The organism is Methylophaga sp. OBS1 (assembly GCF_026319365.1).
Genome location: NZ_JAPDMS010000001.1, coordinates 1 through 57,173 on the forward strand (window position 1 = coordinate 1; position 57,173 = coordinate 57,173).

The 57,173-nt window shown below is 50.8% G+C and carries 57 protein-coding genes and 1 tRNA gene (1 of these 58 running past the window's edge); 46 read left to right on the forward strand and 12 right to left on the reverse strand.

The annotated features are described in order from the left end of the window. Positions 1-235: 235 nt before the first annotated feature. The 5 genes from OMQ46_RS00005 to OMQ46_RS00025 all read left to right on the forward strand — a co-directional run bounded on the left by OMQ46_RS00005 (position 236) and on the right by OMQ46_RS00025 (position 8,420). Positions 236-1,279 (forward strand): NADP(H)-dependent aldo-keto reductase, encoded by a 1,044-nt coding sequence (locus tag OMQ46_RS00005; protein WP_266234781.1) that lies wholly within the window; start codon positions 236-238, stop codon positions 1,277-1,279. A 139-nt stretch (positions 1,280-1,418) separates the two neighbouring features. Further along, positions 1,419-3,473 (forward strand): TonB-dependent receptor plug domain-containing protein, encoded by a 2,055-nt coding sequence (locus OMQ46_RS00010; RefSeq protein ID WP_266234782.1) that lies wholly within the window; start codon positions 1,419-1,421, stop codon positions 3,471-3,473. Continuing rightward, positions 3,448-4,008 (forward strand): YfiR family protein, encoded by a 561-nt coding sequence (locus tag OMQ46_RS00015; protein ID WP_266234784.1) that lies wholly within the window; start codon positions 3,448-3,450, stop codon positions 4,006-4,008. The genes OMQ46_RS00010 and OMQ46_RS00015 overlap by 26 nt, the downstream gene beginning before the upstream one ends. Beyond that, a complete protein-coding gene (locus OMQ46_RS00020) occupies positions 4,005-6,308 on the forward strand; it encodes an ATP-binding protein (protein WP_266234786.1) in 2,304 nt (767 codons plus the stop codon). The genes OMQ46_RS00015 and OMQ46_RS00020 overlap by 4 nt, the downstream gene beginning before the upstream one ends. Before the next feature lie 36 nt (positions 6,309-6,344). Continuing rightward, positions 6,345-8,420, forward strand: coding sequence for an EAL domain-containing protein (locus tag OMQ46_RS00025; protein ID WP_266235904.1), 2,076 nt, complete (start codon positions 6,345-6,347; stop codon positions 8,418-8,420). Here OMQ46_RS00025 and OMQ46_RS00030 read toward each other — a convergent pair. Beyond that, positions 8,417-9,007: a MarR family winged helix-turn-helix transcriptional regulator gene (locus OMQ46_RS00030; protein ID WP_266234787.1), complete on the reverse strand. Its 591-nt coding sequence runs from the start codon at positions 9,005-9,007 to the stop codon at positions 8,417-8,419. The genes OMQ46_RS00025 and OMQ46_RS00030 overlap by 4 nt on opposite strands. Continuing rightward, positions 9,000-9,437, reverse strand: coding sequence for a chemotaxis protein CheW (locus OMQ46_RS00035; protein ID WP_266234788.1), 438 nt, complete (start codon positions 9,435-9,437; stop codon positions 9,000-9,002). Before OMQ46_RS00035 ends, OMQ46_RS00030 begins: the two co-directional genes overlap by 8 nt. A gap of 196 nt (positions 9,438-9,633) precedes the next feature. Between OMQ46_RS00035 and ectA the strand changes: the two genes are divergently transcribed. The 7 genes from ectA to OMQ46_RS00070 all read left to right on the forward strand — a co-directional run bounded on the left by ectA (position 9,634) and on the right by OMQ46_RS00070 (position 17,268). Next, positions 9,634-10,140, forward strand: a complete 507-nt coding sequence (ectA, locus tag OMQ46_RS00040) for a diaminobutyrate acetyltransferase (RefSeq protein ID WP_266234789.1) — start codon at positions 9,634-9,636, stop codon at positions 10,138-10,140. Positions 10,141-10,196: 56 nt separating this feature from the next. Then, entirely contained in the window at positions 10,197-11,531 is a 1,335-nt protein-coding gene (gene ectB, locus OMQ46_RS00045; protein WP_266234791.1) for a diaminobutyrate--2-oxoglutarate transaminase, read from the forward strand. Positions 11,532-11,617: 86 nt separating this feature from the next. Then, a complete protein-coding gene (locus OMQ46_RS00050; protein ID WP_266234793.1) occupies positions 11,618-12,022 on the forward strand; it encodes an ectoine synthase in 405 nt (134 codons plus the stop codon). A 107-nt stretch (positions 12,023-12,129) separates the two neighbouring features. Continuing rightward, on the forward strand, positions 12,130-13,572 hold the full coding sequence (locus OMQ46_RS00055; protein ID WP_266234794.1) for an aspartate kinase: 1,443 nt from the start codon (positions 12,130-12,132) through the stop codon (positions 13,570-13,572). Beyond that, a complete protein-coding gene (locus OMQ46_RS00060; RefSeq protein ID WP_266234796.1) occupies positions 13,557-14,435 on the forward strand; it encodes a TPR end-of-group domain-containing protein in 879 nt (292 codons plus the stop codon). The genes OMQ46_RS00055 and OMQ46_RS00060 overlap by 16 nt, the downstream gene beginning before the upstream one ends. 37 nt (positions 14,436-14,472) lie before the next feature. After that, positions 14,473-15,894 (forward strand): sodium/proline symporter, encoded by a 1,422-nt coding sequence (locus OMQ46_RS00065; RefSeq protein ID WP_266234797.1) that lies wholly within the window; start codon positions 14,473-14,475, stop codon positions 15,892-15,894. Between the two features lie 3 nt (positions 15,895-15,897). Then, on the forward strand, positions 15,898-17,268 hold the full coding sequence (locus OMQ46_RS00070; RefSeq protein WP_266234798.1) for an alanine/glycine:cation symporter family protein: 1,371 nt from the start codon (positions 15,898-15,900) through the stop codon (positions 17,266-17,268). Here OMQ46_RS00070 and OMQ46_RS00075 read toward each other — a convergent pair. Further along, positions 17,265-17,798: a chalcone isomerase family protein gene (locus OMQ46_RS00075; RefSeq protein ID WP_266234799.1), complete on the reverse strand. Its 534-nt coding sequence runs from the start codon at positions 17,796-17,798 to the stop codon at positions 17,265-17,267. The genes OMQ46_RS00070 and OMQ46_RS00075 overlap by 4 nt on opposite strands. 182 nt (positions 17,799-17,980) lie before the next feature. On the opposite strand from OMQ46_RS00075, the gene OMQ46_RS00080 reads away from it, so the two are divergent. Genes OMQ46_RS00080 through OMQ46_RS00115 form a run of 8 tightly spaced genes read left to right on the forward strand, consistent with a single transcriptional unit; the run spans position 17,981 to position 25,806 of the window. Next, positions 17,981-18,904, forward strand: coding sequence for an acyl-CoA desaturase (locus OMQ46_RS00080; RefSeq protein ID WP_266234800.1), 924 nt, complete (start codon positions 17,981-17,983; stop codon positions 18,902-18,904). Next, positions 18,901-20,148, forward strand: coding sequence for an NAD(P)/FAD-dependent oxidoreductase (locus OMQ46_RS00085; RefSeq protein ID WP_266234801.1), 1,248 nt, complete (start codon positions 18,901-18,903; stop codon positions 20,146-20,148). The genes OMQ46_RS00080 and OMQ46_RS00085 overlap by 4 nt, the downstream gene beginning before the upstream one ends. Beyond that, the gene (locus OMQ46_RS00090; protein WP_266234803.1) at positions 20,145-20,939 is read left to right on the forward strand and encodes a DUF1365 domain-containing protein; all 795 of its coding nucleotides are present in this window, start codon (positions 20,145-20,147) and stop codon (positions 20,937-20,939) included. The genes OMQ46_RS00085 and OMQ46_RS00090 overlap by 4 nt, the downstream gene beginning before the upstream one ends. Beyond that, positions 20,936-22,204, forward strand: coding sequence for an SAM-dependent methyltransferase (locus OMQ46_RS00095; protein WP_266234804.1), 1,269 nt, complete (start codon positions 20,936-20,938; stop codon positions 22,202-22,204). The genes OMQ46_RS00090 and OMQ46_RS00095 overlap by 4 nt, the downstream gene beginning before the upstream one ends. Beyond that, positions 22,197-22,730 carry a DUF2878 domain-containing protein gene (locus OMQ46_RS00100; RefSeq protein WP_266234806.1) on the forward strand — a complete coding sequence of 178 codons (534 nt, stop codon included), beginning with the start codon at positions 22,197-22,199 and terminating at the stop codon, positions 22,728-22,730. The genes OMQ46_RS00095 and OMQ46_RS00100 overlap by 8 nt, the downstream gene beginning before the upstream one ends. Then, a complete protein-coding gene (locus OMQ46_RS00105) occupies positions 22,717-23,487 on the forward strand; it encodes a DUF1295 domain-containing protein (RefSeq protein ID WP_266234808.1) in 771 nt (256 codons plus the stop codon). The genes OMQ46_RS00100 and OMQ46_RS00105 overlap by 14 nt, the downstream gene beginning before the upstream one ends. Beyond that, positions 23,474-24,511 carry an SAM-dependent methyltransferase gene (locus OMQ46_RS00110; RefSeq protein ID WP_266234809.1) on the forward strand — a complete coding sequence of 346 codons (1,038 nt, stop codon included), beginning with the start codon at positions 23,474-23,476 and terminating at the stop codon, positions 24,509-24,511. Before OMQ46_RS00105 ends, OMQ46_RS00110 begins: the two co-directional genes overlap by 14 nt. After that, positions 24,511-25,806 carry a sensor histidine kinase gene (locus OMQ46_RS00115; protein WP_266234811.1) on the forward strand — a complete coding sequence of 432 codons (1,296 nt, stop codon included), beginning with the start codon at positions 24,511-24,513 and terminating at the stop codon, positions 25,804-25,806. The genes OMQ46_RS00110 and OMQ46_RS00115 overlap by 1 nt, the downstream gene beginning before the upstream one ends. A gap of 25 nt (positions 25,807-25,831) precedes the next feature. Here the strand turns inward: OMQ46_RS00115 and OMQ46_RS00120 are convergent, their stop codons facing one another. Continuing rightward, positions 25,832-26,530: a response regulator transcription factor gene (locus OMQ46_RS00120; protein ID WP_266234812.1), complete on the reverse strand. Its 699-nt coding sequence runs from the start codon at positions 26,528-26,530 to the stop codon at positions 25,832-25,834. 154 nt (positions 26,531-26,684) lie between these two features. Between OMQ46_RS00120 and OMQ46_RS00125 the strand changes: the two genes are divergently transcribed. From OMQ46_RS00125 to OMQ46_RS00145, 5 genes are all read left to right on the forward strand, one after another. Then, complete coding sequence (locus tag OMQ46_RS00125) at positions 26,685-26,891, forward strand: (2Fe-2S)-binding protein (protein ID WP_266234813.1); 207 nt, start codon at positions 26,685-26,687, stop codon at positions 26,889-26,891. A gap of 316 nt (positions 26,892-27,207) precedes the next feature. Next, entirely contained in the window at positions 27,208-27,687 is a 480-nt protein-coding gene (bfr, locus tag OMQ46_RS00130) for a bacterioferritin (protein ID WP_266234814.1), read from the forward strand. 164 nt (positions 27,688-27,851) lie between these two features. After that, complete coding sequence (gene cfa, locus OMQ46_RS00135; RefSeq protein WP_266234816.1) at positions 27,852-29,048, forward strand: cyclopropane fatty acyl phospholipid synthase; 1,197 nt, start codon at positions 27,852-27,854, stop codon at positions 29,046-29,048. A gap of 685 nt (positions 29,049-29,733) precedes the next feature. Continuing rightward, a complete protein-coding gene (locus OMQ46_RS00140; RefSeq protein ID WP_266234818.1) occupies positions 29,734-30,477 on the forward strand; it encodes an NfeD family protein in 744 nt (247 codons plus the stop codon). Next, positions 30,474-31,238, forward strand: coding sequence for a slipin family protein (locus tag OMQ46_RS00145; protein ID WP_266234820.1), 765 nt, complete (start codon positions 30,474-30,476; stop codon positions 31,236-31,238). The genes OMQ46_RS00140 and OMQ46_RS00145 overlap by 4 nt, the downstream gene beginning before the upstream one ends. Here the strand turns inward: OMQ46_RS00145 and OMQ46_RS00150 are convergent. After that, the gene (locus tag OMQ46_RS00150) at positions 31,235-32,596 is read right to left on the reverse strand and encodes a class II fumarate hydratase (protein ID WP_266234821.1); all 1,362 of its coding nucleotides are present in this window, start codon (positions 32,594-32,596) and stop codon (positions 31,235-31,237) included. The two genes, OMQ46_RS00145 and OMQ46_RS00150, sit on opposite strands and share 4 nt — an antisense overlap. Beyond that, positions 32,589-32,819 carry a DUF2789 domain-containing protein gene (locus tag OMQ46_RS00155; protein ID WP_266234823.1) on the reverse strand — a complete coding sequence of 77 codons (231 nt, stop codon included), beginning with the start codon at positions 32,817-32,819 and terminating at the stop codon, positions 32,589-32,591. Before OMQ46_RS00155 ends, OMQ46_RS00150 begins: the two co-directional genes overlap by 8 nt. A gap of 441 nt (positions 32,820-33,260) precedes the next feature. Between OMQ46_RS00155 and OMQ46_RS00160 the strand changes: the two genes are divergently transcribed. After that, positions 33,261-33,899, forward strand: a complete 639-nt coding sequence (locus OMQ46_RS00160) for a response regulator (RefSeq protein WP_266234825.1) — start codon at positions 33,261-33,263, stop codon at positions 33,897-33,899. 1,161 nt (positions 33,900-35,060) lie between these two features. Next, entirely contained in the window at positions 35,061-35,630 is a 570-nt protein-coding gene (locus OMQ46_RS00165) for a recombinase family protein (protein ID WP_266234826.1), read from the forward strand. Here the strand turns inward: OMQ46_RS00165 and OMQ46_RS00170 are convergent. Both OMQ46_RS00170 and OMQ46_RS00175 read right to left on the reverse strand, forming a co-directional pair. Further along, entirely contained in the window at positions 35,627-36,217 is a 591-nt protein-coding gene (locus OMQ46_RS00170; RefSeq protein ID WP_266234828.1) for a hypothetical protein, read from the reverse strand. The two genes, OMQ46_RS00165 and OMQ46_RS00170, sit on opposite strands and share 4 nt — an antisense overlap. Positions 36,218-36,469: 252 nt before the next feature. Beyond that, positions 36,470-36,554, reverse strand: a tRNA-Leu gene (locus OMQ46_RS00175). 157 nt (positions 36,555-36,711) lie between these two features. Here OMQ46_RS00175 and OMQ46_RS00180 point away from each other — a divergent pair. The 7 genes from OMQ46_RS00180 (at position 36,712) to OMQ46_RS00210 (ending at position 42,245) form a co-directional block, all read left to right on the forward strand. Then, the gene (locus OMQ46_RS00180) at positions 36,712-37,578 is read left to right on the forward strand and encodes an HDOD domain-containing protein (protein ID WP_266234829.1); all 867 of its coding nucleotides are present in this window, start codon (positions 36,712-36,714) and stop codon (positions 37,576-37,578) included. Positions 37,579-37,706: 128 nt separating this feature from the next. Continuing rightward, entirely contained in the window at positions 37,707-38,738 is a 1,032-nt protein-coding gene (gene queA, locus OMQ46_RS00185) for a tRNA preQ1(34) S-adenosylmethionine ribosyltransferase-isomerase QueA (protein WP_266234831.1), read from the forward strand. Beyond that, entirely contained in the window at positions 38,735-39,472 is a 738-nt protein-coding gene (locus tag OMQ46_RS00190) for an RNA methyltransferase (RefSeq protein ID WP_266234833.1), read from the forward strand. The genes queA and OMQ46_RS00190 overlap by 4 nt, the downstream gene beginning before the upstream one ends. Next, on the forward strand, positions 39,465-40,262 hold the full coding sequence (cysE, locus tag OMQ46_RS00195; RefSeq protein ID WP_266234835.1) for a serine O-acetyltransferase: 798 nt from the start codon (positions 39,465-39,467) through the stop codon (positions 40,260-40,262). The genes OMQ46_RS00190 and cysE overlap by 8 nt, the downstream gene beginning before the upstream one ends. A 50-nt stretch (positions 40,263-40,312) precedes the next feature. Further along, the gene (locus OMQ46_RS00200) at positions 40,313-40,759 is read left to right on the forward strand and encodes an Rrf2 family transcriptional regulator (protein WP_266234837.1); all 447 of its coding nucleotides are present in this window, start codon (positions 40,313-40,315) and stop codon (positions 40,757-40,759) included. Positions 40,760-40,772: 13 nt separating this feature from the next. Further along, positions 40,773-41,915 (forward strand): cysteine desulfurase family protein, encoded by a 1,143-nt coding sequence (locus OMQ46_RS00205; protein WP_266234839.1) that lies wholly within the window; start codon positions 40,773-40,775, stop codon positions 41,913-41,915. A gap of 3 nt (positions 41,916-41,918) precedes the next feature. Continuing rightward, entirely contained in the window at positions 41,919-42,245 is a 327-nt protein-coding gene (locus tag OMQ46_RS00210; protein WP_416234826.1) for a HesB/IscA family protein, read from the forward strand. 15 nt (positions 42,246-42,260) lie between these two features. Here OMQ46_RS00210 and OMQ46_RS00215 read toward each other — a convergent pair whose 3' ends face one another. After that, a complete protein-coding gene (locus tag OMQ46_RS00215; protein WP_266234840.1) occupies positions 42,261-43,286 on the reverse strand; it encodes a M14 family metallopeptidase in 1,026 nt (341 codons plus the stop codon). Then, complete coding sequence (locus OMQ46_RS00220; RefSeq protein WP_266234842.1) at positions 43,274-44,701, reverse strand: glutamate--cysteine ligase; 1,428 nt, start codon at positions 44,699-44,701, stop codon at positions 43,274-43,276. The genes OMQ46_RS00215 and OMQ46_RS00220 overlap by 13 nt, the downstream gene beginning before the upstream one ends. A gap of 108 nt (positions 44,702-44,809) precedes the next feature. Here OMQ46_RS00220 and bioA point away from each other — a divergent pair, with 108 nt between their 5' ends. The 4 genes from bioA (at position 44,810) to ahpF (ending at position 48,782) form a co-directional block, all read left to right on the forward strand. Further along, on the forward strand, positions 44,810-46,117 hold the full coding sequence (gene bioA, locus OMQ46_RS00225; protein ID WP_266234844.1) for an adenosylmethionine--8-amino-7-oxononanoate transaminase: 1,308 nt from the start codon (positions 44,810-44,812) through the stop codon (positions 46,115-46,117). A 119-nt stretch (positions 46,118-46,236) separates the two neighbouring features. Beyond that, positions 46,237-46,308, forward strand: a complete 72-nt coding sequence (gene pqqA / locus OMQ46_RS00230; protein ID WP_081443609.1) for a pyrroloquinoline quinone precursor peptide PqqA — start codon at positions 46,237-46,239, stop codon at positions 46,306-46,308. 242 nt (positions 46,309-46,550) lie between these two features. Beyond that, a complete protein-coding gene (gene ahpC / locus OMQ46_RS00235; protein ID WP_266234846.1) occupies positions 46,551-47,117 on the forward strand; it encodes an alkyl hydroperoxide reductase subunit C in 567 nt (188 codons plus the stop codon). An 84-nt stretch (positions 47,118-47,201) separates the two neighbouring features. Continuing rightward, positions 47,202-48,782, forward strand: coding sequence for an alkyl hydroperoxide reductase subunit F (gene ahpF / locus OMQ46_RS00240; protein ID WP_266234848.1), 1,581 nt, complete (start codon positions 47,202-47,204; stop codon positions 48,780-48,782). A 13-nt stretch (positions 48,783-48,795) separates the two neighbouring features. On the opposite strand, the gene OMQ46_RS00245 is transcribed toward ahpF, so the two are convergent. Together OMQ46_RS00245 and OMQ46_RS00250 are read right to left on the reverse strand one after the other, a co-directional pair. Continuing rightward, positions 48,796-49,470 carry a response regulator transcription factor gene (locus OMQ46_RS00245; RefSeq protein ID WP_266234850.1) on the reverse strand — a complete coding sequence of 225 codons (675 nt, stop codon included), beginning with the start codon at positions 49,468-49,470 and terminating at the stop codon, positions 48,796-48,798. Further along, complete coding sequence (locus tag OMQ46_RS00250; protein ID WP_266234851.1) at positions 49,463-50,836, reverse strand: sensor histidine kinase; 1,374 nt, start codon at positions 50,834-50,836, stop codon at positions 49,463-49,465. The genes OMQ46_RS00245 and OMQ46_RS00250 overlap by 8 nt, the downstream gene beginning before the upstream one ends. 181 nt (positions 50,837-51,017) lie before the next feature. Between OMQ46_RS00250 and OMQ46_RS00255 the strand changes: the two genes are divergently transcribed. The 8 genes from OMQ46_RS00255 to OMQ46_RS00290 all read left to right on the forward strand — a co-directional run. Continuing rightward, positions 51,018-51,416 (forward strand): hypothetical protein, encoded by a 399-nt coding sequence (locus OMQ46_RS00255; protein WP_266234853.1) that lies wholly within the window; start codon positions 51,018-51,020, stop codon positions 51,414-51,416. Between the two features lie 45 nt (positions 51,417-51,461). Further along, on the forward strand, positions 51,462-52,481 hold the full coding sequence (locus OMQ46_RS00260) for an AAA family ATPase (protein WP_266234855.1): 1,020 nt from the start codon (positions 51,462-51,464) through the stop codon (positions 52,479-52,481). A gap of 5 nt (positions 52,482-52,486) precedes the next feature. Further along, positions 52,487-53,374, forward strand: coding sequence for a DUF58 domain-containing protein (locus OMQ46_RS00265; RefSeq protein WP_266234858.1), 888 nt, complete (start codon positions 52,487-52,489; stop codon positions 53,372-53,374). 10 nt (positions 53,375-53,384) lie between these two features. After that, the gene (locus OMQ46_RS00270; RefSeq protein ID WP_266234859.1) at positions 53,385-54,230 is read left to right on the forward strand and encodes a hypothetical protein; all 846 of its coding nucleotides are present in this window, start codon (positions 53,385-53,387) and stop codon (positions 54,228-54,230) included. Further along, positions 54,227-55,243: a vWA domain-containing protein gene (locus OMQ46_RS00275; RefSeq protein ID WP_266234861.1), complete on the forward strand. Its 1,017-nt coding sequence runs from the start codon at positions 54,227-54,229 to the stop codon at positions 55,241-55,243. The genes OMQ46_RS00270 and OMQ46_RS00275 overlap by 4 nt, the downstream gene beginning before the upstream one ends. Then, entirely contained in the window at positions 55,236-55,775 is a 540-nt protein-coding gene (locus tag OMQ46_RS00280) for an MxaK protein (protein WP_266234863.1), read from the forward strand. Before OMQ46_RS00275 ends, OMQ46_RS00280 begins: the two co-directional genes overlap by 8 nt. Then, complete coding sequence (locus OMQ46_RS00285) at positions 55,772-56,707, forward strand: VWA domain-containing protein (RefSeq protein ID WP_266234864.1); 936 nt, start codon at positions 55,772-55,774, stop codon at positions 56,705-56,707. Before OMQ46_RS00280 ends, OMQ46_RS00285 begins: the two co-directional genes overlap by 4 nt. Positions 56,708-56,784: 77 nt before the next feature. Continuing rightward, positions 56,785-57,173: the 5' end (the start) of a vWA domain-containing protein gene (locus tag OMQ46_RS00290; protein ID WP_266234865.1), read on the forward strand. 631 nt of this gene lie beyond the right edge of the window; only the first 389 of its 1,020 coding nucleotides appear in the window; the start codon lies at positions 56,785-56,787; its stop codon lies beyond the right edge, outside the window.

The window sequence follows — 57,173 nt, forward strand, 5'->3', positions numbered from 1 at the left end:
GGTGCCGGTGACGGCACTGGTTCGGGCGCCGGCCGGGGTGACTGAAGACGGGCTGGCCCCGCTCACCTTTGAAGCCACGGTGCGTGAGCAACCGCAACTTAACAGCAGCTATGACAGTATGTTTATGACTCCTGAGTAAAGGCTAACCATCTTTACATGCGGCTTGCCCACTGTAACAGTGGCTTGCTAGGCTAAAGCCCGCTTCAGAGCGGGCTTTTTGATAGAGGACAGAAGTATGAAATACAGCAAACTGGGATCCAGCGATCTTGAGGTCAGCCGGATATGTCTTGGCACCATGACCTATGGTGAGCAAAACACCGAACAGGAAGGGCATCAGCAGCTGGATTACGCGCTGGAACAAGGGGTGAATTTCATTGATACCGCTGAACTCTATGCAATACCACCCAGGGCGGAGACCTATGGTGAAACCGAGCGGATCGTCGGCAGCTGGCTGAAAAGGCGTGGTCGTCGTGACGATATCGTCCTTGCCAGTAAAATCGCCGGACCGGGACCGGACTGGGTGTCACACATCCGGGGCGGCCATACCCGCTTTGATGCGGACAATATCAGCCAAGCGCTGGATGAAAGCCTGCGTCGTCTGCAGACTGACTATATCGACCTCTATCAGTTACATTGGCCTGAACGTAAAACCAATTATTTCGGCAAACTGGGTTATCAGGCTGATGACGCGGAAGCTGAATTGACGCCGGTTTATGAAACACTGCAGGCACTGGATAAAGCGGTTCAAGCCGGCAAGATCCGTTATATCGGACTGTCGAATGAGACCCCCTGGGGCATCATGCAGTTTATATGGACGGCAAAGGTGTTGAATCTACCTTCTCTGGTCACAGTGCAAAACCCCTACAGTCTGCTGAACCGGACTTATGAAGTAGGGTGTGCTGAAATCAGTCACCGCGAACAGGTAGGGTTAATGGCCTATTCACCTCTCGGCTTTGGTGTGCTCACTGGTAAATATCTGGATGCTGCCCCCAGTGATGCCAGGCTGACCCGCTGGCCACATTATGCTCGCTACAGTAATGAACAGGCGGTAGCTGCAACCCGGAAATATGTTGAACTGGCGCGTCGTCATAATCTTGATCCAGCACAGATGGCGCTGGCTTACGTCAACAGTCGTCCATTTCTGACTGCGAATATTATTGGTGCCACTGATATGCAGCAGCTCAAAAATAATATCGCCAGCATTGAGTTGGAACTCAGCGAGACGTTGCTGGATGAGATCGAAGCTATTCATCGCCAGCATCCCAATCCATCCCCCTAATTTGCCGGGGGTTAATGCTTTGTTAGGCTGCGAAAGTGTGATCTAGCTGGCATTTTTGTAAAGAATCCTGTATCAGTTGGATCAACTGGTTTTGAGTGTTGACTCATGCCTTGGTGATATTCAATGGTGGAGGGGCAGCATGCGCAAGCAAGGCATGGCGAAACTCTGGTTCCCGGGAGTTCTGTTTGCTTGTTCCCATGCTGTTGAAGCTGCTTCACAGACACCATCCCCAATTGATCTCAGTCTGCAGGAATTGCTTGATATCGAGGTCACGACTGTGTCACGTCAGGCAGAGTCGCTTTCCAGTGCAGCTGCCGCAATTTACGTCATTACCGGCGAAGAAATCCGCCAGCGGGGATTTCAGTCTATTCCTCAAGCCCTGAGAGATGTGCCTGGGCTGCATGTTGCTCAGATTGACGCGCAGAAATGGGCTGTCAGCAGTCGCGGCTTCAACGGTCGCTTCAATAACAAGATGCTTGTGTTGATCGACGGCCGGAGTGTTTACTCTCCGGAATTTTCCGGCGTCTATTGGGAAGTACAGGATACGCTGATGGCTGATATTGAGCGGATCGAGGTGATTCGGGGGCCTGGAGCCGCCATATGGGGCGCAAATGCAGTCAACGGCGTTATCAATATTATCAGTAGACACAGTGCGGACACGCAGGGTGGTTATGCTGAAATAGGGGCCGGTGACTATCAGCAAGCTTTTGCCGGTTTTCGTTACGGTGGACGGCTCGCACCGGGCCTGACTGGCCGCGCTTATGTCAAAGCATTCAAACGTGATGATTTGGCATTTGACCCTGCCGATGTCAATCCTTCAACGGCTGCGCTGATTAGTCAAACTGAGACCGACAATAGCTGGTGGAAGCAGCAAGCGGGCGCACGTCTGGATATGACTCTGGGGACAACCGCAACCCTGAGACTCAGTGGTGCTGCCTATGACAGCATGATGGATCAGACTGTCACCATCCCGACATTAACCGATCCCTACATCGATTATCCCAACATCAGTTCGGTATCACGCGGTTGGCATTTGCTGGGGGATTACACCCGCGCATTGTCTGCGGATTCGCAATTGAATCTGAAGGTGTATTTTGATCATGCCAAGCGGGATGAGTCGCTGTTTGGATATAGCCGAGATACGCTGGATGTCGAAATGTCTCATCATTTTGAGATCGGTGCTCGTCATGAACTGCTATGGGGTATGGGCTACCGGCATATTGATAACGAACTGGATACCAATATGTCGGTGATTGATACCCGGGGCGATAATGAGAGCACAAACCTCTGGAGCTTGTTTGTTCAGGATCAGATAACCCTGAAACCCGAAATGCTCTGGCTGACACTGGCGACACGCTTTGAGCATCATGCCTACAGCGATTTTGAATGGCAACCTACGGTCAGGTTAAGTTGGCAGCCTGCTGAACGGCATCGCTTCTGGACAGCAGTATCAAGGGCGGTCAGAACGCCATCACAGCTCGAGCATGAATATTTTATCAACGCGGGCAACCTCGCTCCGTTAAGTGCTTTCAATCCGACCGGTTTCGTTAACAGGCTCATATTGCAGGGTAATTCAGATTTTGACTCGGAAGTGGTTAAAAGTATTGAGGCAGGCTATCGCTATGCCAGTCAACATGCGTTTAGTCTGGATACAGCGGTTTTTTACAATGATTATGATGATCTGCGAAGTAACCAGGTTACAGAGACAGACTTTTCAACCTTACCGGCCTATATCACGACTTTTTCTGCCTTTGATAACGATGCCAGCGGTAAGAATTACGGCTTGGAGTTATCAGCTAACTGGATGATCAACCAGAGATTAAAGTTACGTCTCAATTACAGCTATATCGAGAGTGATTTCAGTGAAGGACAGCCACAAAATACCGATGCACCTGAACAGCTTGTCTCGCTGTTTGCAAACTGGCGTATCAGTGATGACATTGATTTGACTGCAACCTGGCGCTATGTGGATCGCAATCAGTCCATAGATCCGGTTCAGGTAGATAATCAGACAATTGATGCCTACCACGGCGTTGATCTGGGGCTGAACTGGCAGCTTACACCGGACCTGCAACTGTCAGTGTTTGCCCGGGATTTGTTTTACGGTTCTCATGTTGAATATAAGGCTGAGTTATTGTCCATTCCTTACCGTGTGGAACCGAGCTTCTATGGCAGACTCACGCTGGAGTATTGAAAAAGTGGCTTTGCTGAAACTAAAAACACTCTTTTTACTGGCGCTGTTATTGAGTCATGGCACTCAGCCAGTGATTGCCGTCGCTCAGCAACCTGACTCCCGCTCTGTGATCGCTGCACTGAACTATAACTTTGCCAAATACGCAGACTGGCCGGATGAGGAGCACGCCGAATCAATCCGCTTGTGTTATTTCACCCATACCTTCAAAAACAGCTTCACTGAGTTGCATGACAAAGCTATTTTCAATAAGCCCATCAGCACCCATCAGATCAATGATGTGGAGCAGACAGATCAGTGTCATCTGGTGTACATTGACCGCAACGAACGTGATATAACACAACGCCTGTTTGTTTATCTTGCCGATAAACCTGTACTTACAGTATCCGATATATCGGGGTTTATTGACGACGGTGGCATGATAGAAATCGTTCGTGAAGACAATAAATTTCGTTTCAAAGTGAATATGTCGAGAATGGAGCTTGCTAATTTGAAAATGAGCTCCCAGGTGCTGAAGCTGGCCGTGGAAGTCAAATGAAATGGATCAAAACGCTTAAGTTTCGCCTGATTGCGACGATGATGGGCCTCGTGTTACTGACTATCCTCATCATTTCTTCATCTATTGTCAGTAACCAGCGTCAGGCAATTGAGAGACAGGCACGGCTGGATTCGACTGCGTTGGCCGAATTGTTGGTCAACAATACACTCACAGCAGTGTTATTCGATGATGCTGCCTCTGCCAGACAGTCACTGGAAGCGCTGAGGGTAAGACAAGATATCAGCCGGGTGATGATTTTTGATGGTCAGGCAGGTCTGTTTGCAAGCTATCAAAATAATGCCAGTGATGAACTACCGGAACTGGATCCCATCAGACGCGTTATACGAACGCGTACCCCCGCATTCATTGAAAATGAGCAGGGTTTAGAAGTCATCATGCCTATGCTGAGTCATGGTGATGTGATCGGGGTACTCTATCTGCTTGATAGCTTGTCTTCTCTAAAATCTCAGTTGTCAGAATTCTACAAAGTGGTCGCTTTGACTGCGGTCGTTGCATTTTTCGCCAGTTTGTTAGCGATGTTGTGGCTGGTTTCTCTATTCACTAAACCCATGAATAAAATGCTGGAGACGATAAGAGATATCAGCATTCACCGTGATTACAGACGACGTGCGCCCAGCGCAGCAACGATGGAGTTTAATCAACTCTCCGAGAGTTTCAATCAGATGATCAGTGAGGTAGAGCTGCGAGGCCAGCAACTTGAAACCATGAATGCTGAATTGGAGCAACGGGTCCAGGCCAGAACCGAGGCGCTGGAGACCGCATTGGATGTGGCTAACCATGCTAACCTGGCCAAGTCGCAGTTTTTGGCCATGATGAGCCATGAGGTCAGAACGCCACTGAATGGCGTGATTGGATTTGCTGAGTTACTCAAACTCAGTGATCTGGATAAAGAGGCGCGGGAGAATGTTCGACTGTTGAATGACTCAGCGCAGTCATTACTTGCTTTACTGAATCAAATCCTTGATTTTTCAAAGCTTGATGCTGACAAGGTTGAACTGGAAAAACAACGCTTGAATATGGCGAGTTTCATAAAATCCGTTGTCGAGACCAACCGCGCCAAAGCCGATCGAAAAGGACTGGTTCTTGAGCTCAACCTGCAGGACAGTGATGCTGATTATCTTGTCGACCCGTTGCGTCTGAGACAAGTACTCAACAACCTGATCGATAATGCCATCAAATTTACCCATCAGGGTCGTGTCAAAGTCAGCCTGATGGTTGAACAGTATGAGGTCGAGCATTGGCTCCGGTTTGAAGTCGAGGATACCGGCGCCGGTATTGCCGATAATAAACTGGAGGCGATCTTTTCTCCATTTGCCCAGGCCGATAATTCGGTCACTCGAAAATATGGCGGTACGGGACTGGGACTGGCTATATGTGCTCAGCTCATCAAACTGATGAAAGGTCACTATGGTGTCGATAGTCGTGAACAGCAGGGCAGTTTGTTCTGGTTTAAAATTCCGGTGCAGAAGCTGGATGTCATTCAGCCAACACCTCGACTCAAAAAAGCACCTGTTACGGTGACTCAATCCAATGGCAACGCAATACTGCTGGCCGAGGATAATGAAATCAATCAATCGGTAGCGGCCGGCATGCTGGAAAACTTCGGTTATCAGGTAGAGATTGTCAGTAACGGCCTTGAAGCGGTGAATGCCTGTAACAAAAAACGTTATGATCTGATTCTGATGGATTACCACATGCCACAAATGGGAGGAATGGAAGCCACGGCAATGATTCGTAACAGCCGCGGACAGAGCTTCAACAGCGGCACGCCTATTGTTGCGCTGACCGCTGATATCCAGGATGGGGTGGAGAGCGAGTTTCGTCACGCGGGTGCTGATGATTTTCTGATAAAACCCTTTACGCTCGAACAACTGGGCGACATCATCCACCGTTGGCTGGAAAAAGCGGAGTCGGAAGATAAGGCCGCTTCTGTCATCGATGAGTCGGTGCTGGACGAAATACGGCGAATGTCGGGTGAGCAGGCACCAGAACTGATCAATAACATCGTTGAGCTGTATCTCAAGCAAACGCCCGACTTGATCGATGACATTCATCATGCAGCTAAAGACGGTGATTCTGAGCGTGTTTTCAGAGCTGCCCATGCGCTGAAGTCCAGCTCTGCCAATATCGGTGCTGTCAGAATCAGTGAGATTGCCCGGCAGGTAGAAAAACTGGGGCGCGACAACCGGATTGACCATGTTTCTGCTCACCTGGATACACTGGTAGAAAATTACGAACAAGTCAGGCTCAATCTAAAAAGCCGGCTGGGAGAGGCTTAGGTGGAGGAATCCTCAAGAAAATCAGTGGTTTTGATTGTGGACGATGATCCGGTGACACGGATGCTGATGCGACAATCGTTAAAAAACATTGATATTGATATTTACGAGGCCAGTAACGGTACAGATGCGATTGCTGAATTCAACCAGCACAAACCGGATATGACTCTGCTGGATGTTTCCATGCCGGGTATGGATGGCTTTGAATGCTGTGAGAGATTACGGCAATTACCCCGTGGTCAGGAGTGCGCCATAGTCATGGTCACCTCGCTGGATGAAGTCGAGGATATTGAGCGGGCTTTTCAGGTGGGTGCCACTGATTTTATGACCAAGCCACTCAAATGGCCTTTATTTAACCATCGTGTCAGATATGTGCTCAAGGCCAACCGGACCCTGCAGGAACTGAGTCTGAATAAAAATAAACTGGCCAAGGCCCAGTCTATTGCTCACCTGGTTTACTGGGAGTGGGATTATCAGTCAGACAGTATCGAATGCTCCACTGATATGTTCGATATGCTGGGACTGACACGGGAAAGCCGACTGACACTGAAACGCTTGTTGACAGTGATACACCCGGATGATCGTGCCCGCTTTGTCCGCAACGTGCGGCTGGCGATAAAGGACAAGAAGCCCTACGACATTGAATATCGCGTGCAGCGCCCGGATGGACATGTCCTGTTTATCAACGAACGCACTGATATCAATTTCGAATATGGCCAATGGCGTATTGTGGGCACGCTGCATGATATTACTGCGCTTAAGCAATCTGAGCAGGAAATAACTTATTACGCCTACTATGACACATTGACCGATCTGCCCAACCGTCGCTTATTTATCGAACAGCTGGAAACCACGATTGCCAGCGCACGCCGTCATCAGCGACGCTTCACGTTGATGTTTCTGGATCTGGACCGTTTCAAGCACGTCAATGATACTTACGGTCATCATGTCGGTGATGAACTGCTGTGCCAGGCTGCCGGCCGAATCCGTGAATGTGTGCGTGACTCGGATCTGGTAGCCAAAATCAGTCTGGAGAGCGACCATCGTGTTGCCCGTCTGGCCGGTGATGAATTCACTGTTCTGCTGGATGATGTGGACGATGTTGCTGATATTGCCGACATTGCCAATCGCTTGATAGAGATCTTTTCAAAACCGTTCGTCATAGGCGGGACACCGCTTTATGTCACTGTCAGTATCGGTATTACCGTGTTTCCAACTGACGGTCATAATGTCCAGATCCTGCTACAGCATGCAGATGTGGCCATGTATCACGCCAAGCAGGTGGGACGTAATAACTACCAGTTCTTCTCCGAGAGCATGAATAACTACCTCAAGCTCAGGATGGAGATGGAGCATGATCTGCGTATTGCGCTTGAGCAGGAGCAGTTTGAGCTTTATTACCAGCCTCAGTATCACGCTCGCAGTGAGAAAATCGTGGGATTTGAGGCGCTGTTGCGCTGGCGGCATCCGGTAAAAGGCCTGCTGACGCCGGATAGCTTTATTGAAATCGCGGAGTCAACCGGTTTGATTCTGCCTATTGGTGACTGGGTGTTGATGCAAGCCTGTGAACAGGTTTATCAGTGGCAGCAGGCCTTGGGTTGCGCTTATCGTGTGGCGATTAACCTGTCCGCGTTGCAGTTCAATCAAAATTATTTGCCCGAGCGTGTCAGGCAGACGCTGGAACAGACGGGGTTACCGCCGGAAACACTGGAACTCGAAATTACTGAAACGGCGATGCTGAATGATGTTGCAGAGACGATTCCATTGCTGTTTGCTTTGAAGAAAACCGGCGTTCGACTGGCCATTGATGACTTCGGTACCGGTTACTCCTCAATGAGTTACCTGAAAAACTTCCCTATTGATACGCTTAAAATCGACCGTTCTTTTGTTGAGGAGATTGTGTTCAACCGCAAGGATGCGGCGATTGCACAAACCATTGTGCAACTCGCTAATAATCTCCACTTATCGACGATTGCGGAGGGAGTGGAAACCGAAGCACAGGCAGCCCTGCTGTTGGATATGGGCTGTGAAGAATTTCAGGGCTTCTATTTCAGCAAGCCAATGCCAGTGAGTGACCTCAGTGTTATGTTGACGTGCAATGGTCATGACCTTTAGTCATCTTCGGCGTAGGCGGCGGGTTTGTCGACCAGCGTATCCTGACGATCCAGTAAACCGATATCGAGTACCGGCGAGGCATCGATATGCTGGGCATCCATCATCTGTGCAACCCGTTTCAATGCGGAGATAATCATGGTCTGTTCCCATTCCTGCAAATCGCCGAACTGGCGGGTGAATTGTTCCTGCAGCGGAATAGGCGCATTTTTGAGTATTTCCAGTGCTTCATCATTGAGAAAGGCATGCACTTTACGCTTGTCGGTTTCAGACCGTTGGCGATAGACGAGTTTGCGCTTTTCCAATCGGTCCAGAATGGTGGTGACAGTGGCCTGACTCAGGCTGACTTCCTGAGCCAGTTCACCAATGGTGATCTGTCCTTTATCTCGCAGCGTCTGCAGTAGAAGGATCTGAGGCGCGGTCAAACCCGTGGTTTTGGCAAGGTATTTAGAGTGAAGATCGGTCGCTCGGATAACCCGACGCAGGGCAATCAACACTTCTTCAATCTGGTTCAACAGCTGATCCTTTTGTTCTTTATTCAGATCAAGATTATAAACTGCGTCCAGATTTAAACCGATAGTTTTACTCATAATGTTCCAATTCGTTAATGCAGCGCTCAAAGTCAGTCAGAATAAGTAGCTGATCGTCGTGGTTGATGGTGCCTTTAACCGGGCTGGAATTCTGATTACGTTCGACAGGCATCATGTCCGCGTCTGCCAGCACACTGATTTTTTTCACCTCATCAACGGTAACGCCCACCAGACCGGAAGTTGTTTCCAAAACAATAATGTGCTCACTGTCATTCACCGCTTCATCCAGTCCCAGTAATTGTTTACTGGAGACGATGGTGACAATTTCACCTCTGACATTGAGCACCCCCTCAACACAGGACTGCGCACCGGGCACGGGAACCGGTGACAAATAATCGAGGATTTCTCTGACCTGATTCACTGGATGAGCATAGGTCTCATCTTCTATACGGAAACAAAGCCACTGTTGGTCGTGTAATTGTTCTGACATTAATAGTAAATACGATTCATTATTGGGACTGGACTTTTCATTTGTTTAGTGTACTATATATTTAGACGTCTAAACAACTCGTCTTAGTATGGCGAAATTATTTAATTAATTTCAATATCAACATATTGAGTCTGTTTATTCGTAAATTTTCCGTATTTAATTCAATAGACATATAAATAATAGAGTTATTTATAAAATGAATCTTGCACATACTGACGCTGCGCCCATTACCCTGCGAGCCCCTGCGGCTGAGGACGGTGCTGCGGTGTACGAACTCATCGCCCAGTGCCCGCCACTGGATACCAACTCAATGTATTGCAATCTGCTTCAGTGCACGCACTTTTCCGCCACCTCGGTGGCCGCTGAAAAAGAGGGCGACATTGTCGGCTTTATCTCTGGTTACATTGAGCCGGATAACCCTGACACGCTGTTTATCTGGCAGGTTGCAGTTGGCGAAAAAGCCCGCGGGCAGGGCCTGGCTGGTCGTATGTTGCGTGACATTCTGTCGCGGCAACAGGAAGGCCAGATCAAATTTATTGAGACCACCATTACCCCGGATAACCGGGCGTCATGGGCACTGTTTGAAAGTCTGGCCAACAAACTGGGTACAGAGTTGAATCACTCTGTGATGTTTGATCGCCAGCAACACTTTGCCGGCCAGCACGAAACGGAAATGCTGGTCAGACTCGGTCCCCTTCAATAAGACCTGCTTCACGGCAATCGGGCACCGACAAACCATTACCAGGAGACAACAAAACCATGAAAATTTTTGAGGAAATCGAATCGGAAGTTCGCTCATATGCGCGCTCTTTCCCACGCATTTTCAACCGCGCTAAAGACGAGTTCGTATATGACGAAGAAGGCAATGTCTATTTAGACTTTCTGGCCGGTGCCGGTTCGCTCAACTATGGTCATAACAACGAGCTGTTCAAAAAGCCACTGCTGAAATACATCGAAGAAGATGGCATTACTCAGGGCCTGGACTTACACACGCGTGCCAAGGGTGAGTTTCTGGAGAGCTTTAATGAGTACATTCTGAAACCACGTGATCTTGACTATATCGTCATGTTCACTGGCCCAACCGGCACAAATGCTGTTGAAGCAGCGCTGAAAACAGCCCGGAAATACACCGGCCGCGAAAATGTCATTTCATTTACTAACGGCTGGCATGGTCAGACGCTGGGCTCACTGGCTATCACCGGTAACGGTCACCACCGTGGTGGTGCCGGCATCAGCCTGCATGGTGCGACCCGTATGCCTTATGACGGTTACATGGGGGACGACGTCGATACCACCAACTACCTGGATAAAGTGTTATCTGATTCCAGCAGTGGTGTAGACAAGCCGGCTGCCGTCATCGTCGAAACGGTTCAGGGCGAAGGCGGCATCAATGCCTGTTCCATGACCTGGCTGAAGAGCCTGTCAGAGGTATGTAAAAAGCATGATGTGCTGTTGATTATTGACGACATCCAGGCTGGTTGTGGTCGTACCGGTANTTTCTTCAGCTTTGCCGACGCCGGCATCTATCCGGATATCGTGACCGTTTCCAAATCTTTGAGTGGCTATGTTTTGCCATTCGCCATCCTGCTGATGACGCCGGAACTGGACCAGTGGAAACCGGGTGAACATAACGGTACCTTCCGTGGTAACAACCCCGCCTTTATCACTGCCAAGGCAGCGATAGACAACTACTGGAAAGATGACAAGTTTGCCAAGGAAGTCCAGGCCAAAGGTGATTACATTGCCGAGCGCGTTGACAAGATTGTTGAGAAATANGGTGAAGGANACTGCAACTCGCACGGTCGGGGCATGTTCCGTGGCATCAACTGCGTCAGTGGTGAACTGGCGAGTGCCATCACCCACAAGGCATTCCAGAAGGGACTGATTATCGAGACCAGTGGTACCGAAGACCACGTCGTTAAATTCCTGTGCCCACTGACAATTTCTCAGGAAAGCCTGGAAAAAGGCATCAACATTCTGGAAGAAGCGATTCGCGAAGTCTGTGACAAGGCAGATTCGATTCCGGAAGAAAAAGACTACTTTGAAGGTGACTATTCAGTCAGCGAAGAAGTTGAAAAAATGGCGCGTTCATAAAAGTATCAAGCCATTCGTCAAGGAGAGTGACTTTCGTCACTCTCCCGTCTTTTTCATCAAGATTATCTAGTTTAAGAGGAACATACATGCTTGTCAGACAACTTCAGGATGCAGAAAAAACCAGCCGTAAGATTGTTGATCCGAATGGTAATTGGGACAGTACCCGCCTGTTGCTGAAAGATGACAATATGGGCTATTCATTCCATATCACCACTATCTACGAAGGTGCGGATTTCAGAATGCATTATCAAAACCATCTGGAATCGGTGTATTGCATCAGTGGTGAAGGAGAGGTTGAGTCACTGGAAGATGGAAAGAAATATCCCATCACACCAGGCACGCTCTATAACCTTGATAAGCACGATCGTCACATGCTGCGTGCTTTTAAAGAATTGAAACTGGCCTGCGTTTTTAATCCCCCTCTGAAAGGGACTGAAGTCCATAACAAAGAGGGGGCTTACGAGCTGGATGCTGATCCGATCGCGGACTGATTCAGTTCCTACACATCAGGGCTAATCCCGACGACCGGTCTGTACTGAAGCAGACCGGTCGCCTGACCTTTGAAGGTCATCAACAAAAGGAAATCAGAGAGAAGACAATGAGTTTTCACACGGTAGAAAAAATCGGCGGCACGTCAATGAGTAATTATGAGGCGGTGCGCGATAATATTATTCTCAAACCGGTACATAATGACTCAATCTACAACCGAATTTTTGTGGTCTCTGCCTATGGCGGTATGACCGATTTACTGCTTGAGCACAAGAAAAGCGGAAAGCCCGGCGTCTACGGTCTGTTTGCCAGTGGTGAAGAAGATGACAGCTGGCGTGAAGCACTGCATGAACTCAAGCAGAAAATGTTTGATATCAACAAAAGCTTTTATAAGAAAAAAGCCAACCTGGACCGCGCCAATCATTTCATTGGTGAACGCCTGGATGATGCCGAGCGCTGCCTGGCAGACCTACATCGTTTGTGTCAGCACGGCCATTTCGAACTGGACATGCATCTGGAAACAGTCAGAGAAATGCTTGCCAGTATTGGTGAAGCGCACAGTGCCTGGAACACCGCGCAACTGCTTCAACGTGATGGCATTGATGCCAAGTTTGTGGATTTGACCGCCTGGCAGACAGATAAACACGTCCCTCTGGATGACCGAATTAAACGGGCTTTTTCTGAAATCGACCTGAGCAAACAGCTACCCATTGTTACCGGTTACGCCCATAGCGACGATGGTCTGATGTCCACGTTTGATCGTGGCTACAGTGAAATGACGTTCAGTCGAATTGCGGTGCTGACAGAAGCCAATGAGGCGATAATTCACAAAGAATTTCACCTCAGCAGTGCTGACCCCCGTCTGGTGGGTGAAGACAATGCAGTGCCCATCGGACGTACTAACTACGATGTCGCTGATCAGCTTGCGAATCTGGGGATGGAAGCGATTCATCCCAAGGCTGCGAAAGGACTGCGGCGCAATGATATCCCTCTGCGGGTGCGTAATACCTTTGAGCCTGAGCATGCGGGCACATTGATCACCGGTGATTATGTCAGTGTGGACCCCTGCGTGGAGATCATTGCCGGTTGTAAAGGCGTGTATGCCTTTGAACTGTTTGATCAGGATATGGCAGGTAATATTGATGATTACGATCGTGAAATCCTGGCGACAATCCGTCGCTTCAAGGCACACATCGTGTCCAAGGATATCAACGCCAATACCATCACCCATTACCTCTCGACCAACCTCAAGACCATCAAGCGTATTCGAAATGCGCTGGAGCAACGCTTTACCGATGCTGAAATCAATCAGCAAAAAGTGGCCATCGTCTCGGCGATTGGCAGTGACATGAAAATTCCGGGTATTCTGGCGAGAACAGTGGGTTCGTTGGCTAAGGAGAATATCTCCGTGCTGGCGATGCACCAATCTATGCGTCAGGTTGATATGCAGTTTATTATTGATGAAGGCGATTATGACAACGCCATCAAAAGTCTGCATAGTGTACTGGTTGAAATTCATGATCACGGTAAAGCCATATGCCTCGCATCCTGATAGCGATAGTTTTCTTATTGATGCCGTTTCAGCTGTTCGCCGCTGAAACGGCCACTCAGCCTGAACAATTTGAAGCCGAGGTAGAGCAACTGGAAGAGCCGCTCTACACGCCCTTCATCGAGCGCTATGTGCTGGATGAACTGAAAGCCCTGCGCACGGATATGGCTGCAAACCGCGCCGAACTGATTCAGATGATGGTAGACCGGGAGTTGTCAGCGGTTGATAAAGCCGTTAATTACGCAACCAACACGGTGACCTATTTCTTCTATCTGATTGCCGCAGCCTCGTCTATTCTGGTTCTTGTGGGCTGGTCGTCAATCCGAGAAATTAAAGAGCGGGTGCACACCCTGGCGGATCAGGAAATTAACAGTCTGGTCACAGAGTATGAGCAACGCCTGCGCGCCATCGAGCAACAGCTGAGTAAAGAAACGCAGCAAATCGAGGAAAATCGCGAGAAGATCGAACGCACTCAGGAAGTCCAGTCGCTGTGGTTAAGAGCAGGGCAGGAGACCAACCCGGCCAATAAAATCGCTGTTTACGATCAGATCATGGCCATTCGACCCTATGACACGGAGGCTTTGACTTACAAAGCCGACGCGGTACTTGAGATCTCAGAGCCACAATGGGCCATTAACCTGTGTCATCAGGCGCTGGAATCGGATCCGGAAAACGGTCATGCTTTCTATCAACTCGCCTGTGCGCACACCGCGCTGGCTCAATTGGATGAAGCCGTACATTACCTGCAGCGTGCGGTGAATTGCAGCGAGACCTATCGTGAGCAGAGCCAGAACGATCCGGCTTTGTCTCCACTGCAATCCTATCCCGGACTTGACGAGATACTCAAACCCGGCGGCGACAGCTGATATCGGTGTCCAGCCTGGTTTGAATAGAAGGTAAATCATGGTCTGGAGTTTTCTCATTTTCCTGGGGATGTTTGTCGCTATTGGCGTGAGTTCGATTTTACGCAGTCGCGGCACCAAAAATGATTACTACCTCGCCAGTAGTGATGTTCCTCCCAGTCTGGTGGGGCTGTCTGCGGTTGCGACCAATAACAGTGGTTATATGTTTATTGGTGTCATCGGCTATACTTATGCCACCGGCTTTGCCGCTGTCTGGCTAATGGTATCGTGGATCATCGGCGACTTTATTGCTTCCAGCTTCATCCACTCCCGGCTGCGACAAGCGACCAGAGATACTGCCCAGCCCAGTTACGCCGGTGTACTCAGCAACTGGCACAGACAGCATGATCAGACGCTGCAGAGACTGATTGCCCTGATTTCGCTCGTTTTCCTGATGGCCTATGCTGGCGCCCAACTCGTTGCAGGCAGTAAAGCCCTGCATGTGCTGCTCGACTGGCCCATCTATGCCGGTGCGGTCATGGGGGCGATCATGGTGGCCCTGTACTGTATGGCGGGCGGCATCCGCGCCTCTATTTGGACCGATGCTGCTCAGTCAGTGGTGATGATTATTGCCATGGGCGTCATGCTGGTTATTGCGACCGTCTCTCTGGGGGGGATAGACGGGGCTATTCACGAGATGGACAAGGTCGAGGGGTTTCTCGATCTGTTTCCGGATGATTTAATCCTGCCCGGCATTGCCGGAGGCGTCATGTTCGCCCTGGGCTGGATGTTTGCCGGTTTCTCGGTGATTGGTCAACCGCATGTGATGATCCGATTTATGGCCCTGGCAGAGTCGGGGCGAATGGTTCGCGCCCGTATCTGGTATTACCTCTGGTTTACCGCATTTTACTGTATGTCGACGTGTGTGGGCCTGTTGTCGCGGGTCTATCTTGGAGGCGACCCGGCCGGCTTCGATGCTGAACTGGCCTTACCCACGATGGCGATGGAATTACTACACCCGGTATTTGTCGGGCTGGTGCTGGCCGGCATTTTTGCTGCGACGATGTCGACTGCGGATTCACTGGTGCTGAATTGTTCTGCTGCCATTACCCACGACCTGCTGCCCCGGGGAATCGATAACACCTTTTACCTGAAACTGACCACGATTGTTATCGTCTTTATCGCGCTGGTATGGGCACTCACCGCCACTGAGAGTGTTTTCAGTCTGGTGATTTTTGCCTGGTCTGGCCTCGCCAGTGCTTTCGCTCCTCTGTTGATTGTGTTGTCACTGGGTTTCAGGCCCGGTCAGCGCCTCAGTATCATTGCCATGCTGGTGGGACTCGCCGTTGCGCTCGGCTGGCGCTTTGCTGGCTGGCATAACGCTGTCTACGAGGGATTGCCTGGCATTATCTCTGGCCTGATGATCCTGACTGCGGTGCTCTGGTGGCGAAATCAGCAGGGTCTGTCTATCAAAGGTCGCTGAACCATGATGGCCACTGTGATTGAGAATTTTCTGCAGCAATTGGCTGCTTTCCTCTGGGGTTTACCCCTGGTAATCCTGTTGGTCGGTGGTGGTTTATTCTTCTTGCTTTACTCGCGTTTTTTGCCCTACCGCTATCTGGGGCATAGTCTGAGTCTGTTATTCAGACGCAAAGATGAAGACGACCCGGGACAGCTTTCACATTTTCAGGCCCTGAGCACGGCTTTATCCGGCACGCTGGGCATGGGTAATGTTTCAGGGGTGGCGATTGCGATTGCAATCGGTGGTCCCGGTGCCGTGTTCTGGATGTGGATCAGTGCGCTGGTGGGCATCGCCACCAAGTTTTATACCTGCAGTCTGGCAGTTATGTATCGCGGTCGTGACAGCGAGGGCCAATGGCAGGGCGGCCCCATGTACGTGATACGAGAGGGTATGGGCAGTCGCTGGCAGCCATTGGCCTATTTCTTTGCGGTGGCGGGACTGTTGGGAACGATGCCTATCTTTCAGGTCAACCAGTTGGTACAGATAGTGCGTGATACGATTGCGATTCCTGCCGGACTGACTGAGGCCGGGGCCCATTTCAGCTTTGATCTGGGGCTGGGGCTGTTACTGGCCGGTCTGGTTTTAATCGTGGGGTTAGGGCGTTTACCAAGACTGGGACAAGTGACAGGCATCCTGGTCCCAAGCATGGTGGTGGTGTACATGCTGCTCACCGGTTTTGTGCTGATAAGCCATGCTGAAGCCGTGCCGGCCGCATTGCAGTTGATCGTTCGCGATGCCTTCAGCGGCCATGCGATGGCGGGCGGTATTGTCGGAGCGGTGATCGTGACCGGGATTCAGCGGGCAGCTTTCTCCAACGAGGCCGGCATTGGTACCGAAGCGATGGCGCATGGCGCGGCCAAAACCCGCGAACCGATACGAGAAGGCATGGTCGCGATGCTGGGCCCGGTGATTGATACCCTGATAGTTTGTACCTGTACAGCCCTGGTTATTTTAATCAGCGGTGTCTGGCAAAGTAGCGAGCATGATGGCATCACCATGACCGCGATGGCGTTCAAAGACCTGTTCCCACATGGCAGTGCGGTCATTGTTGCGCTGGTGGTGACGATGTTGAGCCTCAGCACGGTGTTTACCTTCTGGTACTACGGCAGCAAGTGTCTGGGCTTTCTGATTGGCGCCGAGTATCAGCATCGCTACATCTGGCTGTATATCATTCTGGTGGTGCTGGGGGCAGTGGCTTCCCTGCAGATGGTGGTCAGCCTGGTTGACGCCATGTATGCCTTGATGGCTATACCAACTATGACAGCAGCACTGATCCTGGCGCCAAAAGTCAATCGGGCCGCCCGCGCTTTTGTGTCACAACGGCTATCAGATTAAGCATCCGGCTGCAGCAGAGACTCCTTCAGCGCATTGTTGAAAGGTTTGTCGCCAAACCAAATCTGATAGTAGCGCTGTCCCAGACTGTCTGAGGCATGCTGCCCCAGCAAGCGGTCATTCTTGAACAGCGACAGGCCACTCGCGCCCCGGCGAATATCATAACGATCACCTTCTGCCACCGATTCATAAGCGGTGTTGAACTGAGCCAAATCCGCTTTGATCTGTTCGAATTCAGCAGCGGATAAGTTACGTTTCAGCAAGGTTTCGGCTGCTTCAATGAAATCCTCGGCAGCGATTTCACGATGGTAAATAAAGGACAGTTGAATTTCATCAGTCAGGGCCGGAAGTTGGTCACAGTCGCTACTATAAAGTGCGGCATCCGCGACATTGATAAACTTCATCACTGAAATTTCAGTCTGACTGCACTTGGCGAGCGGGCCATGCTCGGTCTCAATCCGGCTGGAAAAAGCCTCAGCATGGCTGTTGCTGACGAAGATAATACTGAATAAAAAACAGGCGATACGGATCATAACTGGTCTCCGGCAATGCAAAATTGTATGGTGTGCCACTTACCTTGTTTTTTATTATTTTTCAGGTACGGCAAATTGTGTCGCCAGTGACTGTGAAATCCGGGTGAAGCCGCATCATTACTGCTTTCACATCAAATTCACATTTTGCGCTCTAGTCTGTGCCAAACACTTCGAGAGTGGCTATGCGAGCGTTACGTTACTGGTTCGACAGCAACCTGCAGCAACAGGACAGCGATGCTGACCATGCAGGCATCGACTGGCTCAGAATCATTCCCTTTATCGGACTTCATCTTGGTTGTATTGCTGTTTTCTGGGTTGGCACATCATCCATAGCAGTGACAACAGCAATCGCCCTGTATCTGCTGAGAATGTTCGCCATCACTGCCTTTTATCATCGTTATTTTGCACATAAATCCTTTAAAACGTCTCGTGCTGTACAGTTTCTGTTTGCGCTTATCGGTGCCAGTGCCACGCAACGCGGTCCCTTGTGGTGGGCGGCACATCACCGACAGCACCATCGTCACGCGGATCAGGAGCAGGATCCACATTCACCCAAGCAGGGTTTTCTATGGAGTCATATGGGCTGGTTTTTAAGTAGAAAACATTTCAGGGCTGACCTCAGCCTGGTGCCGGAACTGGCCCGTTATCCAGAGCTTCGCTGGTTGGATCGTTATGATATTGCTGTTCCAGTGATGCTGGCGGTAGTGTTGTATGCGGTCGGTGAGGCGCTTGCCACTGCGCAGCCCGATCTCAACACCAGCGGTTGGCAGATGGTCATCTGGGGTTACTTCATTTCTACCGTTGTCCTGATTCATGCCACCCTGCTTATCAATTCGCTGGCACACCGTGTAGGCCGACGCCGTTACCAGACACAGGATGACAGCCGGAACAATTTCCTGCTGGCGCTATTGACGCTGGGCGAGGGTTGGCATAACAACCATCACTATCATGCCGCATCGGCGCGTCAGGGTTTTTACTGGTGGGAGATTGACATCAGCTACTACCTGCTCTGGTGTATGCATAAACTCGGCCTCATCTGGGATGTGCGTAGTATTTCCAAGAGTAAGCGTGACGCCCGCCAGACTGGTCGGGAGTCAGTTCAATGAGAATTGCTGTGGTTGGCGCGGGGATCTCCGGATTGACCGCTGCCTGGTATCTTGCCAATCGTGAGCAGGCTGACGTCAGCGTATTTGAAGCCAACGACTACATTGGTGGTCACACCGACACACATCAGATTGAAATCCTCAACAAAAACTGGTCAGTCGATACCGGATTTATTGTCTTCAATCATCGCAACTATCCGCATTTCACCGAACTGCTGGCGGAGCTGGGCGTAGATTCTCAGCCCACCGAGATGAGTTTCAGTGTGCATAACACCCGCAGCGGGCTCGAGTACAACGCTACAAGTCTCAACAAACTGTTCTGCCAGCGTAAGAATCTGGTCAGTCCGCGTTTCTATCGCATGCTGGCGGATCTGGTCCGTTTCTACCGAAACGCCCCCGCAGTCCTGCAGGAACCGGACAATCGTCAGACGGTGGCAGATTACCTCAAGACCAACGGCTACAGCGATATCTTCATCAACGATCATTTGTTGCCCATGGCCTGCGCGCTCTGGTCAGGGCCCAGTGACAGTCTGATAAACATGCCGGTGCGCTATCTGGTGTCGTTTATGAGTAACCATAAAATGCTGTCTCTGACCGAGCGCCCACAATGGCGTGTGGTGAAAGGTGGCTCCAGACAATACATTGGTGCGCTGTTGAAACGCTTTCCCGGAAAGGTGTACACGTCGACCCCTGTCGATAGCATTCGCCGGGTCTACAATGGCGTGACACTGTCGGTCGGCGGAGACACTTTGCCTTTTGATGCTGTGGTGTTTGCCTGTCACTCTGATCAGGCGCTCAAATTACTGTCTGACCCGAGCCGGGCGGAAACTGAGGTGCTCGGTGCCATTCCCTACCAGGACAATCTGATGCAACTGCATGCCGATGAATCCGTTTTGCCTGTCAACCCTCAGGCCTGGGCCAGTTGGAATGTGCATATCGATGATGCACTGAGCGAACGCTGCACAGTGTCCTATCACATGAACACCCTGCAGAACCTCGATGCACCGGTTGAATTCATTGCTTCCCTTAACTCGGCGGACCGGGTCGATCCGAATAAAGTGTTTGTTGAGCGACGTTATTCGCACCCGGTTTATACCGAACAAACCCTGGCGGCGCAGCAACGCTGGTCAGATATCTCCGGTAAACAGCACAGTTATTTCTGCGGCGCATATTGGGGCTGGGGATTCCATGAAGACGGCGTCAGCAGCGCATTACGGGTTGTTGAACAGTTGAGGAGGGCGCTATGAATTTCGAACCCGCCCTGTTTCAGGGGCATGTCTGGCATCATCGCAGGCAGCCGGTTGCCCATTGCTTCCGCTATCCGCTGGCGATGGTCATGCTGGATCTGGATCAACTGGCGCCGACATTCTCCGCCAGCCGCTGGTGGTCACTCGAGCGTTTTAACCTTATCAGCTTCCATCGTCGTGATTACCTGGGCCCCTTTGACCGAGATCTGAAGACCGCGGTGTGCGAGCAGATTGAAGCACAGCTTGGCGAGTCTTTCGACGGCCAGGTTTACCTGCTGACCCATCCGCGCTATCTCGGCTTCGTGTTCAACCCGGTGAGTTTCTATTTCTGTGTTAATGCATCGGGCCAGGTTGAGTATGTTTTGGCTGATATTAACAATACGCCCTGGAATCAACGTCACTGTTATGTGCTCAGGGCCGACAACAAGGCTGATTCGCTTGTCGCTGATTTTGATAAAGCCTTCCATATTTCCCCCTTTATGCCCATGGAGATGCGTTATCACTGGCGCTTTCACTATGAAGGTGATGTGCTGAAAGTGCTGATGCAGTTAGATAAAGACGGTCAGTCACAATTCAATGCAGAAATGCAGATGCAAGCCCAGCCATTAAGCCCGGCGCAGATGTCGAGTCTGCCGTGGCGCTATCCACTACAGACACTGCGTGTTATCAGCCGTATTTACTGGCAGGCATTCAGGCTCTGGCTCAAACGGGTACCTTTTTACAGTCATCCGGAGAGCGATGCCACGCCTAATCAAACTACCCGAAAAACACATCGTGAGGACAGCCCATGAATATGCCTGTTTCGACCGCTAGCAGCGAGCGACTCAAGCTGTCACGGTTTCAGAATCTATGTAGACAATTGCTGCTCAGGCAGTTGGCGGCGATACAGGAGGGGTGCCTCATTTTCCAGATGAGCAATCAGGCACCTCTGACGCTGGGCCAGGCCGATCATGAGCTCAAGGTCAGGCTGACGGTCACCGATCCACGTTTTTTCGAAGCGGTGATTTTTGGCGGCTCGGTCGGCGCGGCGGAATCTTACATGGCCGGTGACTGGCACAGCGATGACTTAACCGCTCTGATTCGTCTGCTGGTGCGTAACCGCGATCTGGTAGATGGTATGGAAAAAGGCTTGGCGAGAATCACTGGCTGGCTGTTGCAAGGCGTTCACTGGTTGCGACGAAATACCCGTGACGGCAGCCGTAAAAACATTGCCGCTCATTATGACCTGGGTAATGATTTATTCGAGCTGTTCCTCGACCGCGATTTCATGATGTACTCCTCAGGTCTCTACTATGATGACAGCGAGAGCCTGGAGCGGGCTCAGTTTAATAAGCTGGGACGCCTGTGTGACAAACTTGACCTGCAACCTGACGACCATTTGTTGGAAATCGGCACTGGCTGGGGCGGCTGTGCGACATTCGCTGCGCTCCATTATGGCTGTAGGGTAACTACCACCACCATTTCCCGTGAACAATACGAACATGCCCGCAGACGAGTCGCCGATCTGGATTTGGAAGACAAAGTCACGGTGCTGCTGGAAGACTACCGTGATCTCAAAGGCCAGTATGACAAGTTAATCTCGATTGAGATGGTCGAGGCGGTGGGGCACCACTTCATTAATGACTATTTCCAACACTGCAGCCAGCTTTTGAAACCCAACGGGCTGGCGATTATTCAAGCGATTACGCTGGAGGATCATCGTTACCGGCAGGCAGTTAAATCGGTGGATTTTATCAAGCGATATATCTTCCCCGGCAGTTTCATCCCTTGTGTCAGTGTGCTGGTCAATGCCGCTGCCAGCGCAGAACTCAAGCTGACCAACCTCGAAGATATCGGCCCCAGTTATGCCACGACGCTGAGCGTGTGGCGTGAACGCTTTATGGCTCAGCTGGATGAAGTTCGCCGTCTGGGTTACGACGAACGCTTTATTCGTATGTGGGAGTTTTATCTTTGCTATTGCGAGGGTGGTTTTATGGAGCGGAGTATCAGCGATGTGCATCTGCTTTTCAGCAAGCCGGCCAATCGTCGTGAACAGTGGGTGCCACTGGATGCGTAATGTACTCAACTTTGTTGCCTTTCAGGCGGTGTGGCTGATTGTCATCCTGGCTGCTGCTGCGGGCAAACCGGCATATGCCTTGCTCGCCACGGCGACATTTGCCGTGGTTCAGGTTTATTTCAGTCGCTGGCGAGTCACCGATATCAAACTGATAGTACTGGGACTACTGGCAGGAATGATGCTCGATACTATCTGGCTCAACATGGGTTGGATAGGCTACGCCCATGGCGATATTGGCGGTCTGGCACCCTGGTGGATTGGCTGTCTGTGGGTGAACTTTATGCTGACTTTGAACCACTCACTCAGTTGGCTGCAACCTCGGCTGAAAATGCTGGGAATGATGACCGTGTTCGCCGCGCCCTTATCTTATCTCGCAGGCAGTAAGCTGGGCGCGGTGACCCTGCTTGAACCAGGGATGGCGGTGTTGTCACTGTCCCTGAGCTGGGCATTGCTGGTACCGATGCTGATGTGTCTGGCCAGACTCTGGCACAGACAGGAAGAGGAGGAGAACCATGCTTTGGTATAGTTTAGTTATCGCCTCGGTGGTGATGTTTTTGGGCTGGCTTTATGAGGGTAAAACTCGCAATGCCGGCGTCGTTGATGTGCTGTGGGCCGGTCTGATGTCGTTTCTTCCGGTTTATTATGCCGTGTTGAGTGACGGTGACTGGCTCCTGCGAGCAGTGGCCGGTGGCCTGATGAGCCTGTGGTATCTGCGCCTGTTCTGGCATCTCAGCGGTCGTGTCTTTTCTGAGCCGGAAGATGGTCGTTACGCCTATCTCCGTCAATACTGGGGTGATAACACACACCGCAATCACTTCTTTTTTTTCCAGTTTCAGGCGCTGCTGGCATTCATGTTCACTCTACCGGTCTGGTGGCTGAGTCAGGCTGAGAGTCATTATCTGCCAACGGTGATTATTGCGTTGCTGCTGGCGCTGATCGCTATCTGTGGTGTGACACTGGCGGACCGTCAGTTGCAAGCGTTTCGGAGCCAGTCTGCTAATAAGGGCAAAGTCTGCGAAGACGGTCTCTGGTATTACTCCCGTCATCCTAATTACTTCTTTGAATGGTTGCACTGGTTCAGTTACCCCCTGCTGGCTCTGGGCATAGCGGGTGGTAACTGGTTATGGCTGGCCCCGCTGGTCATGTTGGCATTCCTCTATTTTATTACCGGCATACCCTATACCGAACGGCAGGCCATTCGCAGTCGCGGTGATGCCTACCGTCGCTATCAGCAAACTACCAGTGCTTTCATCCCTTGGAGAAAAAAACATGCGTCTGATTGAATTTGCAGAGAAAAAAATGGTGCCTGATTCGGTGATTCGAGTCGGTATCCGGCAGCTGCTGAAAAAACGTCTGCATGATGAGATGGCCTTTGATCCGGAACAGGCCAGTTTGCGCAAACAGCAGTGTATTGACATGCTCCGCAGCAGCCCCATTGCTATTGAAACAGATGCAGCTAATGAGCAGCATTATGAAGTCCCGGCCCCATTTTATGAACTGGTGTTGGGCAAACACCTCAAATACAGTGGCTGCCTTTGGAGTCAGGATTGCCTGACACTGGATGATGCGGAAAGGGCGATGCTGGATCTTTACCTGCAGCGAGCGGAACTGGAAAACGGCCAGCATATCCTTGAACTCGGCTGTGGCTGGGGGTCATTAACACTGCACATGGCTGAAAGTCTGCCTTATGCCCGTATCACAGCAGTGTCTAACTCCAACTCGCAGCGGCAGTTTATTGAAAAACGTCTGCTGGAGAGAGGGTTGAGTAACGTTCGGGTGATTACCTGTGATGTCAATGAACTCTCGCTCGATGAGCGGTTTGATCGTATTGTTTCTATCGAAATGTTTGAGCATATGCGTAACTACCAGCGCCTGTTTGACAAGATTGGTCAATGGCTCAGAGACGACGGCAAATTGTTTGTGCATATTTTCTGCCATCAGAACGTGGTCTATCCGTTTGAAACTGAAGGTGATGATAACTGGATGGGGCGCTATTTCTTTACCGGCGGCTTGATGCCTTCAGCCGATACCCTGCTGCATTTCCAGCAGAAGCTGCAAATCGAGCAGCAATGGCTGGTTAATGGTCAACATTACCAGCGTACTGCAGAAGCCTGGCTGGAGAATGCCGATAAGCATCAGGCCGAAATTATCCGATTGTTTGAGCAGACTTATGGCGCGGATGAAGCCAGAATCTGGTGGCAGCGCTGGCGGTTATTCTTCATGGCATGTGCCGAATTATTCGGTTATCGTGATGGCACTGAGTGGCTGGTGGGCCACTATCTGTTCAGCAAAAAATCGGCGGATTAATGGCAAAACCCAGAACCAACCTGCAGGCAAAGCTGGTCAGAGCTTTCCTGATTCAGATCCTGTTGATCAGTATTGTCACGGTTGCCGGGATCTATGCTGCCAAAACGACGGTTGAGGACATACTGGTTCGTGAGGCGCTGGAAGGCGAAGCAGCGCATTTCTGGAGCTTGCGCGAGCAACAGCCTGATTTCCCTCTACCCAATACCATGAACCTGATTGCTTACCTGGCGCCGGCTAATGATATGTCATCCGTGCCCATGCCCCTGCGGGATCTGACGCCGGGTCTGCAACGTGCCAGGCTTGATGGCGATGAACCCATCGTCTATGTCGAAGATCAGAACAGTGACAGACTGTATCTGGTTTTTGATGAAGTAAAGGTCTCCAGGCTGGCACTGGTGTTTGGGATCCTGCCACTGGCAGCAGTGCTGGTCACCCTGTATCTGTTGGCCTGGTTGACCTATCGTCAATCACATAAAGCCGTGTCACCTATCGTCAAGCTGGCGAAAGCGGTCGAGGAAGCTGAAATCCGCGAAGGTAATCTGCCCGATCTGGATCTGGAAGAATTGCGTCAGATGCCGGATGAAGAGGTCAGCAGTCTGGTTCGGGCCTTGGATCAATTTACCCATCGCTTGGAGCATTTTATCGAGCGTGAGCGGTTGTTTACCCGTGATGCCAGCCACGAGCTGAGAACGCCAATCGCCGTGCTGCGCAGTGCGATGGAGCTGCTCGAACGTCGATACAATGTAGAGGATGATAAGACCATCCGTCGTATCTACCGCACCCTTTATGATATGGAATCCCTGATAGAGACGCTGTTGATACTGGCTCGTGAGCAGGAAGATTCCCTGCCCAGCAACCAGGTCGCGGTAAACGAACTCATTAAAGACGAAATTGATACTCTGAAACTGCTTTTTCAGGATAAGGCCGTCAATGTAGAAATAGAGAGTGATAACAATCTGACGCTGTCGGCCCCGGAACGTGTATTGAAAATTTTGATAGGCAATCTGCTCAGAAACGCATTTAATTACACGCCCAGGGGGACTATTTACATTAAAACCTGGTCCCAGGGCTTCTCGGTCAGAGATAGTGGTGTCGGGATGGATTCAGAGCAGGTTAAACAGGTCTTCAAGCCGTTTTACCGTGCTGAAAACTCCGGTAACGGTTATGGCCTGGGCATGACAATCGTCAAGCGTTTATGTAACCGCTATAACTGGCACTTGCGGATCACCAGTGAACTCGGTGAGGGTACAGAAGTCAGTGTCCATTTCCCCAAATCTCAGCTGACAAAAACCTAGTTCTGTTTGTAATAGCTTGCGACTGTCAAAGGTCTTTTTCTTCGCAGAGCTTATAGCCAATACCGGGAATCGTATGCAACAGGTTTTGCTGAAAAGGTTTATCAATCAGTTTACGCAGGTTATATAAATGACTGCGCAAAGTATCACTGTCCGGCGTATCTTCACCCCAGATCTCTGCTTCCAGCTTCTCTCTGGTCACAAGGTTTGGCGACTCACGCATCAGTATCCGTAGAATCTGCAGCATGATGGGAGAGAGCCGGATAGGGTCGCCACCACGGGTCACACGCATGGTTTTGGGCTCGAACACGATATCGGCGACCTGCAGAGACTTACTGTCCATTTCGCCTCGGTGTCGGCGGATATGTGATATCAGCCTGGCTTCCAGTTCTTTCATCTCAAACGGTTTAATCAGGTAGTCGTCAGCACCGTGTTCAAAACCGGTCAGTTTGTCATCCAGCGTGTCGCGTGCGGTGAGCATGACAACAGGCATATCCTGCTGTAGGTCCTCGCGTACACGGCGACAGACTTCATAGCCATCGATACCGGGCATCATAATATCCAGTACCAATGCATCGTAGCGATGCTGGCTGCATAACTGCACTGCGGTCAGCCCGTCCGGTGCAAAGTCCACCGTCATACCGCCGGCTTCGAGAAAATCACCAATATTTGCAGCCAGATCCTGATGATCTTCTACAATAAGCACGGTCGCCGGGTTAATTTTCATCTGGCTACTCCTTAGTTTTAGTCTCACTAGGATAGCGGAATCGATCGTGATTGCCATGTGAAAAAAGCGCAGACTGGCGAACGGTTAAAATCTTGTTGACTTGATTAATGACAATTATTATCATTAACATCAAGATTGATGAGGTAGCCCTTTCATGATCGTATGTATCTGTAACAATGTAAATTCCGATGCTATCCATGCGGCCGTTGATAATGGCGCGGCATGCATTGACGCCGTGCGAAATGAAACCGGCGCAGCAGCGTGTTGCGGTAAATGTCAGTTCAAAGTCAATCGCATCCTGCAGGAGCGTCAGCAGGATGAAACAATCGATATTTCAGTGGCGCAGGCTGTCTACTCCTGATTTTATTTGCGCAAAATTCATACTTCCCATAAAAACGCATTACCCGTTAATACCTTCCTGTTTCAACAAAAAGACTTTAGTTAATGCGCTTCGCTTTGTCCCTACAAATGATAGGGAAATGCTAAAAGCCTCTTTATTAAGACATTTTTTGATCCCCCTGATTCTGCTCTCCCGACAATGAGAAAAGCTCTCTGTCAACGTTTCTAATCTAGATGATAATAGTTGCTATTTTTATTTTATTATCAGTAGCTTAGCTTTGACATTTTGTGTGAAAACACGATAATCGTCACAACTGGATTGAAACAGGAGTTAAGCCATGAAAGGCGATGCCAAAGTTATTGAATATCTCAATAAAGTACTGGGTAACGAGCTGATTGCCATTAATCAGTACTTCCTCCATGCCAAAATGTATAAAGATTGGGGGCTGCACAACCTCTACGAGCATGAATATCATGAGTCGATAGATGAAATGAAACATGCCGACAAATTGACCGAGCGGATATTGTTTCTGGAGGGGTTGCCTAACCTGCAGGATCTGGGCGCTTTGCGTATTGGTGAGAATACCCGTGAGATGATCCAGTGTGATCTGTCTCTGGAACTGGATGCCATCCCGGATTTGAAAGAAGCGATCAAATACTGCGAGGGGGTCGGGGACTATGTCACCCGTGATCTGTTCCGTGAAATTCTGGATTCAGAAGAAGAGCACGTGGATTGGCTTGAAACCCAATTAGGACTCATCGATAAAGTTGGGCTGGAAAATTATCATCAGGCTCAGATAGTTAAAGAAGCCGAATAAAACACAGACCCCGGACTGAGAATCAGCCGGGGTTTTTTGTTTTCAGCATCAAAAATCCGGTAAATGATTCATTGTTTCGATTGTCACCGGCAACATTTCGCGGTAGCGTAATAACAACAGGTTGCAGCAATTTACTCAGGCTTTTCTCAACGGGACGGGACAGCATGGCTAGATTTACGCGATTCCAGCAAAAAATGGATCAAACCTACCCCAGCAGCAGTGGTGGTGCCAGTAATATCCAGCCACCGCCGCCCCCAATGTTACGAGAATTAGCGGCAGAATCTGGCGTTCAATTCAATGGCGATGCGCCCTGGGATATCCAGGTCCATAGCGATGAGGTCTACCAACGCATCCTCAGCAAAGGTTCTCTCGGTTTTGGTGAGAGTTACATGGATGGTCTTTGGGACTGTCTGCGCCTGGATCAACTCTTCGATCGACTCCTCAGCTTCAACGTCGATGAAAAACTTGGCGGCTGGGCGCGTATGCGTCTGCTGATACAGGTGATGCGGCATCGCCTGTTCAATCTTCAGTCCAGTCAGCGCGCATTTCAGGTAGGAGAACAGCACTACGATATTGGCAATGATGTATTTGAGTCAATGTTGGATCCGACCATGAGCTATTCCTGTGGCTACTGGCATGAGGCTGACAACCTGGATCAGGCACAAGTGAATAAGCTGGACATGATTTGCCGCAAGCTGGAGCTCAAACCAGGCGAGAAACTGCTTGAGATTGGATGCGGCTGGGGAGGGCTGGCGCGACATGCCGCCAAGAATTATGGGGTTGAAGTACTGGGTATTACCATTTCCAAAGAGCAGCAAAAGCTGGCACAGGATCGTTGTGCCGGTCTGCCAGTCAATATCGAGTTGATTGATTATCGTGATCTCAACGGCGAATACGACAAAATTGTCTCAGTGGGCATGTTTGAACATGTCGGTGAGAAAAACTACCCGATCTACTTTGATACCGTCAGACGTCTGCTTAAAGACAACGGTTTGTTTTTACTGCACACCATCGGCATCTACAAGACGATCAATCGCGTCGACCCCTGGATTGACAAATATATCTTCCGTAATGGCAAGTTGCCGTCTGCAGAGCAACTGAGTCGGGTACTCAATGAGCGCCTGATTATAGAGGACTGGCATAACTTCGGTCAGGATTACTACAACACATTGATGGCCTGGTGGGAAAATTTCGACGCGGCCTGGCCAGCTTTATCACATAAATATGACGAGCGTTTCTACAGAATGTGGAAATACTATCTCATGTCCTGCGCCGGCTTTTTCAAAGCCCGGCAAGGGCAGTTATGGCAACTGGTATTGAGTAAACGTAGTCGACCGCATATCTACCGCTCGATACGTTAACACTAAACCGGCGACCAACCGGTGAGGTAAAGGAGCCGGACTTATGATGCGAGCATGGCTGTTGTCAGTCATCTTCACACTGAGTGCTGCCGGGGGCAGCAACCCGCTGGCAGCGCAATCACAAGCAGCTTACATTATCGAAATCGAGGGTGTGATAAGTCCTGCGACGGCGGATTATTTTTCCCGCTCCCTGGAACAAGCTATCGAGGCTGATGCGGCTTTCATGCTGGTCCGGCTGGATACACCGGGTNGCCTNGACTTATCAATGCGGGAAATGATTAAGCACATCATTGCTTTCCCTGTGCCAGTGGTCACTTATGTCACTACGGGAGTCGCCCTCTCTGCCAGTTCCGGCACCTATTTGTTGTCTGCCAGTCATGTCGCGGCCATGACTCCGGCCTCCAATCTGGGGGCGGCAACACCGGTACAAATGTCGCCGGGCTTTGCCCCCGCCGACGATAAATCGCCACCACCCGAGACGGGACAAGACAAAAAGCAGGAAGCCGATTCCGAGCCGGCTAATGACGGCGATGCGATGACCCGAAAAGTGGTGAATGACGCCGTGGCTTATATCAAGGGCCTGGCTGAACTTCGGGGCCGTAATGCTGAATAGGCGGAAAAAGCAGTTCGTGAGGCACAGAGTCTGACTGCTGAAGCCGCACTGGCAGACAACGTCATTGATATCGTGGCAACTAACCAGCGGGATTTGATTCAGCAACTGAATGGCAAAAAGGTGAAGGTGCTGGGCAACGAGACCACGCTCGAAACCGACGCTGTCACACTGACCGAGATCCTGCCTGACTGGCGCAATAAAGTGCTGGAAATTATAACCAACCCCAATATCGCTTATATTCTGATGATGATTGGGATTTATGGTCTGATCTTTGAGTTTGCCAACCCCGGTTCGATTGTGCCGGGTACCATCGGGTCTATCTGTTTGTTGCTGGCCTTGTTTTCCTTCCAGATCCTGCCCATCAATTATGCTGGCCTGGCATTGATACTACTGGGAATAGCCCTGATGGTGGCAGAAGCCTTTCAGCCGAGTTTCGGTGTATTGGGACTGGGCGGTGTGGCGGCATTTGTGGCTGGTTCGGTGATGCTGATTGATACGGAGTTGCCCGGTTACGGTGTCAATATGGGGATTATCGCCGGTGTGACGGTATCCACAGTGGCTTTTTTTCTGATGGCCCTGGGTATGGTTTTACGAAACCGCGATCACCCGATTGTGTCAGGACAGGAAGAAATGATTGGCGCAGTCTGTGTCGCCGATGAGCATTTCTCAGAGCGGGGCAAGGTACTGGTTCATGGTGAACGCTGGACAGCCGTCACCCGCACGCCTTTGAAAAAGGGCGACAAAGCGGTGGTAAAAGCCCTGGAAGGACTCACGCTGGAAGTCGAAGCACTAGCTAAAGATGGGGAGGCAATATGACATTACAATTTCTGGCAGTGGTCGCGATAGCGATCATCGCGCTGTTGATCAGTGCGGTAAGGATTCTTCGCGAATACGAGCGCGGCGTGGTGTTCCTGCTGGGCCGTTTCTACAAGGTGAAAGGCCCTGGCTTTATCATTATTATTCCTTTTATCCAGCAGATGGTCAGGGTTGACCTGCGTACCATTGTGATGGATGTGCCCACCCAGGATGTGATTTCTCAGGATAACGTCTCCGTACACGTCAATGCAGTGGTTTACTTTCGAGTCATCGACCCACAGAAATCGATTATCCAGGTGGAACAATACTACGATGCGACCAGCCAACTGGCACAGACCACACTCAGATCGGTGCTGGGCCAGCATGAGCTCGATGAAATGCTGTCTGAGCGCGACAAACTCAACAATGATATCCAGTCGATTCTTGATTCCCAGACTGATGCCTGGGGTATCAAGGTGGCGAATGTTGAGATTAAACACGTGGATCTGGATGAAAGTATGATCCGGGCGATTGCCAAACAGGCCGAGGCGGAACGTAATCGTCGTGCCAAAGTGATACATGCCGAAGGCGAATTACAGGCGTCGGAAAAGCTGCAGCAGGCCGCGGAAATTCTGGCGAAGCAGCCCCAGTCTCTCCAGTTGCGTTATTTGCAGACACTGACCGACATCGCGGGTGATAAGTCGTCGACGATTGTCTTCCCATTGCCGGTCGAGCTGCTGGATGCCATGCGCTCAATGAGTGCCAGAAAAGGCAGTGATTAAGCGTTGGAGGAAGGGGTAATCATCGTTTCGGGTCGAATTAGCCGGTCATACGCTGCAGCGCTCATCATTTCCAAGTCGATAACGGCCTGGCGCAAACTGCACCTCTGCTCGCTGGCATAGTGAACAATCTCGGTCACTTTGTCGTATCCCAGGTGCGGCGTCAGGGCTGTGGCGAGCATCAGGCTTTTTTCCATCATTTCCTGCAGCTGCGTTTCATTAGGCTTGATGCCAGAGACGCAGAAGTTGTCAAAACTGGTGATGGCATCTGCCAGTAACGCCAGCGACTGAATGATATTGAGCGCGATCACCGGTTTAAAGGTATTAAGCTGGAATTGTCCCTGCGCATTGGCCATGGTGATGGTCAGATGATTTCCCATAACCTGGGCACAGACCATATTCAGCATTTCACATTGGGATGGGTTGACCTTACCGGGCATAATTGAAGAACCCGGTTCATTGGCAGGCAGTGTTAGTTCACCCAGGCCACATCGTGGACCGGACGCCATCAGTCGCAGGTCACTGGCTATCTTGTTGAGGCTACTGGCCAGGGTGTTCAGGCTGCCGGAAAGGGCGACTATGGCATCATGACTGGCCTGGCCGGCAAAGCAGTTATCACTGGGTTTGAACGTGTGGCCGGTCAGTTCATTCAGCCTGTCGCAGAAGGCTGCAGCAAAGCCCGCACGGCTATTGATGCCAGTGCCGACAGCAGTACCCCCCATCGTCAATGACAGCAAATCGGGTAAATCTGACTCAAGCTGATGTTGTGAGAGCTTAAGCTGGGCGGCATAGGCAGAGAATTCCTGGCCCAGAGACAGCGGCGTGGCATCCTGCAGGTGCGTCCTACCGGTTTTCAGCAGCGACTGCCAGCTATCGGATAAATTCTCAAAACGCTGAGCCAACTGCCTGAGTGCCGGCAACAGGCTTGTATTCAATAAGGACACCGAGGCGATATGTAATGCTGTCGGAAAGCTGTCATTGGTTGACTGCCCGAGGTTGCAGTGATCATTAGGATGAACCTGGTGTTGTCCGTCCAGCGTCTGTGTGGCCAATGTAGCCAGCACTTCATTGACGTTCATATGCGACTGCGTACCGGAGCCGGACTGCCAAAGCGAGATCGGGAACTGATTATTCAGTTGCCCCTGAAACAACTGTTTTGCGGCCAGTTTGATAGCCTCAGCGATGCGCTGCTCCAGTCTACCATGTTGCTGATGGGTATCAGCGGCGCAGTATTTGACCAGCCCATAGGCCCGAATAATGGGGTCAGGCAGCGTTTCCTGACCAACGCGGAAGTGCTGCAGGGCAGCATCGGTCTGCTGACCCCAGAGGGTGAATTCGGGCTTTGGGGTGATGTCACTCATGCAGTAAAGCGTTGAGTTGATCTACAACTTCCGCCCAGTCAGAGTCGTCGTTCAGGCACTCTTCGATAAAGGCCGCCTGGCTGGGTGTCCAGAATGGCGCATCTTGCAGCGCTTCATCCTGAGCCAGCTTATTGTCTTTGATGAAAGCATCGATCGCTGCCGGGTCATTATCAAGCCCAAGCTGAAGAAACAGATTCTCCAGTGAATGAAAAGTCGCTTCCATATACCACTCCTGCTGATAGCAAACCCTGTTTGGCTCAGCTTACGCGAGTCTCGCAGATTAGAAAAGTGGCGCGGTTAATCGCTTAACATTCTGCAACTGTCTGATTTATAGCTTTAATTTTGCTATCATTTGTCTGTGAGCCTGGCCGTGAAAACGTGAAATAAGTTCATTCCCAATTGCGTATCAAGCAATTTCTATTGAGTACGGCCTGTTAACCTGTGTTTCGAAATAGCTAAGAGTGACGCTGATCACCCTCACGCCAAGCAGTATATTCACATGCATCTGACAGAGCGTCAGTACAATCGACTCTGCACCAGCTAAACTCAGGATTATCCAGAAGAAACAGAAAATAATTATCCAGCAAGCGTATAATCTAATGAGACCTTGAACAGACAACTTATATAATATGTTGCGAACAATATAAATTGCAGACAGGTAACTATGGAAGAGCAACTCTACACCACCACCAAGGTGGCAAAGATTTTCGGCGTCACACCCAGAACCATCCAGATGTGGGCTGACAGTGGCATGATTCAGGTCACCAAAACACTGGGCGGGCATCGTCGTATCACTGCGAGGGAAGTTGAACGGCTGGCACGCGAGTTAGGCAAGGGTAAGGCAGAAGAAAAAGCTGAAAGCCCATCAGTTACTGCAGACAAAGCAGTAAAGTCGGCGACTGATATTGTCAGGATTATGATCGTTGACGATGATAAAGATTTGCTCAAACTCTACCAGATGCAGATCGAAAGCTGGGAAACGCCAAAAACAGCAGTCTATCTTGCCCATGACGGTTATGATGCGCTGCTTCAAATTGGCTCTAAAAAACCGGACATCATTATTACCGACTTACGCATGCCACGGATGGATGGTGCCCACATGATTAACGTTATCCAGCAGAATCCGGATATGGACCATTGCCAGATTGTGGTCGTGACTGGTTTGAACAAAGATGAAATCCATCAGAACTACGACTTACCAGAGAATGTGATTGTAGAGGAAAAACCGATTCCTTTTGCGCGCATTCAACGCCTGGTCAAGGATTACACGCAAGATCAGGCAATCTCTAGCTCGAATAATTAATTCACTAATTTCGTTTTTTAGCGCTTTATAACTTGTTAAATTTCGCCTTTTAAAGCAGGATTTAGCTCTATAGTGAATTCCTGTACCTATCCTGCGACTTCTGTATGGTTTAAGTTACATTTTGTACCATAAAAAGTGTCTAGGTTTAGAGGTACAATGGCGCGCAGGATCATACTCTGGAATTAGCTCGTAGTAGCCGACCTGACAATCAAGCAGGACTTTGAAGGACACACTGTCTGAATGACCTGCATCGTGCGGCGGGAGGTGAATACAGACATCTACCTGCTCAGTGGTATCGCTTTGATGGTGTCAAGCTGATTGAAGAACTAACTGTGGAGAATCCTACTGTTAAACTTTCAAGCTGGTAGATATGGTGGAAACTTCGCAGTGAAGGAGCTGGTGTATGCCTACGCAAATGTGTCAGTCCGAAGTTCCAACTGAAAGTCATAAAGGCTTTAGACACTCTCCAGATTCAAGGTATCGCTCTAGCTGAACACGCTTCTGAAGACGTGCTGAACAATCCAATGGCGTATCTGGAGACGGTCTTACCACACTGCAAACAAAGTGATGAAACAATACCTGCCTCAAATCAGCTCAAGTCTCTACCAAACAACCTAGCTAGCAGCCCGACGAGACTTCTCTCCCTGTAACCAGCACGTCGAGCTATGAAGTAGTTACGGATAGAGAAAAACAAGCCAATCAAGCCACAGGCAACTCCTATGCGTTCAATCCAGCGAATCCTTGGAGCAATAATCGTTTCGAGCATACCTTGGGTGAGTATGGTGTTTTCAGGTTGAATTGCAGCTTTATTTGAAAGCCATGCAGGGATGATGAAATAGAAAAGCGAAAAGGTTACAAAACCGAATATCAAAGCTCCTACCCAAGACAACTTAGAGCTAATGTGAGTTGAGTCAGAGATGATTGAGTTTGCTGAGCTCCTCCTTCTGTATCGTCTTCCCATGACGTTTATTCCAATAATGTTAACTATGAATAAACATAGTCTCAACTTTCTGAAAACTGATCAATTCCAGTAGCTCAAAAGCTACACCAAAAGAGCTACCCAGCGGTGACTCTCTCAATGTGGCTCAAACGTGTTGATTTTTACTGAGCCAGTCTCTAATATGTGAGCCATACATATTGAGCCATCAAGGAGAGCAAGTAATGTCAGTGATTGGATACGCCCGAGTCAGCACCGGAGAGCAAACTACTGAGACCCAAGTACACGCCCTCAAGGAGGTTTACAACGTGGACAAGTGGTGCACCGACGAGGCTGTATCGGGAGCGACCAAAGGGAAAGACAGAAAGGGACTCGGTGCTCTCTTGAGCTATGTCCGTGAGGGAGATAAGGTCGTGGTCTATTCGATTGACCGTCTGGGCAGAGATACCATTGACGTGCTCACAACAGTAGAGGAACTCAGAGAGAAGGGTGTAGCGATCCTCTCAATGCGTGAAGGGTTCGACCTATCGACTGACCACGGGAAGCTCATGCTGACCATGCTGGTCTCACTCGCTGAGCTTGAGAGAAAGAACATCAAGGCCCGTCAGATGGCCGGTATTGAACGAGCGAAGGCCGAGGGGAAGGCTCTTGGTAGGAAGAAACAGATAGACGATTCTGAGGTTGTTCGGTGGAGGAGGAGTAACTCGGCGAGTATCAAGCAGACTGCCGAGCATTTCGGCATCTCTCCTGCTTCGGTTAAGCGTGCATGTTCAACTATTCAGCTTGGAAATTAAATACAACTTTTGGCTGTGTACGAGATGATAGCAAGCGCAGTCATTAGATAGGGGGAGTAGTAGTCTGAGTAGGCGTTTTTGGTCCACAATAGTTCTAACTCAACTAACACTGAAGGTAGTAATGTCTTCAGTGCATTGATTTTCTCATCAACAACAACTTCCTCATAATTACCTGCGTTGTATTCACCACGGGAATATCTCCATAACCATAATCGGCTTTTGACTGAAACATGGTTAGGATCAAGTTTATCCTTAGAAGTTGTATCGACAAGTCTGGGTATCCAGTTGCGTTGCGCGCGTTCTCTGTACACTCTAACTCGCTGACGAACATGAGTAGAGAAAATGAAGTACCTAATAACTAAATAGATTAGAGCGGCAACGAGAAGCCAGTCAATGAGCCATGGACGTGCGATCTGGAAAGACACACCAAATGGAAGTGTAAGGGAAGAACTCCCGTTGGTGTCTGTTTGAATCTCGCCGCCAATCAGGTTGATCGCAATGATGATTATTGTAACGGTGAGTAGCGTTTTGCGTTGTCGTATATACAACGGTGATTTGATGGGGTTGAATTCCTCCTCTGAAGCCACTTCCTATCTCCATGCCACCAATAATCACAGCTTCCACCATAGACTAAATACATAAAGAGAACAATCAATACAAAATAGTCAATAGTACTAGCCTCGTGGGGCGCGGCTTAGTCTTAGACGCTGAAAATACAGAAGACTAGTAATAAACTCAGAGATGAATGAAAAAGTCGTCCACAAGCGTCGTCCACACGTCAAGAACGCTTATCGGGTAACATTATGATATTGAAGGGGAATTGTTGCAGGTAAAAGTGTTGGTACCGAGGGTGGGAATCGAACCCACACTTCCGAAGAAACCGGATTTTGAATCCGGCGCGTCTACCAATTCCGCCACCCCGGCAACCAAGGCCGCAAATTATAACGACTACGGTCACCTAAGTGAAGCCTTAATTTAGCCTGTGACCTTTATCACCTTTTATCAGGATATGGCTTGACCGCAATACAGAGGACAGGCGAAACTCGGTCTTTAACGTCGAAATCGAATTTAAGGTCGTTCCATGGACAAAGACTTGGCAGCCACACAGACGGACTCTGAGATTCTTGAAGAGTCATTACAGCAGGCCATATTTGAAGGTTTCGTTGAGGTCCCGATGCTACCTGAGGTAGCCGGTCAGGCCTTATCTCTGGCCCAGGACCCCGAAGCCAGTGCGGCACAAATGGCAACACTGATAGAGCGCGACCAGTCATTGGCAGGCCATGTCATGCGGATCGCAAACTCGGTGGCCTATACGCCACTGGCCAACCTGGTATCACTGCAACAGGCAGTCGCACGATTAGGTATGAATGTGATGAGCGAGATCGCGTTAACCGCTGCGCTGAGTGCAAAGCTGTTTAATACGCCTGGTTATGAAGATTATGTCGAATTTAACTGGCAACACGCGATGGCGACATCACTCTGGTCCAAAGAGATTGCTAAAGCAGCGAACGTGAACACGGAAGCAGCGTTTTTAGCGGGTCTATTACATTCGATAGGCCGTCCGGCAGTGTTGCAGACCGTGCTGGAGCTAGCCAGGCAACAGGACAGCAGTCTGATGCCGGAGACGGTTTACCGGCTTGAAAACAAATACTGTCAGCCGGTGACGGAGCTGGTGGTCACCCGCTGGGGCATGCCGGCTCAGGTGAGGGATTCGATTAAGCCCTATGAGCAACTGGATGCCGGTAATGAATCAGCCAAAATTGCGGCAGCGGTCCATGCCGGCTCTCGTTTTGCTACCTATATGCTTGATATAGCAGCAGATGATGACAAAGAGAGTCTGATGGAATTGGAAGCTCTGGAATTGCTGGGTTTGGACGACAGGCAGGTGGAAAAATTGCTCGACAACGAAGCGCTTATTCAACAGCGTCTTAATGTTTTTATGCCCTAGCTCTTCAGCATTGCTTCAAACTTACATCCTGCTGACACGCTTCTGACGGCAACTATTCAGCCGGCATTTTCAGTCACAGCTTGATTTTGATGGCAAGTCAGGCTGTGCATTCTGCTATGATCGCGTCCATGAAAACGAGTGACTTCCGATTTGACCTGCCAGAAGAACTGATAGCCCAATACCCCTCAGAACAGCGCAGCGCCAGCCGTTTGCTGGCCTTGAATGGGTCTGACGGAACGCTGCAGGATCTGCAATTTACTGATTTACTGCGTTTGCTGAACCCCGATGACTTGCTGGTATTCAACAATACCCGCGTGATGCCAGCTCGCCTGTTAGGCCAAAAAGACAGTGGCGGCAAAGTCGAGGTGCTGGTGGAGCGCGTGCTGGACAACGAACGGGTGCTGGCCCATGTGCGCAGCAGTAAATCGCCAACTACCGGCCGTAAACTACTGCTGGAGGGGCAACTGGAGGTCGAAGTCCTCGGTAGACATGATGCGCTGTTTGAACTTCGCTTTATCGACAGCCAGTCGGTTGTTGAGACGCTTGAGGCGATTGGCCGGTTACCTCTGCCCCCTTATATTGAGCGCGAAGTCGATAGAGCGGATCTGGAGCGCTATCAGACAGTTTATGCTCAGAACACCGGCGCAGTTGCCGCACCCACAGCCGGTCTGCATTTTGATGAAGCGATGCTGGAACGACTCAAGCAGGCCGGTATTGAGACTGCGGCTTTGACCCTGCATGTTGGCGCCGGCACTTTCCAGCCGGTGCGGGTTGAAGATATTCGCTCGCATCAGATGCACAGCGAAGTGATCGAGGTCAGCGAGCAGGTCTGCAACCAGGTCAAAGCAACCCGAGCCCGTGGCGGCCGCGTGATTGCCGTCGGCACCACCAGCGTACGTGCGCTGGAGAGTGCCTCTCAGAATGGAGAAATCGCGCCTTTTGAAGGTGAAACAGACATTTTTATTTACCCTGGTTATGAGTTCAGCAGCGTCGACGCCATGGTGACCAATTTCCACCTATCCGAGTCGACGCTGCTCATGCTGGTATCTGCCTTCGCGGGTCGTGAGCACATTCTTAATGCCTACCAGCATGCGATCGAAAAGCGTTACCGTTTCTTCAGCTATGGTGATGCCATGTTTATTACAAGGAACAAAGGATGACCTCACTGGACAATATTCGCTTTGTGCTGGTTGGCACAACGCACCCGGGCAATATCGGTGCTGCCGCGCGGGCGATGAAAACCATGGGGATCAGCAATCTGCATCTGGTCTCACCCAAGATTTATCCCAGTGCAGAAGCGACTGCACGGGCTTCCGGCGCTGATGATGTACTGCACAAAGCCGTGGTGCATGACAGCCTGGAATCGGCTTTATCCGGTTGCCACTATGCCTTTGCTTTGAGTGCACGTCTGCGCCACCTGCATGTGCCGGTGATGAACCCACGCCAGGCGGTGGAGCAACTGGAGAAGTTTGATGATGATACCCAGGTTGCTATCGTGTTTGGCCGTGAACATTCGGGCCTGTCCAATGATGAACTGGATCGTTGCCAGTATCTGGTTAATATCCCGGCTAACCCCGATTACAGTTCGCTGAATCTGGCTGCGGCGGTCCAGGTTGTGGCCTATGAATTAAGAATGAGTTTTAAACCTGTGATTGATTTCGGCAGAATAGGAGAAGAGCGGGAAGCCATTACTGCCGACGATTTGTCTCATTTATACGCTCATTTCGAGCGTTCTCTGTCGACTATCGGCTTTCTGGACCCGGACAATCCGCGTTATCTGATGCGTCGTATCCGCCGATTATTTAATCGTGCCGATCTGGATCGTAACGAACTGCATATCATGCATGGGATTTTGCGCGCCGCTGAGACTAAAGCGAGGAAAATAGATGAGTGAAGAAATTAGCCGCTGGCAACGTATCAAGGAAGACATCAACTGCGTTTTTGAACGTGATCCGGCTGCGCGTAACGTATTTGAGATTGTCACTACTTATCCAGGTGTCCATGCGGTGCAATTGCATCGTATCAACCATTTCCTGTGGCGCAAAAACTGGAAATGGCTGGCCAAATTTATTTCCACTATCGCCCGCTGGATTACCGGTATCGAGATCCACCCCGGTGCCAAAATCGGTCGTCGTTTTTTCATCGACCATGGTATGGGCGTGGTGATTGGCGAAACGGCCGAAATTGGTGATGACTGCACGCTTTACCATGGTGTGACCCTGGGCGGGACCTCCTGGAAAGAGGGCAAGCGTCACCCGACATTGGGTAACGATGTGGTCGTCGGTGCCGGAGCGAAGGTGCTGGGGCCAATTAAACTGCATGATGGAGCACGTATTGGTTCCAACGCGGTGGTCGTCAAAGATGTGGCGGAGGGCGAGACGGTGGTCGGCGTGCCGGGCCGGATTGTCAGAGCTAAATCTCAGATGACAGAAGATGAGAGACAACAGCAAAAACTGGCTCAGTCTGTCGGCTTTGATGCTTATGGCACCTCCAGCAAAAGTCAGGACCCGGTCGCGACCGCGATTCATGGTCTGATTGAACATATACAGGCCATGGATAAGCGTGTCGAATCACTACGTGAAACCATCCATCGCCTGGGCGGCGAATTGCCGGAAGACGTCGATATGCCTGAGCTGGACAACTGCGATATCTCCAAAGAGAATGACGATTCAAAAGTTGACTAAAACAGTCAGGCATGTACACTTAATAGATTGATTTTTATCTGGATTGAAACATGCGTTTGACCACCAAAGGGCGCTATGCAGTCACTGCCATGCTGGACCTTAGCCTCAACTATGGCGTGGGTGCGATTACCCTGGCAGATATTTCCGAGCGTCAGGGCATTTCTCTGTCCTACCTTGAGCAATTATTCGCGCGGCTGCGAAAACAGGGCCTGGTCAGCAGTTCGCGTGGGCCGGGCGGTGGTTACCGTCTCAGCCGGGCGGCGGATAACATTACCGTGCTTGATGTCATTTCAGCGGTCGATGAAAAAGTCGATACTACCCAATGTGAAGGTCGTCAGAATTGCCACGGTGAAGAACAGTGTCTGAGCCATGAGCTGTGGCAAAGTCTGAGTGACCAGATTCGGGTCTACCTCGACGGTATCACCTTGGCCCAGGTTGTCAGTAACTACGAAAAGAAACGCAGCGGCGAAAAAGTCATTCAATTCGACGTCGTCTAAGCAGGTCTCAACGATGTCATTTACCTATCTCGACAATAATGCCGGGGCAGGGCTGGCGCCGGGCGTGCTCGATGCTATGCTGCCTTATCTGCAGCAACAGCAGGGCAACCCGTCCAGCAGTCACCGCTTTGGCCGTTATGCCCAGGCCGCCATTGATAAAGCCCGCCAGCAGGTTGCAAGCCTGGTTAACGCCCAACCCTCGCAGGTGATTTTCACCAGTGGAGGTACTGAAGCCAACAATCAGGCCATTGCCGGTGTGGCAGAGCGCTTTGACAATGGCAAAATTCTGGTCAGCGCCATTGAGCATCCTGCCATGCTGGAACCCGCTCGTCGGCTGCAACGTCATGGCTTTGAACTGGAACTGATTCCGGTCGATGAACAGGGCCGTGTCAACCCGACCACACTGGCCGGGATGATTGATGAAGACACCCGTCTGGTCTCTGTCATGTGGGCCAATAATGAAACCGGCATGATTCAGGATATACCCGCCCTAGCAGCCGTCTGTCATGACAGGGGCGTGCCATTACTGACCGATGCGGTTCAGGCTGCGGGTAAACTGCCGGTTGATATGAAAGCTGCCGGCGTCGATCTGCTGACGCTGTCGGCGCATAAATTTGGTGGACCTAAAGGCATCGGTGCGTTAATCGTCTCGGCTGAACTCGACTGGCCCGGCTACATTTTAGGCGGTGGTCAGGAAGAGGATAAACGCAGTGGCACTGAGAATGTAGCTGCCATTGTCGGTTTCGGTGCTGCTGCCGATTATGTGCAAGCACAGCTTTCTCATTACCAGCAGCATTGCATTGAGTTGCGGGAACTGCTTGAGAAACACTTGAAACAAATCCCGGGCGTCACCATTTTTGCCAGTGAAGCCGAAAGGCTGCCTAATACCTGCTTTTTTGCACTGCAGGGCTTTGATTCAGATACGATGCTGATGGCCCTGGATAAGCAGGGATTTGCTGTCTCCAGTGGCTCTGCTTGTGGTACAGGCAGACAAACACCAAGTCATGTGCTGACCGCGATGGGCATACCGGATCCAATTGCACTGGGTGCAGTTCGGGTGAGTGTTTCGACAGAAAATACTGTCGAAGAAATAGAACAACTGGCCAAAGTGCTGGAAAAAGAAGCAAATCGCTTCAGTCATTTATTAAACAGGTGAATTATGATTACCTTAACTGAGTCAGCCATTAAACGAGTCCGCGATATGATGAGCAAACGTGAAGGCGGCGTCGGCCTGCGGGTCGGTGTGGTCAAAAGCGGTTGTTCGGGCTACAGCTATGCCTTGGATTATGCTGATGAAGTCGCCAGCGATGATGTTGTCATTGAACAGGGCGATGTCAAAGTTGTGGTCAATGAAGACGCTATGCCCATGCTGGAAGGCATGGAGCTGGACTTTGTCCGCGAAGGGCTTAATCAAAGCTTTAAATTCATCAACCCCAATGTCACTTCCGAATGCGGTTGCGGTGAGAGCTTCAGCGTGACCAAATAATTGATTGCAGGGCGTTCAGCCCTGCAATCGTTCCATCAGGTAACACAAACAGTCCTGTTTGATGACATGCTCATTGAGCGTCATCATGGATGGCATGGTCGGCCGTTTAAACATCAATTCATCATGATGTATTTCAAAAAAGCGGCTGCTGACATCCTCACCATTTTCATCCCTGGCCTCAACAGGTAAGAATCCATTCGCGTTGACCCGCCCCAGCGCCGTGCCGGCAGGGACTTCAAAGAAATTCATTTTCTCCAGATCCCGGTCCAGCTGAAGGTCGACTTCACTGTTATCAAAACTAAAATCCACATCTGGCCGCACTTTGACCTGAGCCACGGTATGAAACAGGTCAATATCCTGAGGATGAACCGGATGATTTGGCAACTCTCTCAGGTTCAGACAACTGTCGATGAAGTCGTAGGCGTGTTTGACACCATAAGTCTGATCAGGCCGTCCACATTCCAGTGTTACGGCCGGACACAGCTGGGCAAAAGCCATCGACTGCACGCCTTTAGGGCGGGTGAAGTAAACCACGAAGCGGGCGAACAGAGTCGCCAGTTGCTGATAGGCAGGCTCCAGTTTATTGATGCAGGCATAGTGTGGGTTGAGACCGGTATTGTTATGGATGTCGATACTTGCAAACAGATTGCGGTTCGCCATGGTGTTAACAATAGTCTGAGCCATATCTGTTTCCGGGCAGAGGGAATACTCGGTGCCGGGCCAGATACGGTTGAAGTCAGCCTGGTCATCAAGACGGCGCAGGCCGTCACGTGCTGCCTCGACATTACCGAAAAAGATAGACAAATTACGCGGCAGCATGCGTGACTGATATTTCTTCAGTAGTTGCTGCACGGCGAGCAGACCGGTCGTTTCATTGCCATGCAGCATGACCGACAGAAACAGGGTGTTATTTTGCTTACCCTTAAGGTGCAGCAGGGTGGGGCGGCTTAGCACCTTATGTAAATCACGGGCACTGCTTTCCAGCAGACCGTCAGGGATAGAGTCGAGTTGCTGCAGTATGTCTTGTTTCAAATCGGCCATTGGCTTACCACCTCGCCCTCTTGCTGATGATGCAGGTAATACCGGCTCATTCTGCTGAAGTCTTTACCATATTTAGCAATAAAAGCCCGTTGCCAGTCACTGCCAGTTTGATGCCGTTCGACTCTGTCAGCAATGATTTTGAGGTATTTATCACGATCACCGCTTTTGATACCGAGCTTATCCAGTCCTTGTTCCGCCAACGGCAGGCAGGTGTTCAGAATAAACTGCTTTAAGGGCTGGTGTGAGCCATCAAGGTCTACTATCGCTGTGTCGAGGCCATAACGGGCCGCTTTGTAGAAATTATCCCGGGCATCGGCAAAGGCGAGCTCAGTGCCGTAAGCAATGATGCGGTCACATAAGGCATGTGTGAGTCCGTAATAAAAGGCGGCATTAGCCAGCATATCTGTGATGGTAGGGCCCGCTGCCGGTGTGCGGTGTTCGATACGGATATGCGGTTTGGCGCCGATAAAGCCGATTAATGGCCGGTTCCAACGCCAGATAGTGCCGTTATGCAGCCGCAGGTGTTCAAGCTGGTCACTGGCTTCGCCCAGATCGACAGGTAATAGCACCGGGTAATGTTCGAGATTTTCTTCAAAACATTCGAAGATAGAGTGACGGGCATAATCACTGCCGAAACTGACCCGTTTCACCGGTCCATGTGCCGCACCGGCGAAACCACCGGCTTCAATGGCCTGTTCAAACAGCGGGATGCGGGTTTCCTGCCACAGGCTGTGCCCAAACAGGAAAGGAGAGTTGGCACAAACCGCTACCATCGGTGCCGAGGCTATCAGGGAGGCATTATAAAAATGGTGCGCAATGTTGACCGGCACCTGGGTATGTAACTGCAGAGAAGTCGCTGCCGATTCCAACATGACATCGTGATGGGTAAGTTTGAGATGCTCCTCACCACTGATATCCAGCTTTACCGGTTTGCCGCGGGCAGCCAGAATCTGCTCATTAAGAGCACGATATCGGTTCATATCCGACATATTGAAGACATTCAGATCATCCTGCAGCAGCGTCGGCAGAATACCTGTCATCATTAATTCACTGTCCAGCCGCTGCGCCTGCTGGCTGGCATTGGACCAGGCGTTTTGCAGTTGACGATGCAACTGGCTCAGGGTATCACCGGTCAGGGGGACCGGCTCGGTATTGAACTCAATATTGAACTTAGCGAGTTCAGCGTTGGCAAGTGGGTCATTGAGCAGTTTGAGAAAGGCGTCATTGATCGGGGCAGGCCGCATGGTTTTATCAACCAGCCAGGCCTCCAGTTCGATGCCGGCATAGCGGGTTTCGTGGAGCTGCAGAGCATCGCTGATTAAATGCTGCAAACGTAAGGTCTCGTCACGGAGATGCTCGCTGAAGCGCTCGAAATCCTTCGCAGTGAAGCTGACGCCGGCAATTTCCTGGCCCATGAGAGATGCCTTAGATTGCTATCCTGACTCTAGCTTATAGCAGGCTGAAGCGATAAGCCAAGTTTGTAAAAATTGGGGCCGGCTTGTGACTACTGCTATGATCTGCGGATGGAAAAAACAGCGAATCTCGAGTTTGATGCCGCTCATATCTGGCATCCCTATACCAGCGTGGCCAATCCCCCGCTATTACATGAAGTGCAGTCTGCCGACGGGGTCAGATTGAGACTCAGCGATGGTCGTCATGTGGTTGATGGTATGTCCTCATGGTGGTCAGCCATTCATGGTTATAATCATCCACGTTTGAATGAGGCTGCAAAATCGCAACTGGATAAGATGTCGCATGTGATGTTCGGCGGTCTGACTCATGAACCGGCAGTGAATCTCGCCCGTAAACTTATCGACATCACCGATGACAGTCTGCAGTACGTGTTTCTGGCTGATTCCGGTTCGGTCTCGGTGGAAGTTGCAATAAAAATGTCCATTCAGCACTGGTTTGCCCAGGGTCAGCCACGCAAACAGCGTCTGATGTCAGTCCGCAACGGTTACCACGGCGATACTTTCGGTGCGATGTCGGTGTGTGACCCGGTCAATGGCATGCATTCGATGTTCGAGCAGGTCCTGCCAAAACATATTTTCGCACCGGCCCCTTCCTGCCAGCGAGATGAGGACTGGGATGACAGCCATATCGCCGAGTTCAGACGCTTAATCCGCGAACACCATCATGAGCTCGCAGCGGTCATTCTGGAGCCGCTGGTACAGGGTGCCGGTGGTATGAGGATGTATTGCCCCGAATACCTGAGGCAGGTCCGGACATTGTGCGATGAATACGGCGTGTTGCTGATCTTTGATGAAATCGCGACCGGCTTTGGTCGTACCGGATCGTTGTTTGCCTATGAACAGGCCGGCATCGTGCCGGATATTCTGTGTCTGGGGAAAGCCTTGACCGGTGGTTATATGACGCTGGCAGCCACGCTGTGTAATCGAAAAGTCGCAGAGGGCATTTCCGCGGATGGCAGCGGTGTACTGATGCATGGCCCGACCTTCATGGGCAATCCCCTGGCTTGCCGCGTGGCTGCCGAAAGCATTGATGTGCTGATGGAATCAGACTGGCAGGGTAATGTCTCCCGCATCGAAATGCAGCTTCGGAATGAATTAATGCCCTATCAATCACACCAGATAGTCAATGAGGTCAGAGTCAAAGGCGCCATCGGTGTTGTGGATTTGAACCGGCCGTTGGATGATTGTATGGACTGGTTACCGGGCTTTATTGTTGACCAGGGCGTCTGGATCCGACCATTCAGAACGATGATTTACATCATGCCGCCTTATATCATCGATGCGGCTGATTTAAGTTTACTGACTGGTGCCATCGGCAGGATGCTGGATGAGATAGTCCAGCGCCAGGCGATTGAGTGATAGGAAAAATCCTGACCGTAATAGCGGAAAGCGCTGATGTTCGGATTGCTATGGAAAGGTAAACTGCTTCATAGTTATCAGATTGCTGGTAACTCGACAAACAATACGAGGACTGCATCATGTGGACTAAACCAGAATATTCAGACATGCGTTTCGGCTTCGAAGTCACTATGTACATTTGCAATCGCTAATACAGTGTGATTTCATCAAAAAGGCTCTTGGAGGAATTCAAGGGCCTTTTTTGTTTCAGCCTCTGCAAAAAAGCCCTGACAACAGCCACGGAAAGGCAGTATTTCTTGACGATTCAGTCTGCCTGAATTCTTAATCGTTTTTACCAATCATATTAATTGAATTAAGTCGTTGTACCTATCCATTAGGCTCGACTACAATGCCAACTGTCATTTACGACATAACCCAATTAAAGGAGCTAATAATGTCATCACTGATTAATACAGAAATTAAACCTTTTAAAGCGACTGCCTATCACAACGGCGAGTTCGTCGATGTCACAAGTGACGACGTCAAAGGTAAATGGGCTGTATTTGTTTTCTACCCAGCTGACTTTACTTTTGTCTGCCCGACTGAACTGGGCGACGTGGCTGACCACTACGAACAACTGAAAGAAATGGGCGTTGAAGTTTACTCAGTCTCTACTGACACTCACTTCGTTCACAAAGCATGGCACGATGCGTCTGAAACCATTAAGAAAATCAAGTTCCCAATGATTGGTGACCCAACTGGCCGCATCAGCCGTAACTTCGACGTCATGATCGAAGAAGACGGTGTCGCGCTGCGCGGTACCTTCATCATGGATCCAGACGGCGTTATCAAAGCGGCTGAAATCAACGATCTGGGCATCGGCCGTAGTGCAAAAGATCTGGTACGTAAAGTACAGGCTGCACAATACGTCGCGACTCACGAAGGCGAAGTTTGCCCTGCTTCATGGCAGCCAGGTGAAGAAACACTGGCTCCATCACTGGACCTGGTCGGCAAAATCTAAGATCTGCCGTCTTGCCAGAGACTGTGTCCGGGCCCTGCGCCCGGACCCGGTCAACATATTGTTAACTGATTACAGGTATTTATCATGTTGGATGCAAACATCGCTGCACAATTAAAAGGCTATCTGGAAAACATCAAACGCCCAATCGAATTGGTTGCGGCGCTGGATGAGAGTGCCAAAGCCAATGAAATGCGTGAGTTGCTGCAGGAAATCGCAGAGATGTCGCCACAAATCAGCTTTGTCGATGACGTTCACAGCGACAGCCGCAAGCCTTCGTTCCAGATTAAGCAACCGGACGGCGAAGAAAAAATCCGCTTTGCCGGCATTCCGATGGGGCACGAGTTCACCTCTCTGGTACTGGCACTGCTGCACACCGGCGGGCATCCAACCAAACTGAGCGAAGAAGTGATTGACCAGATCAAGAATCTGGAAGGTGAATATCACTTCGAAACCTATATTTCTCTGTCGTGCCAGAACTGTCCGGAAGTAGTCCAGGCTTTAAACGTCATGGCTATTCACAACCCGAATATCAGCCACACCATGATTGATGGTGCGCTGTTCCAGGACGAAGTCGATGAGCGTCAAATCATGGCGGTACCGACTGTATATCTGAACGACAAGAGCTTCGGCCAGGGCCGCATGAGCCTGCCGGAAATCATTGCCAAGCTGGATAAAGGCGCGGTTAAGCGCGAAGCAGAAAAAATAAGTGCCAAAGATGACTTTGATGTGCTGATTGTTGGTGGCGGTCCTGCCGGTGCTTCAGCTTCAATCTATGCCGCCCGTAAAGGCATACGTACCGGTATTGTGGCCGAGCGTTTTGGCGGTCAGGTCATGGATACCATGGCGATTGAAAACTTCATTTCAGTGAAAGAAACCGAAGGGCCCAAGCTGGTCGCAGCACTGGAAGAACACGTCAAGGAATATGATGTTGACGTGATGAACCTGCAACGCGCCAAAAAGCTGAGCAAAAAAGACAAAATGATCGAAGTCGAGCTGGAAAGCGGCGCGACCCTGTGCAGTAAAACCGTGATTCTGGCCACCGGTGCCCGCTGGAAACAGTTGGGTGTGCCGGGTGAAGAAGAGTATCGCGGTCATGGCGTCGCTTACTGCCCGCACTGTGATGGCCCACTGTTTAAGGGTAAACCGGTCGCCGTCATCGGTGGCGGTAACTCGGGTGTGGAAGCGGCGATTGATTTGGCTGGTATTGTCGGTCACGTCACGCTGATTGAGTACAACGGTGAACTGCGTGCTGACGCAGTATTGCAGAAAAAGCTGTTCTCACTGGATAACGTCAGCATTGTCACCGGTGCGCAAACCACCGAAATCACCGGTGCTGATGGCAAAGTGAACGGTCTGGTCTATATCGACCGTGCCACCGAGCAGAAACACACGCTGGATCTGAACGCGGTATTTATCCAGATTGGTCTGGTGCCCAATACTGACTGGTTGGAGGATACGATTACACTGAGCAAATACGGTGAAATCGAAATCGACAATCACGGCCAGACTTCAATGCCGGGTGTGTTTGCTGCAGGGGACGTCACCACCATCCCATACAAGCAAATCATCATGGCGATGGGGGATGGTGCCCGGGCTGCATTGGGATCATTCGATTACATCATCCGCAGCGACTTTGATGATGACAAAGAAACCAACGCTGCCTGATAGCATCAGGATTTCATTCTGAACCTGGAGCCTCGTCAACCAGATCCAACAGGTTGACGAGGTTCATTTTTATTGCGAGTCGGGTCAGTTCAATATCACTGCTGACGCCCAGCTTTTTCTTGATGATGTAATGCGAGTTGGACACGGTTTTAGGGCTGATATTGAGCAGTTCAGCAATCGCCTGATTCGACTTGGCATCGACCAGTAAACGCAAAATCTCGAATTCCCTGACGGTCAGTTCGTCCAGCGCTGACTGCTCCTGTCCCAGTTTCTCCATGGCCAGTGCCTGAGCGATATCGGCGCTTAGCGTATGTTTATTCTGAGCCACCTGATGAATAGCCCGGATCAGGGCTTCCGGTTCACTGCTTTTGGTAATGTAGCCCAGTGCACCGGCGCGCGTGGCCTGCAGAGCAAAGCTGGGATTCTGATGCATGCTGAATACCAGCACCCGGGCACTGCCGTCATACTGACGAATCCGTTCAATCGCTTTCAGGCCGCTCTGGCCGGGCAGGGAAATATCCATGACCACGACATCAGGCTGATAGTGTTTGTAATGGTTGTAGGCTTCGTTGCCATCACCGGCTTCACATATGACCTCAAACTCGGCTTGTTTCTGCAGCAGAGAGCGGTAACCCTCCCTGACAATGGCATGGTCATCGACCAGCATAATCGTGACAGTATTACTCATGTTGTGAAGACTCTTGAGTGGCTTCAGGGATCGGGAGCGACGCACTGACCTGCAGGCCACCGTAGCGCAGGGCTTCAAGTTTCAGGCGTCCGCCCAGTGCTGTGACTCGCTCGTGAATCCCGAACAGCCCCATACCCAGGGTGTTTTCGAAGGATTCTGCCTGTGCAATACCGTCATCACGGATAATCAGTGAAACCGTGTCATCCGTCATGCGTCGCAGACTGATTTCGGCCTTGCCGGCCCGGGCGTGTTTGGCGATATTGGTCAGACATTCCTGCACAATCCGGTAGATGTTGACCGGTAGCGGATCCGGCAACTGATCCAGGCTATCATCGATATCCAGTTCATATTGCGTCTGGTTGCCGCTGCGCTGGTTCCAGCTCTTCACCAGTTGTCTCAGACTGGCACTGAGCCCAAGTTCGTCCACCTCTGACGGTCTCAGGCGGGTCAAAAGATTACGCAGCGCAGTCATCATATGACCCGTGATATGACTGATAGACTGCACTTCATCCACCACAGCAGGGCAATCCTTTCTGGCGGTTTGAACCACGGAAGCAGTGACTGCATTGATGCCCGCCAGACATTGACCGAATTCATCATGCAGTTCCCGGGATATATAACGATGTTCCTCTTCCTGAGCGTTCATCAGTTTCATGGCCAGTCTTTTATTTTCTGCCAAGGTATGCTGCTGACTGCTGGCAAGTGCATTGATCGCCTCGCTGGTGCGGCGCCATTCCACGATATCGAAGCTCGGCAGACGATAATCCAGATTGCCTTCGCGCATTTTTTCCAGTCCGCCGACAATACGCTGTGCGGGTTGCAGCATGCGGTTAATGGTCCAGAACATCAAAATGCACAAGGCGACGAAAGTGACCGTCAATACGCCGATGACGGCGCGCAGGTTATTCCAGGCACGGGTAGTTTCCATCTGTACATTGAGCGTCACCAGCACGGTGCCGTAGCGCAGTGCATTGAAATTGACCGGGGTTCTGACTTCATAATCCGGATTAAAAAACTGCTGGTAAACGTTGCCGAACCAGTTTGGATAGGTGGTTTTAAGATCAGGCATGTCGTTACAAAGGCTTCGCTCACGACTCTGGGTCCGCGACAGGAACTGGGTGCAGGAACCGGGCACACCGCCGATACCTCGCCATTGATTCACATCAGGAAAAGGCCTTGAAAAATCATAGCGCTGGAACATCTGCAGCATCTGCTGCCGGGTTTGCCTTTCTATCCGGTTCGCGGTCTGCTTGGCTTCGAAGATCGCCTGTTTATCGGTCTGGTACAACACATACCAGGCACTGCCCATCAGGCAGACCAGTGCAATCAGCAGTATGCGAACCAGCAACTGAGCTTTTAAATTCATGCGTATTTCACGGGGCTCAAAGGAAGTTAAAGTCTAGGCTCTATACGGTCAGCTTGAAAGTCGTCAATTCCAGCTCGGGAAATTTGCCCGAGCTTTGAGGGCAGATATCTGGTGCGGTCATCTCGCTCGCCGTTTTTAATAGCGGTGGTTGCAATAACAATAAACAGAGCGAGAGAAAAAGATGGAAATATTACTGATTGGTGCTGTGGCGACGATAGCAGCGTTGATTCTGAGCGCCTGGTTGATGACCTTTGCCAAGTGGTTTCCATTGCCCGGTGTGGATGCATTTATTATCGACTACAAAACCATGATAAGGGCGCATGTCGATTATGCACTGATGGCTTTATTCAGTCTGGGGTTTTACGGCGCTGCCAGAGGCGCTGGTATCGAGCTGCCGGTGGTGGCATGCTGGGCGGTGGCGATTGGCGGCTTCACCAACCCGACTATATTTATTATCGCGGCATTTGACATGGCGTTCTGGGACAAAATGATCTGGAAACTATTCTCGGCAGTGAGTTTTGCCATTACTACGGTGGGTTTTGTCTGGATTGGATTCACTTTTCTGCAATTTGCTTGGTAAAGTAGTCCGGCACAAAAAACATAAAAATAGTTAAGGGGAGAGAACATGGCTGAATCTCAGCTGTTACAAACAGCGCGTGACCACGCGTTGGCACTGGAAAAAGGCGTCAATGACGTTGTTGTCGGTCAGACCCAGGCTGTACGTCTGATACTAATCGCTTTGCATGCGCGCGGTCACGTACTGCTGGAAGGCGGTGTGGGTGTCGGTAAAACCACTTTGCTGCGGGCTTTTTCCAAAGCACTCGGCGGCGCATTCGGCCGGATTGAGGGCAGTGTCGACCTGATGCCCAATGATCTGCTTTACAGTGCCTGGGTCAATGCTGACGGCAAGCCGGTGATTGATCCCGGTCCGCTGATTAGTCACGGTGAAGAAACTGCCGTGTTCTTCTTCAATGAAATCAACCGTGCCCGGCCACAGGTTCAATCATTGTTGTTGCGGGCTATGGCCGAGCGCAGTGTCGAAGCCTTCGGTAAGGAATATCGTTTCCCGCATATGGTGGTATTTGCCGACCGTAATGCGGTGGAAAAAGAAGAAACCTTTGAGCTCAGTGCTGCAGCGCGTGACCGTTTCCTGTTTGAAATCAACATCAGTCGTCCTGAAGAAGATGAAATCCGCCGTCGTCTGATTTTCGATCCGGCTTTCCATGATGTCGATCAATTGTTGGCCGGTATCAGTGAGCCCTTGCTGGATTATCGTGAACTCAATCAGCTTGACCGTGAAATCCAGCGTTCCATCTTTGTCTCGCCGGAAATTGAGAACTACGTGGTACGACTCTGGGATGCCAGCTGGAAACCAGCGGAAATGGGCATTGAAATGGACGATATCTACGTAGAAGACCTGGTGGTAGCGGGTGCCAGTGTCCGTGGTATGTCTGCCATGGTCCGTGCAGCCAAGGTCAGTGCCTGGCTGGAAGGCCGAGATCATGTGCTGCCGGATGATATCCATACCGTGCTGTTGCCGTCGATGACACACCGTGTGTTCCTGTCGCCGGTCTATGAAGGTCGCCGTGAACAGATCATGCCGCAGTTTGTCAGTGCGCTGCGCGATCACATCGCCACACCTTAATCATCATGGATTTACGAGACCTGCAGCCGCAGGAATTTACTTACCGTTTTCCGGATAAGGTTTTCGGCCATGTGCCGGGTGCGCACAGCGGCACCGCATTGGGCAGTGGCGATCGCTTTGCCGGCTTTGCTGATCTGTTTGATTATCCCGATCCGCGCAGGCTGGATATCCGTGCCAGTATCCGCAGTCAGGCGGCAGATATCACCCAGCAGCAACAGCGCTGGCTGGTGAAACGCTACCAGCAGCGCGCTTCTATCACTTTATGGCTGCTGGCCGATGTCAGTAAATCGATGTCGGTAGCCAGTGTGAACCATGAGCGTCTGGCGAGACTGGCGCATATGATTGCTCATACCTCCATCGGTCTGGGTGATCGCTTTGCGATGGCGGCTTTTGATTCCATCTGGCGCCAGGACCTCACTATCATGCCGACGACTCAGCGCAGTATGCCGGCCTTTGCAGCCGAGAAGCTGCTGAGGGCCGAGGCGCCTTCAGCACCGGGCGCCGCGGGTCTGGTTCATGCTGCTGATCTGGTCAATAACAAACGCGCCATGGTGTTTCTGGCATCCGACTTTTGTTATGACCTGGAACTGGTCGAGCGCAGCTTGCGAAAGCTGTCACAGTACACCGTGATTCCAATTGTCTGGCGCCATGATGATGTGGATCATTTCCCGTCGCATGCCGGCTGGGCGGAAACCCGCGATGCCGAAACCGGTCAGCGCCACAGCGTCTGGATGCGGCCCGGCATGAAAAAACGCTGGCAACAGCAGATGGATGATCATTTTTCCCGGTTGACCGAGTGTTTCATGCGCTATCGCATCAGACCTTTGTTTGTCGACGGTGATATCACGCCGCAGCAGTTGACTGAATATTTTCACGGTATGAAAAGAGCTTAGGGATGCAGATATGCGTAATTGCTTAGTACTAATCTTGTTTCTGTTTTCCCTGCAGGCGCAGGCGATAGACACATCAATAGAACTGGATCGGAGTTGGGGCCTGCTGATTGGCGACAGGCTGACCGCCACGGTCGTATTGCCGGTGCCGGTTGCTGATCTCGATTCACACTCATTGCCTCAGATTGAAAAACGCTATGGTCCCTGGCTTTACCTGCATGAGCTTGAACAGCAGGACAACCGACTGAGATTGTACTTTCAGTTGATTAATGTGCCGGCGGAAAACCGTGAAGTTGCGACACCGGCGCTGGAATTAAGAACCAAAGACGGCGAATTCATTACGGTGCCATCCGCGCCGATGCAGATTGGCTCATTCATGGAGCAGCGTGATGAAGGCGAGGGCTCGCCCAACATGATTCCACGGGGTGATATGCGCCTGTTGCCCACAGAGCAGACCACACTGAACTGGCAACTGTGGGCTACGCTGGCGGTGCTGCTGCTGAGTAGCCTGATCTGGTTGTTGTGGCACTTCGGCCTGCGTCCACGGCACCGTCTGCCCTTTGCCACCGCGATGTTTGAACTCAATAAAATGCGTTTGTTGGGACGTAAAGATGCCGATGTCGCCAGCCGCGTCCTGCATCATGCATTCAATCGCTGTGCAGGTCGTGTGGTGATTAACAGTGAGCTTGAAAACCTCTGGCAGAATTGTCCCTGGCTGGCACCGTTGAAAACCGATATTGAAAGTTTTTACCAGATTTCAGCAGCCCACTTCTTCAGCCCCAGTGCAGCCGAGCAAAAAAGCTTTGAGGACTTGCTGAAGCTGGCCAGATCCTGCCGGGAGCGGGAGCGCCTGGCATGAACCTGTTCGGCCTGGAGTGGTTTAATCCCGCTTTTTTACTGTTGCTGCCGCTGGCGGCCTTGCCGTGGTTTAATCATAACCTCGATAAGACGGTTGCCTGGGTCAACCTGGTACCGATGGACCCTTTGTCGCGCTTTTTTAATATCGGTCTCAAACTGCTGTCGACCCTGGTTATCGCCGCGCTGATACTGGCACTGGCCGGCCCCAGTCTGCCTGAACAGAAAATCGAACGTATCGGTGAAGGGGCGGAGATTGTGTTGTTGCTTGACCGCAGCCGCAGTATGGATGACCCGTTTGCGGTCAAACATCAAGCCGCGGTCGTCAGTGTGGGCGGCGATGACTCGAAACGCAATGTGGCCCGGGATTATCTGACTGAATTCGTGCGTAACCGACCCGATGATCGCTTCGGTTTTGTCTTCTTCAGCACCAAGTCGGTCAATCTGTTGCCACTGACTTATGACAAAGACGTGGTGCTGGCGACCATCAATGCCAACGCATTGGGCAAGGGGTTATCTGATACCAATATGGCTGAAGCGCTGCTCAGTAGTGCCGACATGTTTGAGGGACAGACCTATCGCGGTTCACGTATCGTCCTGTTGGTTTCTGATGGTGGTCAGTTGTTGTCGGATGAAGCCAAAGAAGAGATCAGCCGACTTTATAAAGAAATGAATCTCACGATCTACTGGATTTATCTCAAGTCGAATCAGGCGATGACACTGGAAGAGTCAGATGAAGACAGCATGCTCTGGATGGACATTCCCGAGCGTAAGCTGCATAACTTCTTTAAATCCATCGGCGTGCCTTACCGTGCTTTTGAAGCCGGTTCACTGGAAGCTTTCGCAGACGCGCTCGCCGAGATTGATCGCCAGCATTATCAGACACTGATTGTTGAAGAGACGCTGCCGCATGAGCCCAAAACGGACTTTTTATTATGGCTCGCGCTGTTAGCGGTGCTGCTGTTGGCAGCGTCCCATGTTTACACCTTCTGGGGAGTGAAAAAAGCCCATGAATAAAATCTTGCTTGTCGCCCGTTGGCTTTTGATTATGCTGATTATCGGCAGTGCAGCGCTGGCAGTGATGACTGGCTTTCGCCTCTGGCAGGCGCAACAGATCAACGCCTATATCAGTGAACCGGAGTCATTTGACGTGGTTCCCGATGATCCGCGCGCACATTTTGCTCACGCCAATATGCTCGAACGTCAGCAGGAGCATGATCAAGCGCTGGAAGCGCTGACGCGGGTTCTGGGTGAGGCTGACGCAGACTTGCTGCCTTTGGCTTATTATAACCGTGGCAATATTAATCTGCGTGAGGCATTGAAGCTGACCAGCTCCGATGGCAGACAGATCCCGCTGGTTGAACTGGCCAAACAGGATTACCGTAGCGCACTGGCACTGGATCCGCTGATGTGGTCTGCACGTTACAATCTGGAAGTAGCATTACGGGTGGTTCCGGAAGATCCGGCCAATAATGAAGACTTTGAGAAAAACGTCATCAGTAGCCAGCGCTCGATTGAGAGTAAGGCCTTCAAGGTCGATCTGCCATGAGGCTGAGCTATCAGAAACGCATCACCTTCACTGCCATTATCATGGTCGTGGCCCTGATCCTGGTGATGGCGGCGCTGTGGATGCCGCATATCAAACGGGATGTAAAAATCATGGATGCGCTGTTTGTGATTGATATCACCGACAGCATGAATGTTGAAGATGCCATGGTTGAGGGAGAGGCGGTGAGCCGTCTGGCGTGGGCCAAGGAATTCACCCGCCGTGCTTTTCTGGATATGCCCTGTGGTGCCCATGCCGGGCTGGCTATTTTCAGTGAAGCAAGAAGTCTGATTCTGATGAATCCGGTTGAGGTCTGCAGTAGTTATCATGATCTCACGCAGATGCTGAACCAGTTCGATCCGCATATGGCCTGGGCGCGTTCCAGTGAAGTCTCCAAAGCCGTCTACACCGCCATACGTCAGGCCAAAGAAATCGAACCGGAACCCACCATTGTGTTTGTCACTGATGGACACGAGTCGCCGCCATTACATGAATCGCTGTTCCCCAGATTTGATGGTAAACCCGGCGAGATTCATGGTGTCCTGGTCGGGGTCGGCGGTGAAGATCTGTTACCGATCCCCAAAACCAATGAGCAGGGGGAAATAGAAGGGGTCTGGGAAGTGAATGATGTCATGCATCAGGATGTCTATGCTTCGCTTCGCTCTGACAGCTCCAGAAACGTGCCGCAGGCGCGGACAGAACACCTTTCTTCCCAGAAAAAGTCACATCTGCAGACACTCGCTGATCGTGTCGGCTTTGAATTTGTGTCATCACCGACGAGACCGGGCAAACTCGTTGACGCGATTGAAAATGTCTCAGAGACACGTCCGCAGACCATCGACTATGATCTTTATGCCTGGTTTGCCGCCATTGCACTGGCACTGATTCTGCTGGTGTATTTACCCTACGGCTGGTTTATCCGAGCGGATGATTAGCGGCTAACAGCCTCTCAGCGGGAGCTGGCTATGATGTACCGGAACCGCAGTATTTTGTCCCGGCAGACAGAAGATTGATGCTGGGCTGGGAAATCCCTGGTCTATTGTGGCTATTACCCCTGGCATTATTGCCATGGCTTAGCCACAACACCGATAAGACGGTCGCCTGGCAGGCGATGCTGCCCCATGACCGCCTGTCGACACTGCTGACACTGTTATTCAAGCTCCTGGGCAGCCTCGCTATCGCCTCATTATTGCTATCACTGGCCGGCCCTTATATTCCCGAGCGGCTGGTTGAACGTAACCGTCAGGGTGCGGAATTTGTGATCCTGCTGGACCGGAGTCGCAGCATGGATGACATTTTTGCCCGACCGCCCCGTAACACATTGCCCAGACAACGCTTTTCCACCCGCAGCAAACGCACCGTTTCAGGTGATTACCTGCTCGAATTTGTCAAACGCCGTCC

Excerpts from the sequence above, each read along its gene's own strand:
- OMQ46_RS00005 (WP_266234781.1), top strand. The coding sequence starts at position 236 with ATGAAATACAGCAAACTGGGATCCAGCGATCTTGAGGTCAGCCGGATA.
- OMQ46_RS00010 (WP_266234782.1), top strand. The coding sequence starts at position 1,419 with ATGCGCAAGCAAGGCATGGCGAAACTCTGGTTCCCGGGAGTTCTGTTT.
- OMQ46_RS00015 (WP_266234784.1), top strand. The coding sequence starts at position 3,448 with ATGGCAGACTCACGCTGGAGTATTGAAAAAGTGGCTTTGCTGAAACTA.
- OMQ46_RS00020 (WP_266234786.1), top strand. The coding sequence starts at position 4,005 with ATGAAATGGATCAAAACGCTTAAGTTTCGCCTGATTGCGACGATGATG.
- OMQ46_RS00030 (WP_266234787.1), bottom strand. The coding sequence starts at position 9,007 with ATGAGTAAAACTATCGGTTTAAATCTGGACGCAGTTTATAATCTTGAT.
- OMQ46_RS00035 (WP_266234788.1), bottom strand. The coding sequence starts at position 9,437 with ATGTCAGAACAATTACACGACCAACAGTGGCTTTGTTTCCGTATAGAA.
- ectA (WP_266234789.1), top strand. The coding sequence starts at position 9,634 with ATGAATCTTGCACATACTGACGCTGCGCCCATTACCCTGCGAGCCCCT.
- OMQ46_RS00050 (WP_266234793.1), top strand. The coding sequence starts at position 11,618 with ATGCTTGTCAGACAACTTCAGGATGCAGAAAAAACCAGCCGTAAGATT.
- OMQ46_RS00055 (WP_266234794.1), top strand. The coding sequence starts at position 12,130 with ATGAGTTTTCACACGGTAGAAAAAATCGGCGGCACGTCAATGAGTAAT.
- OMQ46_RS00060 (WP_266234796.1), top strand. The coding sequence starts at position 13,557 with ATGCCTCGCATCCTGATAGCGATAGTTTTCTTATTGATGCCGTTTCAG.
- OMQ46_RS00065 (WP_266234797.1), top strand. The coding sequence starts at position 14,473 with ATGGTCTGGAGTTTTCTCATTTTCCTGGGGATGTTTGTCGCTATTGGC.
- OMQ46_RS00070 (WP_266234798.1), top strand. The coding sequence starts at position 15,898 with ATGATGGCCACTGTGATTGAGAATTTTCTGCAGCAATTGGCTGCTTTC.
- OMQ46_RS00075 (WP_266234799.1), bottom strand. The coding sequence starts at position 17,798 with ATGATCCGTATCGCCTGTTTTTTATTCAGTATTATCTTCGTCAGCAAC.
- OMQ46_RS00080 (WP_266234800.1), top strand. The coding sequence starts at position 17,981 with ATGCGAGCGTTACGTTACTGGTTCGACAGCAACCTGCAGCAACAGGAC.
- OMQ46_RS00085 (WP_266234801.1), top strand. The coding sequence starts at position 18,901 with ATGAGAATTGCTGTGGTTGGCGCGGGGATCTCCGGATTGACCGCTGCC.
- OMQ46_RS00090 (WP_266234803.1), top strand. The coding sequence starts at position 20,145 with ATGAATTTCGAACCCGCCCTGTTTCAGGGGCATGTCTGGCATCATCGC.
- OMQ46_RS00095 (WP_266234804.1), top strand. The coding sequence starts at position 20,936 with ATGAATATGCCTGTTTCGACCGCTAGCAGCGAGCGACTCAAGCTGTCA.
- OMQ46_RS00100 (WP_266234806.1), top strand. The coding sequence starts at position 22,197 with ATGCGTAATGTACTCAACTTTGTTGCCTTTCAGGCGGTGTGGCTGATT.
- OMQ46_RS00105 (WP_266234808.1), top strand. The coding sequence starts at position 22,717 with ATGCTTTGGTATAGTTTAGTTATCGCCTCGGTGGTGATGTTTTTGGGC.
- OMQ46_RS00110 (WP_266234809.1), top strand. The coding sequence starts at position 23,474 with ATGCGTCTGATTGAATTTGCAGAGAAAAAAATGGTGCCTGATTCGGTG.
- OMQ46_RS00115 (WP_266234811.1), top strand. The coding sequence starts at position 24,511 with ATGGCAAAACCCAGAACCAACCTGCAGGCAAAGCTGGTCAGAGCTTTC.
- OMQ46_RS00120 (WP_266234812.1), bottom strand. The coding sequence starts at position 26,530 with ATGAAAATTAACCCGGCGACCGTGCTTATTGTAGAAGATCATCAGGAT.
- OMQ46_RS00125 (WP_266234813.1), top strand. The coding sequence starts at position 26,685 with ATGATCGTATGTATCTGTAACAATGTAAATTCCGATGCTATCCATGCG.
- bfr (WP_266234814.1), top strand. The coding sequence starts at position 27,208 with ATGAAAGGCGATGCCAAAGTTATTGAATATCTCAATAAAGTACTGGGT.
- cfa (WP_266234816.1), top strand. The coding sequence starts at position 27,852 with ATGGCTAGATTTACGCGATTCCAGCAAAAAATGGATCAAACCTACCCC.
- OMQ46_RS00145 (WP_266234820.1), top strand. The coding sequence starts at position 30,474 with ATGACATTACAATTTCTGGCAGTGGTCGCGATAGCGATCATCGCGCTG.
- OMQ46_RS00150 (WP_266234821.1), bottom strand. The coding sequence starts at position 32,596 with ATGAGTGACATCACCCCAAAGCCCGAATTCACCCTCTGGGGTCAGCAG.
- OMQ46_RS00155 (WP_266234823.1), bottom strand. The coding sequence starts at position 32,819 with ATGGAAGCGACTTTTCATTCACTGGAGAATCTGTTTCTTCAGCTTGGG.
- OMQ46_RS00160 (WP_266234825.1), top strand. The coding sequence starts at position 33,261 with ATGGAAGAGCAACTCTACACCACCACCAAGGTGGCAAAGATTTTCGGC.
- OMQ46_RS00165 (WP_266234826.1), top strand. The coding sequence starts at position 35,061 with ATGTCAGTGATTGGATACGCCCGAGTCAGCACCGGAGAGCAAACTACT.
- OMQ46_RS00180 (WP_266234829.1), top strand. The coding sequence starts at position 36,712 with ATGGACAAAGACTTGGCAGCCACACAGACGGACTCTGAGATTCTTGAA.
- queA (WP_266234831.1), top strand. The coding sequence starts at position 37,707 with ATGAAAACGAGTGACTTCCGATTTGACCTGCCAGAAGAACTGATAGCC.
- OMQ46_RS00190 (WP_266234833.1), top strand. The coding sequence starts at position 38,735 with ATGACCTCACTGGACAATATTCGCTTTGTGCTGGTTGGCACAACGCAC.
- cysE (WP_266234835.1), top strand. The coding sequence starts at position 39,465 with ATGAGTGAAGAAATTAGCCGCTGGCAACGTATCAAGGAAGACATCAAC.
- OMQ46_RS00200 (WP_266234837.1), top strand. The coding sequence starts at position 40,313 with ATGCGTTTGACCACCAAAGGGCGCTATGCAGTCACTGCCATGCTGGAC.
- OMQ46_RS00205 (WP_266234839.1), top strand. The coding sequence starts at position 40,773 with ATGTCATTTACCTATCTCGACAATAATGCCGGGGCAGGGCTGGCGCCG.
- OMQ46_RS00210 (WP_416234826.1), top strand. The coding sequence starts at position 41,919 with ATGATTACCTTAACTGAGTCAGCCATTAAACGAGTCCGCGATATGATG.
- OMQ46_RS00215 (WP_266234840.1), bottom strand. The coding sequence starts at position 43,286 with ATGGCCGATTTGAAACAAGACATACTGCAGCAACTCGACTCTATCCCT.
- OMQ46_RS00220 (WP_266234842.1), bottom strand. The coding sequence starts at position 44,701 with ATGGGCCAGGAAATTGCCGGCGTCAGCTTCACTGCGAAGGATTTCGAG.
- bioA (WP_266234844.1), top strand. The coding sequence starts at position 44,810 with ATGGAAAAAACAGCGAATCTCGAGTTTGATGCCGCTCATATCTGGCAT.
- ahpC (WP_266234846.1), top strand. The coding sequence starts at position 46,551 with ATGTCATCACTGATTAATACAGAAATTAAACCTTTTAAAGCGACTGCC.
- ahpF (WP_266234848.1), top strand. The coding sequence starts at position 47,202 with ATGTTGGATGCAAACATCGCTGCACAATTAAAAGGCTATCTGGAAAAC.
- OMQ46_RS00245 (WP_266234850.1), bottom strand. The coding sequence starts at position 49,470 with ATGAGTAATACTGTCACGATTATGCTGGTCGATGACCATGCCATTGTC.
- OMQ46_RS00250 (WP_266234851.1), bottom strand. The coding sequence starts at position 50,836 with ATGAATTTAAAAGCTCAGTTGCTGGTTCGCATACTGCTGATTGCACTG.
- OMQ46_RS00255 (WP_266234853.1), top strand. The coding sequence starts at position 51,018 with ATGGAAATATTACTGATTGGTGCTGTGGCGACGATAGCAGCGTTGATT.
- OMQ46_RS00260 (WP_266234855.1), top strand. The coding sequence starts at position 51,462 with ATGGCTGAATCTCAGCTGTTACAAACAGCGCGTGACCACGCGTTGGCA.
- OMQ46_RS00265 (WP_266234858.1), top strand. The coding sequence starts at position 52,487 with ATGGATTTACGAGACCTGCAGCCGCAGGAATTTACTTACCGTTTTCCG.
- OMQ46_RS00270 (WP_266234859.1), top strand. The coding sequence starts at position 53,385 with ATGCGTAATTGCTTAGTACTAATCTTGTTTCTGTTTTCCCTGCAGGCG.
- OMQ46_RS00275 (WP_266234861.1), top strand. The coding sequence starts at position 54,227 with ATGAACCTGTTCGGCCTGGAGTGGTTTAATCCCGCTTTTTTACTGTTG.
- OMQ46_RS00280 (WP_266234863.1), top strand. The coding sequence starts at position 55,236 with ATGAATAAAATCTTGCTTGTCGCCCGTTGGCTTTTGATTATGCTGATT.
- OMQ46_RS00285 (WP_266234864.1), top strand. The coding sequence starts at position 55,772 with ATGAGGCTGAGCTATCAGAAACGCATCACCTTCACTGCCATTATCATG.